This window comes from Coprobacter fastidiosus (genome assembly GCF_982245605.1).
In genome coordinates this window covers 1-45551 of sequence record NZ_CEVCIF010000031.1, presented here as the reverse complement: position 1 = coordinate 45551, position 45551 = coordinate 1, and the positions used below count along the sequence as shown (strand labels likewise).

Genomic DNA, 45551 nt, shown 5'->3' with positions numbered 1-45551 from the left:
AATACTTTGTGTATGAATTAGTTGGCTAATTTTATACTATTTACTGAATGTTCCTCGAGTAAGTTAGAAATTTTTTGAAAAGATATTTAAGGCTTTTGTTTTCTAATGAGTCGGATAGTTAACCATTGAAAAGCCGGTTTAGCGTTGATGAAATGATTTAGAAATAAAAATATTTATTGGATATTTATTAATAACGAAAAGCGTAGTAGTTCTCATTAAATAGTTTTATTACACCGTTTTTTTGTCTAATACAAATTTTGTTTTCTCTCGCCAGCCATCCGGCTGCCAAGGCTGTACTTTCAGCACTTAAATCGAGCTTACGTGCTAATTCAGGAATTGATATTTCTTCTATATTTTTCATTGCTTGCCAGATTTTTCCGGCATTTTCACCGATGATCATCTTATCCATACAATAAATATTTAAGGGTTTGGTAGAATAAATTTAACTTTTAACAGCGATAAATACGCATGAAAAATTGTTGTTTATGTATAGAAAAGACATAAAAAAAGCGTGGAACTGCAATATCTGATATTTGAGAAGTCGAATAAAGTCGAAAATGAAAAAAAGATCTAAACAAGTGCAAATATAACCTCTAATATTCAATACTTTATGTGGTATCAGATTCGGGAATGACTTTTTAATTTGTCTTAATTCGTTGCAAGTTTCTTCGGGATATATGGGAACATATTCGGGAATTTATTTACCTTTGTCATGTAATCAAAAAGGTACAGCAAATGAAAATTTCCGTCTATCTGAAAAAATGTTCCGCGACCACTTCAAACATCTGCTTCCGGGTACGGGAGAAGAACGTGGACATCAAAGTGGTTTCCCCCATCGCGGTCCATGACAAGTATTGGGATACCGATACCTTATGTTACAGGCGAACGACTGCCGTGACGGCCAATGAACAGAAGCGGGTGCCCGAACAGATCGCCGCCATCATCGAGAGAGCGGAAAAGACCTTCTCGGAGAAGGCTGACGGCAAATGGATGAAACAGGTCATCGAGGATGTCCTGCATCCCGCGCGGGCTTTCGAGCGTGATCACCCGAACCTGCTCCACCGTATCCACGAGTACCTGGAAAAATATGACGGCGCGGAAAGAACCAAGGAGCACATCGCCCGCTTCGAGCGAACGATGACCAGGTATCACGAGTTCCGGCGTGAATTATTGGGCGATACTGACTTCACTCTCTTCGTTGAAACTGTCACCTTGGGGCAGATGAACGACTTCAGGGAGTATGTCACCAACGAATACCTGTTCCGCCAGGAGTATCCTGACTTTTATACTCCCCGTATGCTCATCAACCACAAGCCCAAGCCTCTATCCAACACAACCGTCATCAATATCATGAACCTTTTCTGCACGTTCCTGCGCTGGTGCAAGAGAATGAAGTATTCCGATAACGAAGTCTATGCTGTTTATGGCTGCAAGGAGCCGACCTACGGCGACCCGTTCTACCTCACATCGGAAGAGAGGAATGTCCTGTACGACGCGGACCTGAGCGACTGCCCGAAACTGGCTGTCATCCGGGATATTTTCGTGTTCCACTGCTATGTCGGTTGTCGTGTCGGTGATCTCTACAGGATGACCAAGGAGAACATCAAGGACGGTTTTCTGGAGTATATGCCTCAAAAGACCAAGAAGTGCCAGGCGAAAACCGTCAGGGTTCCATTGCATGAAAAGGCGGTCAGAATACTGGAACGCTATAGCGGGAATACCGGCAAGCTGCTTCCCTTCAAGCCCATCAACACTTACAATCTGGGGATACGGGAACTGCTGAAACATTGTGGCATTGACCGTGTGGTCACCATTCTTGACACGCACGGCTACAACACCGTACAGAAGCCCTTGTACGAGGTGGCCAGCAGCCACACGGCACGCAAGACCTTTGTAGGCAATCTGTACCGGCAGGTTCCGGACCCCAACCTGATAGCCTCCATGTCAGGCCACGTGGAAGGCAGCAGGGCCTTCCGGCGTTACCGGACGATAGATGATGACATGAAACGAAAACTTGTTGAAATGATAAACTGAGGAGGATATATACATGAAAGTAACAGCATTTATCAGAAAGACATCGGCGAAAAACAACGTGACGGATCTTGCCCGAGTCTATTTCCGTGTCCGGGATATCGGTGGTGTGGACATAAAGGCCGCGAGCGAGCTGTCCATCAACCCGAACCATTGGAGCCCGGAGAGGCAAGGCTACAAACCACGTGTGGCTCTTGTCTCGGAAGAGAAGAAGAACGCTTTCGACAGGGATATCCAGCAAATCACCCACCTGATTACCAGGGAATACAGCCGTGGAGTTGACGGGAACTGGCTCAAGGGACTGATAGAAGAATACCATCACCCCAACATCAATGCAAGGGGCGGCAACAAGGCAGAGGAATACCTGTTGTCATACCAGATACAAAAATATGCTGACGAGACCCCACTCGCGTTCGAGAGCCGGAAACATCATCTTGACAATCTCAACAAGGTACTCCGTTACGAGCGTTTCCGCCATGAGGTCATGCACCAGAGGGGCTTCCATCTTTGCATTGACTCCATCACGGCAGATGACATAAGGGATTTCAAATTCTGGCTGCAGGAAGAGCACAAGTATGTTGACATGTATCCCGTGTTTTACCAGAACGAGGTCTGCCGTAATGTCGAGCAGGTACGTTCCGAGAACAGCATGTCGGGAAGCCTGTACCGCGTACGCACCGTCATCAAATGGTGCATCAAGCGTGGCCTTACACGAAATAATCCTTTCGACCAGTACCAGATCGCACAGCCCATGTACGGAGACCCGTTCTACCTGACACTTGAAGAACGTGACAAGGTATATTATGCCGACTTAAGCGGCATGGGTGCCAGCTATCCGGTCTATCGTGACATCTTCATGTTCCAGTGCCTGATCGGCTGCCGTGTCAGTGACCTGAACCGGCTGACCAAGGCGAATATCGTGGACGGTTGTGTGGAGTACATTCCCCAGAAGACCAAGCTGGAGCACGCGGGCACGGTACGGGTCCCGCTTAACCAAAAGGCTTTGGATATACTAGAAAGGTACAAGGACCTGGAAGAAGCGCTGCTCCCGAGATTCTCGCATTTCGGCTACAACAAGAAAATAAAGGAGATTCTCAAATACGTGGGAATTGACCGTATGGTCAGGGTGCTCGACCCGAAGACGCGCGAGGATGTGGCAAGACCATTGTACGAGGTGGCCACCACCCACACAGCGAGGAAGACTTTCATCGGGAACCTGTACAAGCAGGTCAAGGACCCGAACCTGATTGCCTCCATGTCCGGGCACTCTGAGGGTAGCCGTGCCTTTGCCCGGTACCGTAAGATAGACGATGAAATGAAGAAGGAGCTGGTAAACCTTCTGGATTGACCGTTTCTTTTTCCACCTATCCTTTTATATCCACCGATAATGCAATATGAATATGGACGAGCAGAAGTTGACATACGAACAATTCAAGGAGGATATTCTCCAGTGGAAGAACACGCACCGTGAAGAATACAACCGCTTCTCGCGCCTGATGACAAACGGTGACGAGAGGCAGTATCTTGCCATCTGCAAAGCCATATTCAGGCAACTCCCCAGTATCAGGCGGGAATGGGAATTGTCCTGGAACGATGACAGCACGGATGGCCTTGCAAATATAGGCATGCAATTCGCGGAGAACGCGGTACCCGGGCAGATCGTGGAGCTGTACAGGAAACAGAGGGAGGAAAACAATCCTCTGCCCGACAACATTCCACCGGTCACATTCTGGGGCAGGATAAAGTCCTTTTTTAGCGGCAAATCTTCCAAGCCGGGTGTCACCCTTTCGGCACCGCTCGTGTTGAGCTGGCTGTATTATGGAAAGAGCTTCGAGGCGATGGTTTCCATGATAGAGAAACAGATGAAGAATCCGAAAGCTGACAATGCTGACAGGCAGGGCTGTTCCCTTGTCGTCAAGCAGATAATAAACGTATCCATCAGGAACGGTTTCCGAACCCGGGCAGACTGGGACAGGTATTTTGCCATGAACAGCGCCATTGAAAAAGGCTATGTCGGCGAATGGGCCTTGCAGACCATCACGGCTGACATGGAAACCGATGAAGAAAGCAGGGATACGATTACAACTCGGGCCGAAGACAGCGTCAGGGAACCCGTTGTACAACGCGTGGCCGGAAAGAAAAAAATCCAGGAACGGCCACTTGCCGATTATCTTGATCACGAGAACAAGGAAGTTGTATTACAACATATCCGCGACTTTATTTCCGTCAATACAAGTGCCATTCATCAGGCATTACCGTTCTATGTATTGAAGGAACTCGATCTGGTTGCCGGTATGCATACAGCCAAGGAGTACAGCATGGGGCTGACATTGCAGTTCCCGGATTTGCCGTCATTGAAAAGCGAGAGCGCCATACGGCAGTCGGTCGGGTTCCTGAGAACGGCAAAACACGTTATCAAGGACGGCAAAGACCAGATGGCACCCCTTATAGAAAGTGACGATAACCGGGAACTGTTCCGGAAATTGGCACAGGCTATCAGTAATATCCCAGGTACAGGCACGATGACCATTGCATAGAAATAAGGCCAATTATAACCTTTTCACGTTGTCACACGGACTTATATTGTCATGATAATTTAAGACAAATCACTATATATCAATTACTTTTAATTCATGTATAGTTTTGCACCGTCAATCCTTTCCCGAGGGCTGGCGGTGCTTCTCTTTTATAAGCCATCGGAAGCGGGGCACCAGGGAACTTTTGAAGATGGTCGTCACAAACTTCAAAATTGATATTTATGATTACCATAGAGAGTCTGGTCGAGCAGGGAGCGAACGTGAAACTGGAAGTCACTCCCGCTGACCTTAAAATGTTCGCTGAATCCATCGTGCAGCGTACCATCATGGCGCAACAGGAAGAACAGAGAGCCGCGATACTGCGTGAAGCGGAGGAGACTTATCTCAATACAAAACAGGTCCGTGAGTTGCTGAACGTGTGCGAGGGCACGCTCAACCTGTGGGCGAAACGAGGCTATCTCGTACCGGTCAAGGTCGGTAACAAGAACATGTATGCCAAGTCCGATGTACGCCGGGTACAGACAGGCAACAAGTCCGAGAGTGTAACATCCTATTGCAAGAGAAAAAATGTGTGATATGGCAACCGGCAGGCTTGAACTGTGTAACAGAATCCGCATGGAGGCGGAGGATATTGAAAGAACGGGATTCCCGCTGGAGGTCCTGCCCCAAACCGTGCAGTCTGTCATACTCGATATGGCCACATACGAGAACTACAAGATCGAGTTCACCGCGACGGCCATGTTGTCGGCTGTATCCGCGGCCCTGGGAGGCGCATACCGTATCCGCATCAAAGGAGACTGGCAGAGCAGCGGAGCGTTGTACGTCATTCTGGTAGGCAGGCCCGGACTGGGCAAGACCCCACCGCTGGAGGCCGCATATCGCCCGATCCGAAAACGTGACTATGCCCTTTTCAAGGTTTACGAGGCAGAACTGGAGGCATGGAAAGCCGCGGGAGAAAACGGGAAGAGACCTGTCCTGAAACGTACTGTAGTCTCTGATTTCACTCCCGAGTCGCTTTTACTGACCCACCACCACAACCCGAGAAGCGTGGTCATTCTGGTGGACGAGATCATGGGCATGTTCAATTCCGCCAACCGTTACACGAACGGGCAGCTCATAGAACAGCTCCTGACTGCATGGAGTGGCGGGGCATTGGATGTTACCAGGGTAAACTCCCCAGTTCCTGTACACATCGAGCATCCATGTATAAATATCATCGGGACCACGCAGACCAAGCGTGTACACGAGCTTCTGAAAAAAGGTTTCGAGGAAAACGGGCTGCTTGACCGTATCCTGTTCGTGATGCCCAAATCCCCCAAACTTTCATCCTGGAAAAACCGGGACGACGATGGGGAAAGGACATCCCTCGCTGCAGCCCGTTGGGAGAATATATTGAACAAGGTCCTTGCGTTGGACTATGACACCGAAGCGGAAGAAAAAATACCCCATGTGCTGTCCATGGACGGGGAGGCCAGGGAATACTTCTTCTCCTGGTGGAACAGGAAAGTGGAGCGTATCAACCGGATAGAGGATGATGCCGAGGTGGACAGCCGGGAAATGAAACATCCGGCTCATGTAGCCCGTCTGGCATTGATAATTCAGGTTTTGCGCCACGCGTCCGGTGAAAGTCACCTGCAGTTTATAGATGTATCATCGGTGAAAGCCGCCATACGGCTGAACGACTATTTTGAGGAATCATACACGCGTATCCGTTCTTTCGTGGCGAATGACACCTGTGAAGACCCTCCCAAGGTGCTGCTGTCTATGTTGCCTGATACCTTTGATACAAAAACAGCAATAATCATTGGAAAGGAACGGCAGTGCGTCAGCGAGCGGACTGTCATGAATTACCTGAAAGAGTTATGCCACAGCAGGCTTCTCCGGAAATCAAAAGCCGGACATTACGAGAAAATCATGTATGATAAATCTGGAAAATCCAATGAAAACAATAATGAATCATCCCCACGAAACTGCAACGGATGATCCCTTGTTGCAGCCTGCAGTCTTTGCAGTTTTGCAGTTTCGAGGACTGAAAAGGGGAAATTCCTGCAGGACTGCAAGAACTGCAAACTGCAAATGGTGGTATTCATTTGCAGAAACACATAACCGACAACATTATGAACGAATATAGATTCCATCTTCAAAAATACAAACCGGGCAGCAAGACCGTCTGTCCGGGGTGCGGAAGGAAGTCCTGCTTTACCCGTTATATCGACGAGGCGGGAGAGATTTCTTTCCCGGGATACGTGGGTAAATGCGACCACATCCACAGTTGTGGCTATCACTATTCCCCGAAAGAATACTTCCGGGACAATCCGTCAGCAAGGGAAACATCGGCTGGCCATAAAATGAACGGCAGTGCATTCGCGACAGTAAAGTATGTAGCAAAACAACCGCCAACAGAACAAGAACCGGAGATTTCTTATCTTCCCTATGATTGGGTGGAGCAATCCATGCGCGGGTACGACATCAATCCTTTGTACCGTTACTTCACCAAAGTGGCGGGAAAGGAGGAAGCCGGCCGGTTGTTCCATGTTTACAAAGTCGGCACGTCAAGGATGTGGAACGGTTCGACCGTGTTCTGGCAGATAGATGTCAGGGGTAACGTGCGTGCAGGCAAGATTATGGGCTACGATGCCGTAACCGGGCACCGGATTAAAGAGCCTTTCAGTCAAGTCAACTGGGTCCATTCTGTAAGAAAAGTGCCGGATTTCCACATGAAGCAGTGCCTGTTCGGTGAACATCTGCTTTCGGACACTTCCGCTGCCATGTCAGCCAAGCCTGTAGCCATTGTCGAAAGCGAGAAGACGGCACTGGTTGCCGCCCTGTTCATCCCTGATTTTGTATGGCTTGCCACCGGGGGAATGCACGGCTGTTTCAACAGCGAGGCCATGCAGGTATTGAAAGAACGTGAAGTGATCCTTTTCCCCGATCTCAAGGCAACCGACGAATGGCGGCAACGACTGTCGATGCTGGAGACTATCTGCAGGCGTGTCACCTGTTCCGACCTGCTGGAAAAGATGGCGACCGATGAACAGCGTAGTCGGGGACTGGACATCGCCGACTTCCTGCTGATGGAGGACACGCCACAGATGATTCTCGCGAGGATGATACAACGCAATCCAATGTTGCAGAGCTTCATCGACACCTTCGGACTTGAACTGGTGGATGCAGGGAAGATCGAATGAAGGAGAATCAATGGACAGCTCGCTGTCCCGTGAAAATGGGGTTGTAAAATCCCGTAGCTTATTAGGGCATTTTCACTGTCTCCGCTTCGCGTCCGGCAGTCAAAAAGCCCATAAGCCGGGGAATTCCTCAGGCTCCCGGGTGTGCCTCCGGCTGTCTGGACGGGATTTTACAACAAGAATAACAATAAAATAACGAACAGATATGAGTAATACACAATACGCTGTCTGCCACCTGCAACGTGGCAGCGGTAATGACAGTGGAATGTCATGCCATATAGAAAGAAAGGATGCCAAGGGAAAGATTTATGTGTCGGTTAATGCCGATGCGGACCGGACACATCTCAACCGTGAGTTGGTCAGATTTCCCGATGGCGTGTCCAATCGCACCGAGGCGATACAGTGCCGCATCGAGACAGCCGGGCTACGCCGCAAAGTCAGCAAGAACCAGACAAAGGCAATACGCGTAATGCTGACCGGAACGCATGAGCAGATGATGGAAATTGCCAATGACGGCAAACTGGACAGTTGGATCGATGCCAATCTCAAATGGCTAAAGGAAACCTTTGGTGATGACAACCTTGTGTCCTGCGTGCTGCATATGGACGAGAAGACCCCACACCTGCACGCCACAGTCGTACCCATTGTAACCGGTGAGCGTATCCGCAGGAAGCGGGAGGGCGAAAAGAAATATGAAACGAAGTCCGGACCCCGTCTGTCGGCGGATGACGTGATGCGTCGTACCAAATTGCATGAATACCAGAACAGCTATGCCAAGGCCATGAAACCGTTCGGGTTGCAGCGTGGAATTGTCGGTTCTACCGCCAAGCATCAGGTTAACTCGGAATATTACAGGCAGCAGGTAATCCAGTATGAAGAGGATATAGCCAAGTTGCAGGCCGATGTGGAGAAGGCGCAAGAAGGCAGGAGCACCATCCTCGCATGGTTCGGCAAGGGAGACCTTTCCAAGGCAAAGAAGGAACTGGCTGACAAGAACAGGCTGATAGCCGAACTCAATAAACAGATTGAGGAACTTCAGGCAGAAAAGGCTCGGTTGCAGGAACAACATAAATCAGAAATCGGAAAACTGCGAAACGGCTATCAAAAAGAAATAGACAAGGCCATTCATCAGGCGGAAGCAGCAGAACGGCAATTCAAGGAGAAGGATGCACTCATAGACAGGCAGCGAAAGCAGATAAGTTTGCTTGACCGCAAGGCCAATCCCCAACGTTACAGCCTCTCGTCCGGTGCCGAGCTTGTACGTATCAATGTCTCAAACTATCGGAATCCGTCGCTCCACATCTGGACACGGGTCGGTGATGAACTTTTTGAGAACATCAAATTCCAGATAGACTATGATGTGGCTCAAAGACATTTCAACGGCCAGATCACGGACGAGGAGTTTGTCAATGCTGTATTCGATCCGCAGGAACAGGTGAACGAGATACAGGCACAGTTGCTTGGGGCGGCATTCACGCTTGCTTTCGGTGGGCCGGCAGAGGTTCATGTCGGGACAGGAACTGGTGGCTCATCGTCTGACCTTCCGTGGAATGATAACGTAGCAAAGAAGCATACTTCGATTAAACGAAGATAGTCGATTTATAGTAAATACATTTATTGCAAATTCATATCTATACATACAAGTGTTTGCTATATTTTATGTACCTTTGTAGTCAAAAACTGACAATTCTTAACCGAAAAAGTCAGCACAGAAACAAAGATCATTTAGTTTACAAAAATAGTATTGATGTTTTGTAATGGGAGGACTTTTAACATTCAGAGTCGGAAACTTTGACACAACAGCAGAACGTGAGCAGTTTCGGTTTCTCTGTGAGCAACTCAAAGCTCACTATGAGGATTCGAATGAATTCTGTGTGTTCGCAGGCAACTATAATATTGGATGTGAGTTAGATGCCCTCTTTATAAAGAAGGACGCTATTATTTCTATAGAATTCAAAAATTATGGAGGTAATGTTGTTGCCAATGAAAATGGAGAATGGACATACAATGGTAAAATTATTAAGGGAGGTTCGAGAAAGACTGTTCTTCAACAAGCTAGGATAAATCATTCCACGGTAAAGAAAGAACTTAAAGTCTTAGGTGTTGAAAAGAACCAAATCAAGGATGTGCCACACCTTATTATTTTCCATCAACCAATAGAGTTGGAGAACAATTTAAGTGCCACCAACAGGTCTTGGCTTCACATTACTGATAGCGAACATTTCATTGAAAAGTTGGATGACATCACTTGTCCTCACACCGACCTTGACCCACTCGGAATCGTTAAACTTGCGGAAACTCTCAACCTAAATCCCTTCTACCTGACGGAATTCAGCAATGCTACTTATGATAAACCAGCAGAGCCAATTGAGAAAATAGAGTTGTTCAAAGATATAAAGAAGTACGAGCCCCACACTGAAGAGAAAAAACAAAAGAAAAAAGAGATAATGTTAAACTTTGATTCTTTTGTTGTCGAGGACGAAAATAGTATTGCACTTTCGAATTTTGTGAAAAGGATAGTAAAATTATCGCTCAAGCTCGACAATTTTACAGTCAAGGTGCTTGACAGCACAAGGGCATCTTCATCTTTTGCAGCACACGGAATAAGGTTAACTCAAGAATATGTTGTGACAATAAATGCAGATGGCATCGGTGAACATTGTGCAAAACTCGCAAAGTTCACTAATCATGCTGTTAAAGCCATTTCACCTTCTACAATCTTTTGGGAAGAAGGCGAGAGAATTGCAACCGAAGGAGACAATTCATCTGGTGTTGTCGAAGAACATCAATCAAAAGAACTGTCAAATACTAATTCGAACGTTTGTTTCCGAAAATCAAAAACGGTTCTGCCACATTGGCTTGACAAAAAGATTTTCAATGAACATCAAGCTATTTATGCTCCAGAGCATGAGCGTTATGAGTATAATCTTGATCTCAACGAAGAAGAACTTAAAGTTTATCTTGGTACTTACTTTCCTCGCAGTTATGCAGAGATGTTTTGTATTGCTGATAATCTTTTGCAGAATAAATGCCTGAAGAAAACGTTGGAACAAGATGAGATTAGTGTATTGGATTACGGTTGCGGTACAGGTGGGGAAATTCTTGGCTTGATTACAGCAATTGGAAGACATTTACCTCATACAAAGATAAACATCACAGCAATAGATGGCAATGATGGTGCTTTAGCCATACTCAAGGATTTAGTAGAGTGTAACCCTAATAAAAATATACAAGTCGAACTAAGTATATTTAGCCAGACGTTAGGCACAATTGAAGACGTGGAAAAACTTGCATTCGGAAAGAACGATTATCATTTTATCCTCTGTGACAAGATGGTTTGTGAGTTAATTTCTAAAAAAGTCCTACCAACAAATGCATATGCAATAATGGCAAAGAAACTTACGGCTTTTCTTCATGAAAACGGTTTGCTTATAATGCTTGATGTAACAACTAAAGACGAGCATTCAGGATACTTCTATCCTCAATTGATGAATAATGCAATAAATGACTATGTCCGTAAAAGCAGAACCATTGAGACGCTTTTACCATTGTCGTGTGCTTGTCATGATGGATGTAGAAACTTTTGCTTTATGCAGCAAACATTCAACGTAAGTCATTCTCACAAATCAAATGACGAAAGCAGGGTGTGTTATCGAGTGCTGTGTAAGAAACCTCTTAAGACAGCTATCATGCAAGGGATGGAAACAGCAAACCTTATCCACGTCATACACTCCACCAAATACAAGCAAAATGATGATTGGGCAATTTGCTGCCATTCAAAAAACAATGAAATAATAATTGATAGTTTTAACATAAATCTATAAATCTAATCATGGCTAAGAGAAGTTTTTACGTTAAAGATTCCGAACTTGATGATTACCAGGTAAAGGTGATTAACAAGAAAACAGATAACTCCTACATTGTTAAGGGTTGTGCAGGTAGTGGAAAGTCCATTCTTGCCTTGTGGAAGGCAAAACAGATACAAGATGAGCATAAGGGTACCTATCTTTACATTGTGTTCACTAAAGCACTAATGCAATATATGGCTGATGGCATTTCACAGGTAGGTATTCCACAACGAAATGTTGATTATCATTGGCATTGGCAGAATAGAGCTGGATGTCCAAGTGCTGATTATATTATTGTGGATGAAGCACAAGATTTTTCCAAAGAGGATATAGAACTATTCCGTTCTAAGGCAAAAAAAGCATTATTGTTGTATGGTGATTCGGCTCAACAACTTTATACTTTTATTAAAGATAAGCAAACTGTTTCAATGGAGGATATACAGTATTTTACTAAGTTCCCTGTCGAACAGCTTGTGTTCAATCATCGATTACCCAAAAAGATAGCCCGTCTTGCACAGTATCTAAATTCCGAAAGTGACGAACTTGAAGAGCGTTGTACTGAAGAGGGTGTTGAAAAACCAAAGATTATCAAGTACAATAACATTACTGAACAGTATGATGCCATCATTTCGCTTATTCAAAACAAAAACATGGAGGATGTCGGCATCCTATTTAGACACAATGATGAAGTAGAGCGTGCATATGAATATTTCAAGAATCATGGTGTAAACGTTGAAGCTAAGTATGGACAGTTTATGGATCTAGATTTTTCTTCAGACAATCCAAAGATGATGACCTACCATAGTTCTAAAGGACTTCAATTTGAACATGTTTTCATTCCTGAATGTACTGTTGAAGACGATGCAAACCGAAATCCACTATATGTGGCCGTGACAAGAACCTATCGAGCTTTGTATATAATGCACTCAGGCAATCTTTCCAGTCTTTTTGATGATGTACCTACTTCGCTTTATGATACGAGTCTTACGAGTGGTCCCAAATTAACACTATGAGGTTTGTCAACTCCTAAAAAACGAGGATAATTATGAAATTATACATACCAACCTGTACTCTGAATTTCAATAACATATTGTCTTCAGAGTCAATTTCGCCCTTAGGATTTTACGCAAGACGCGGCTTTGGTAACAAACGCTTCTATCCTGTCTGCGCGAACGACAAAGAGCAAGTAATAATATTGTACAGTAAATATCCAAGGTTCGAGATTGAAGAAAATGACCTTGAGAACTATCCTATGGTTATTGAGATAGAAACTGATGACTATAAAGATGGATTCTTTGAGAAGGCTAAGGAACATGACGGAGTAGAGACCTATCTCTGCTATCATACCATCAACCTTAACCCTTTTCATTGTCGTATCTATTTTAATAGTTATCAGGAGCGTCAGGGTGTATTGTCAAAGGCAGAACAAAGCCTAGAGAATAAGTTCTATAAGCTTTATGCTCCTAATATAGATGTTAAACCCAAAGAGAAAAAAACATTTTTTGGCGTTGCCAAAGATTTATTTACTCAATCTGAAAAAGATGATTTCTTATGGAATCCTTCATATGTAAATTTCAAGATCAAGAATGAACCTATAAATGTTAGTAGAGACGTTCTGCTAGACAGAATTAAAGGTTTCATTTATTGTTATCTAATAGGTGCTAATAGCTCGGTCAGCAACGAGGTTGGCAAATTGAAAGCTTTGTCAAGAAAACTTCGTAACACGCTTTCTGCTGTTGTAAATTCTCCTGATAAAAGACCCACTCAGGCACAAGACGATGCTATCTTGAATGGAATCAGAGAGTTTAATGAAATCTATTCTTCAATAGATGAAGATACCATTTGGAACAAAAATTTATTAGAGTTAAAATTGTCTGACAATCCGCAAGGTCTTTCTACAAAAGATGCCAAGAATCTTTTGCACTACTGGGGTGTTTATGACGCATTCTGTAACAAACTTCCTCTTCGTAGAGTCTATGATGCAAACGAATTGTGGAGTTGTTTAGAGTATGTTTCCCCAGAGACGTTTTCTCGTGTCATAGACAATATGAATAGCACCATTCGTAAATTGGAAGCAAAAGATAATGCTCAACGTGAAAAGTATGCCATTGAGGAATTGCTGAATGTTGATGATAATCTGTCTTTGCATATTTTGGACACATCTTACCAAAGTTCTTTCTATAAGAACCTTATTTGCTCCCAGTTTATGGCAGAGTACAAATCTGTAATGGAAGAAAATGGCGTAGAAGAACCTTTGGCACAGGCATATAATGGAGGTATGATTCTAAGGAACATGCTTGGAGATAAATGGGACTCAAATCCTGCATCTGCTTATGTTGGAGCATTACTTAATCATTTCCAGGAGAACTCCGCCTTTGACTTATTCGCTATTGAAAATGATGTACTTTCATCGTTTGCTGCATTCTGTCAGAAAGGCGATAACATTGATCGCTTGGTAGAGTACCTTGTACAAGTAGGATTCTGTAATTATAAGTTAGCTTATGGCATCTATGGTGCCACAAGAGGTTTTACGTCTCTGCCAAAGACATTTACGTCTGTATTGATAAATGGCAATAAGGATTATTATCAATCATTTGCAAGTAATGTTTGGCGAATGCTTAATGGAATAGAAATAAAGGATGCTGTCTTACCCAAAGCGAGCAATAGTACTTCAGTTATTGTAGAAAGTCAGTTGGGATCTAAGATTATTGAGAATCAAAATAATGTAGAGTCAAAAGTTGTAAAACAGCAGAAAGTTGTTGAGGCGGTAAATAAGGCTGTTAAACTTGAAAATATAGTTCAAAGTCCTAAAGCTTTTATGTATATTTTTAGTAGTTTCTCACGTATTACTACAACTAAAGCGTACAAAGCTCTTGATGCTGTTAATTTTGCAGGAGATGAGGGTTCTTATACACCAGAACAATTCCGTAGTAAAATTTATTCGATTGTAGGTAAAGAAGGTTTAAAGACCCAAAAAGAAAATATTGATAAAGCTATAGAACTTGAGAGTAAAAGGCAAGATCCAGAAGCGTTCTTGAGCATCCTTGACAACTTCTTGAAACCAACTGATGCTGCGTATAAGAAGATTGAGAAACTGATTTCAAGTATTAAAAGTTTAAATACGACTTCGTATCCACAACCACAAGGAAATAATGTTATTTCGCAGGATGGTGTTGAAAAGCGAAACCTGAAACCAATACATCCAACATCATCTAAATTTGTAGAGGATGCAAATGTTAACTATTTTATCCTTTCAAGAAACTACCTACCTATAAAAATGCGAGAAACGCTTTCCAGAAAGGTAATAACATTTCAAAAAGGTTATGCTCCTGGTGGTAAATACTATTCTAATCCATTGGGCAACCCTATAGATAATAGATCAACCATTGATCATTTTAAGCATTGGTGTTTTTATGATAAAGGTGGTTATCCTCCTATCGTAGAGGGAACTTATGAGAATAAACAGTACTTTGAGCAGTTAATGCAAGATTTATTTAATCGTTATGCCAACAGGTAAAATTATTATCACGAACGATACAGGTGAACAAGTAGAAGCTACAGCTCCTGTCATTGTCTCTGCAAGTCGTTCAACCGATATTCCTGCTTTTTATGCCAAGTGGTTCTTCAACCGCTTGGCTAAAGGGTATTGTGCTTGGTATAACCCGTTCAACCAGCAAAAAATGTATATTTCGTTCAAAAACTGCAAGGTGGTGATTTTCTGGACAAAGAACCCAAAGCCGATCCTCCCATACCTTCATGAGCTTGACGAAAGAGAAATACACTACTATTTTCAGGTTACACTCAACGATTATGTAAAAGAAGGTTTTGAGCCTAATGTTTCGTCTGTCGAAAACAGAGTTGAGACATTCAAGAAACTTTCTGATATGATTGGTAAGGAGAAAGTAATCTGGCGTTTTGATCCTTTAATAATTACGCCAAACATTGCTCCTCGTGACCTCTTGACGCGCATTTGGCACATTGGAAATAAACTGAAAGGTTACACAAATAAGCTTGTATTCAGTTTCGTTGATGTAAAAGCATATCGCAAGGTTCAAAACAATCTTGTTAAGGAAAGTATGCTCTTTACAAAGGAGAATGTGGAGAATGCCGAAGCCAACCTTGCTCAACGAATAGAAATTGTAGAAGGTCTTCAAAAGATTCGTGAAGCTTGGCACAAAGATGGTTGGGATGTTGAAATCGCCACTTGTGCTGAAGATATTGACCTTGAAAAATACGGGATAGAACACAATCGTTGCATTGATGGCGAATTGATGAAACGCATTTTTGCTGACGATAAGGAACTTGTCTATTATCTACATACATTGAAATTACCAGAAAAAGACTTGTTTGGTAATTTGCCACCAATACCAGAAAAGGTGCGTAATGTAAAGGATACAGGGCAACGTAAGGTATGTGGATGTATGATCAGCAAAGACATCGGCATGTATAATACTTGCCGTCATTTCTGTGTCTACTGCTATGCCAATACAAGTAAAGAATGCGTCATCAGAAATGCTGAGAAACATAATGATGAAAGTGAAAGTATAATTGGGTAATTATGCAAGAGTCAGAACTACAACAATATCTCCTTCGCAACTATCCACAAGAGAATGCTCGTTGCGAATGGAAGGAATTCAAGAATTTGAAGAACTCATTCTGTGGGGATGAGAAAAACGATATCATCTCATATGTGTCGGCTATTGCCAATATGGGAGGAGGACATTTAGTGATAGGGGTACATGACAGTTCTTTGGAAATTGTCGGGACTGATACCTATAACTATGACCGGCAAAAGGCAATTCTTCGTTTAACGGAACGCTGTATCAATCTTTCGACAGAAGGTCTTGATATTGAAGAGTTTGTTACCGATGACACTAACAAGAAGGTTTGGGTAGTCCATATTCCCAAGCATCGTCCCAAATTGCCTGTTTACGCTCATAACAAAGCATGGCAGCGAATTGAAGATTCTCTTGTAGAGTTGACCACAGAACGCATGAATGTCATTCTTGATGAGCCAATATTTGGCGAAACAGATTGGTCTGCACAGATTGTTCCTGATGCAACGATAGATGACCTTGACGAAGTTGCTATAGCTAAAGCCCGCAAAATGTTTAAAAAGGTACATAGTCGTATTCCCGAATCAGAGGTAAATGCTTGGGATATTCAGACATTTCTTGGCAAATGCGGACTGACAAGAAATGGAAGCATCACTCGTGCCGCTATCATATTGTTGGGCAAATACGAATCAGCCTTTAAACTGCGTCCTGTTGTCGCTCAGGTAACTTGGACACGCAGGGATGCAAATCAAGATGTGGTGGACTACGAACATTTCACTGTTCCATTCATACTGACAGTAGATGAAATTCTCTCAAAGATTGAAAATCTGACTTTGCGTGAAATGCCTGGTGGTACGCTTTTCCCAGATACAATGAAACAGTATGATGACTACACTATACGCGAAGCACTTCATAACTGCATTGCTCATCAAGATTACACGATGCAACAGCGTGTCAATTTCGTTGAGAATCCCGGCTACCTATATTATTCCAACGCCGGTACTTTCATCCCCGGAACTTTGGAAAATGCTTTGAGAAATGAGGAATCTCAGACCTATTTCCGCAATGAATGCCTATGCAAGGCAATGGTGGACTTCAATATGATTGATACCGTAAGTCGTGGCATCAAGAAAATGTTTAATGAACAATGGCGCAGACACTTTCCGATGCCGGACTACGAGATTGATGCGGCAAAAAAGAAAGTTGTAGTACGCATATATGGTAACGAGATCAATAAACGATATACGGATTTATTGAAGACTGACAACACTCTATCATTATGGGATTGCATATCTCTCGATGCTGTGCAGAAAGGCAGATTCATACATGAAGATGTTGCAAAAGACTTGCTGAACAGGGGACTTATTGAGGGCGATGCTCCCAATTATACAATTTCTTTAGGAGTTGCTAAAGCCACTCGTCAATTGCAAGGTTACACCAAGCAAAAAGGACTTGATAAGGACAAAATTAAACAGATGGTTTTGCAATATCTTAAGAATGCTGGATCAGATGGAGCCAAACGTGATGGCATCTACGAATACATCAAAGATGTAATGCCTAGCAATAAGACTGAAGAGCAAAAACTACGCAGCCTTGGTGATCTATTGAAAGTTATGAAAGCCGAGGAATTGATTAGAACAGATGGACGAAATTGGTTTATATTATAGCCAATCCGTCGAATTTCGACGAAAAGATACAGCCTATTCCGTCGAAAATGTTTAAATCCGTCGAAATTCGACGAAACACATACTGAACTCAAAAGAATAAAGACCATGTTATTAGGAGACAAAATAAAAGAGTTGAGAGAAGAACACGGTGTGCTACAAAGGCAATTGGCAGCTTTGCTTGAAATAGACACTCCAATGTTTAGCAAAATAGAACGTGGCGATAGATATGCCAAACGGAGACAAGTAATACAATTAGCTGAGTATTTCAAGATTGATAAAAATGAACTTCTTACACTATGGCTGGCAGACAAAGTATTGGATGCTATAGAAGGTGAAGACGAATTAAAGCGAAAAGCCATTGAGGTTGCACAAGAAAGAATAGGCTAATCCTCACAAATATTGGGAACTATATGGTATCATTACCACACAATTCCCAATATTAATATTTGATAATCAGATTGATGTTTTACAATATTCGGTTCAAGCGTGGAGAGTTATCTTTCATGTATTGTAACAGGAACTACCAATCCCCAAACGTTTAAATGAAAGGAACGCCCACGCATATGACAGCGCAGGCGTCCAGCCATTTTTACACGTTTTAAATAACAGAAATTGGTAGTTTTGTTACAAAGTAAAAAGACTGGACGCTTTTCGATATGTTTTTTTCAATGAACACTTATTTATAAGACAAAGATAATTTTATTTTTGGTAAATCGGTATTATTCTTTTTATTTTTTATTTTTTATTATTCTAAGAGCCTGTATAAATTTTGCACGGGTCAGGTTGAGAATTTCTTTCGAGGATGTTGTTGTTGTGTAACTGGCTGTCTGATGACTGAAAACGGGAAAAAAGATCGGAAAAAACGTAAAAATGACCTGATCGTGTTTCTTTGTTGACAAGATTAGTCAGGTTATTAATCCATAAGAATAAATTGGTGATTTATCGCACATTATTTCAATACGATAAATTTATAAATGATTAAGAAGATCGCAAGTCTTGATTAGTTCAACTGATTTTGTTTTAACCAATTAAAAATAGCCTGATAAGTTGCATCTCTGGCTTCTTTCTTGGAAAGAATAAGATCGTGCATCCCGTCTTGTATTTCTATTTCGGTAACTTTAGACCCCAAACGTTTGCCATACTTAGCGATATCTTTTACATCCAGTACACCATCTCCGATTTGGTGTTCGGGATTCCATTCGTCTCCGTAAACTGATCTATTGGAGTAAAGTACCAGAATAGGGCAGGGGATATCTAATCCTTTATGTATTTTTCTTTGTCCCCGGTGGATAGCCCGTATCCATCCTGTTGTGAGAGGAGGGGATTGCATAAATTTTTTTGTCGTGTCATATTCCCATTCTCCATGATGCGATTTTAATAGGCTTTCTCCGTAAGCAGTAGAAATACCTTGTTTTATTTTTGTTTTTTTGGAGAAAAGTGCAAAAAAGGAGACTGTGGGAATCAATATTTTTTCTTTGAACCAGCTTTGATTCATGTCAAGAAACGGGCTGTTCAAAATTAGTCCTTGGACGGGGAGCGCTTTTCTGTATTTGTGACAGAAAAGAGAGGTTATTAAGCCTCCGGTAGAATGCCCCATTAATAAAATTTCGTGATTCCCTTCTTGTTTTATAATCTGCAAGGTCGTGTCTATGTCGGCAAAGTATTCATTTAAGTTGTGAACTTGGAATGGATATTGATTGGATAGCATTGAGCGTCCGTATTTTCGTAGATCAACGGCATAAAAATTAAAGCCTGCGTCATTGAAATGTTCCGCCAGAGATTTCTGAAAAAAATAGTCGTTGAATCCGTGTACGTAAAGTATTGCTTTTGTCGTAGGGAGCGCAGCTTCTTTTCGGACAATGGTGATGATGACTTTTCCTTCATAGTCATCGGGCATCTGTATTGTTTGTTGAACGAAGTTCTCCCCTAATATATCTTTGTGATATTGTGCAAAACTATTTGTGCCGAACGACAAGATTGAGAAGAGAAGTAGTAAGATCTTTTTTCTCATGATTTTTATGTTGAGCTTTTTTTATTTTGATAAAACAGAAAGCTTAAACCAGAAGTTTAGTCTCCCAGTGATATTTTCACATTATTGAATACTTTGTTCAACAAAATGCGAGCGGTTTCTATTTCCTCCTCGTTTAATCCGTTCAGCGCAGCTTTCATCGTTGTTGCAACTATGGGCTGTGTCATCTCTTCGAGATTTCGACCTTTTTCTGTAAGATTGATGATATTGATACGTCGGTCGTTTTTATCTGCCGAACGAGTTACCAGAGTTTGTTTTTCAAGATTGTCTATCAAGCGGGTCATACTTGGTTTGTCTTTGAAAGTCGCATTGCAAAGTTCCTGTTGCGTGACACCGTCTTTTGACCATAAATAATAAAGAACAGTCCACTGTTCCGGAGTAATATCTATGTTTATTTTTCGAAAACTTCTGTATAATTTTCGATTGATTGCTGATGATAGTTTACCGCTTAGCAAGGCGAATAACATTTCGTTGTCGATAGAGAGAAGGTTCATTATGTAATAATTGTTTAGACAACAAAAATACAAACAATATTTTATTTTCCGGTTGAGGCTTCGATAAAAAATGTTATTAATATAAGTTGCATTCCTATTTCGTTATATGTTGGTCTTTGTCGATAAAAAGGTTTAAAAAAATCTATTTTGAACAGATTGATTTTCGGGAAAAGTTAGAGAAAGATCTAAAATAAAAATAGCAAAGTATTTGGATTTTAGTAAATAATGACTACCTTTGCCCCGCAATTCAAAAAATTAAATAACAAGTTAATTTAAATGAGTATGAATCATTATGAAACCGTTTTCATTTTAACTCCCGTTTTATCTGATGTACAGATGAAGGAAGCGGTAGAAAAATTCAAAGCGATTTTGGTGGCAGAAGGTGCTGAAATCGTGAATGAAGAAAACTGGGGATTACGCAAATTGGCTTATCCGATCCAGAAAAAATCTACAGGCTTCTACCAATTGCTGGAGTTTAACGCAGATCCGTCTGTAATCGCAAAATTGGAAATTAATTTCCGTCGTGATGAACGTGTTATCCGTTTCTTGACTTTTAGAATGGATAAATATGCTGCAGAATATGCTGCAAAAAGAAGAAGTGTTAAATCTAAAGAAGTAAAGGAGAATTAAGTCATGGCACAACAAAATCAATCTGAGATCAGATATTTGACTCCTCCCTCAGTGGATATTAAGAAGAAAAAATATTGTCGTTTCAAAAAAAGCGGTATCAAATATATAGATTATAAAGATCCCGAATTCTTGAAAAAGTTCCTGAACGAACAAGGTAAAATTTTACCTCGTCGTATAACCGGTACCTCGTTGAAGTTCCAACGCCGTATTGCTCAGGCTGTAAAGAGAGCACGTCATCTGGCGTTACTTCCTTATGTGACAGACATGATGAAATAATTTAAAGAAGGAGGAAAATAGTAATGCAAGTAATATTAAAAGAAGATATCTTAAATCTTGGGTATAAAGATGACGTAGTAACCGTTAAGAGCGGATACGGTCGCAATTATCTTATCCCTCAAGGTAAGGCTGTTATCGCTACTCCTTCTGCACTGAAGATGTTAGCTGAAAACATGAAGCAACGTGCTCATAAGCTTGAGAAAATCAAAAATGATGCTAAAGAGTTGGCCGCTAAATTGGAAGGAGTTTCTTTGACAATTGGTGCTAAGACCAGTTCTACAGGTAAAATTTTCGGTTCGGTTAACAATATTCAAATAGCTGAAGCTTTAGAAAAAGCCGGTTATGAGGTTGATCGTAAGGTTATCTTCATTAAAGAATCTGTAAAAGAAGTCGGTGCTTATAAAGCTATTTTGAAACTTCATAAAGAAGTAAGTGTCGAAATTCCGTTTGAAGTAGTTGCCGAATAATATTTTCGGATTTCAAATAAAGAAAAAAGGCGAGGTTCATTGAAACTTCGCCTTTCTTTTTTATTTGAAGGTCATTTTCCGTTCTTCTCTACTTTTGGAATCATAAAAGAGGTGTATAATTGTAGAAATGCTGCAACGAGCAGTAATAAAATCCACTCGTTTTGTTGTTTGAACATGAACCATGCAGACCCGACGGTAACAATCGCTGCAATCAATTCGATGCGGTATAAGCGTTTAAGCCTGAAATTTGAGCCGTTGTATAAATTTGTCGCCCGTGCGACAGTCATTCCGACAGCTCCGGCAGCAAATATATAAACGGTGAATGGTAATCTGAATAAATATAATGCCGTCCCTGCCAGGATAAATAAGGCTGAAACAACTAGAATCGTGTTGCGTATTTTATTGCTCATTTTTGTTCTTCTTCTGTTATTATATAAATATCTTCATTATCTTTTTTCATTAAATATTGCTCCCGGGCAAATTTTTCCAGATTTTTTTCATTCGATTGCAGTTCGTTCAGTTTTGTTTTGCTTTCTTCGATAACTCCCTGGTAGTGTTGTATTTCTTTTTTTAGACCATGAATTTGTTGGTCATAAAGGAAACTTTGAACAAAACTGTTTTCGTCTACAAAGATCATGATGAAAAGAAAAGATATTACCAAAATTCGCATTAAGGTAACATGCTTTTTTATGAAACGCCATGATGCTGAAAAAATATTCTTCATATTGAATTTTATTTTTTACAAACGTACATAATCTTTTTTGTTTCTAAAAGTTTTGTTGTCCGATACAACCTTTTTTTATGAATTTGTCAGGTCAAGAGTGTGCATTTTTAAAAAGCGTGAAAAAAAAGGAAATTATTAGGATTTCCTCAAAAGCGATTGAGCTATTTTTATACCTTTGTCCAAAATTTGCAAATGTGAATCTAATCATAGATCAGGGAAATACGACGACAAAAGTTGCTTTATTTTGTCAAGATAAGTTAGAATATGTAATGACTGTTGTAAAGCCGGATAAGCAGCTTGTTGATACTTTGCTTGATAAATATCGGGTTACGTCGTGTATTTATTCTTCAGTGGTTGATGTCCCTTTTTGTTTTTTGGACTATCTGCAGGAAAGAATATCCCGGTTTTGTTTTTTAGATGCAGACACTCCTATACCTGTAAAAATCGAATACGGGACACCGACGACATTGGGACGGGACAGGATTGCAGGGGTGGTAGGCGCTTTTTATGAAAAACCGGATTGCGATATATTGATAATCGATGCCGGTACGGCGATTACATATGATTTATTGCTGAAACGAGGAGTGTTTATCGGAGGAAATATTGCTCCGGGTATCAGGATGCGGTTGAAAGCATTGAATCATTTTACCGGAAAACTGCCTTTGATTGAGAAAGTCGGAGATTTTTCGCTTATGGGTACGGATACGGAAACTGCGATACGTGCTGGAGTAATACAGGGAGTTTTATTTGAAATGGAAGGTTATATAAGGGAGCTGAAGGCTATATATCCGGATCTTTTGGTTTTTTTAACGGGCGGCGATGCTTTTTTATTGGCTGAAAGATTAAAAACTCCCATATTTGTGGATAAAAATATTGTATTAAAAGGATTAAACAGAATACTTTATTATAATGCTGAAAAATAAAATATCTATTGTCTTAATAGCGTTGTCCTTGTTAGGGGGAATGAGTAGTTTGGCACAGAATAACACGAATTCTCCGTATTCACGTTACGGGTATGGTATTCTGGAAGATAATGCGGTCGGTGCGAATCGAGGAATGGGCGGAGTCGGATATGGATTTCAAAGTGGACGACAGATTAATATAAAGAATCCGGCTTCGTACGCAGCGATGGATTCTTTGACATTTCTTTTCGACATAGGAGTCAGTTTGCAAAATACATGGATGAAAGAAAATTCCTTGAAAGAATCTGAAGTAAACGGAAACTTAGATTATGTCGCTTTGCAGTTCCCATTGGGGCGTCATATGGCGGGAAGTGCCGGATTGACACCATTCTCTTCAGTAGGATACAGTTTTGGCGGTTCGATTCCGAACGGTTCTTATACACAAGTCGGGGAAGGTGGTATCAGTCAGGCTTTTATCGGATTGAGCGGACATATCTATAAAGGCCTTTATCTTGGGGCTAATGTGTCATATCTTTTTGGAAATATAGAGCATACCACGACTTTGTTGCCTACGGATAATACGATCGGAAGTATTTTCTTGAAAAAATTGCATGTTTCGGATTTTCGAGTTGAGTTCGGGTTACAATATACGCACAATATAAATAAGAAAAACCGGATTACCATAGGGGCGGTTTATACTCCTGAGAAAAAATTGCTCGGCCGTACTTATACTTATGAGGAAATTTATTCTACAACTTCCGGGTCGACTTCTGTATCGAGATCAGATTCATCGAGTATAAAATCTAGATATTCTCTTCCTACTTCCATAGGTGCAGGTTTTACCTATATATGGGATGAACGGTTGACTGTAGGAGCTGATGTCACTTTTCAGGATTGGAGCAGTGTGAGGTATGACGGAGTGAAAGACAGTTTGAACAATCGTTTAAAAGTGGCTATTGGTGCGGAGTTTTTGCCAAATCCGATGTCGGGGAATTATATGAAGCGTATGCGTTATCGGTTAGGGGCATTTTATAATCATTCTTATCTCAAAGTCAAGGGATGTGATATAGATGAATATGGGATTACTTGCGGTTTCGGATTTCCGGTAAGACGAGATAAATCTATATTGAACCTTTCTTTGGAATATTTAAATAGGCAATCTACGCCGGCATCATTTATTCGTGAAAACTTTTTAAGAGTTTCATTGAGTCTTACCTTTAATGAACTTTGGTTCTTTAAACGGAAATTTGAATAACCGTTGTTTTACAAAATACAGAGAGATGTTGTTCGATAAAAAGAATAACATCTCTTTCTGTTTCTTTGTAAAAACAATAAAAAGAGAGAGATTAATTGCGGCTCTGTAACTAAATATTTAATTTTGCCTTTAATATAAAGAACCGAAAAACAGAATGAATACGATTCGCAGAACTTTATTAGGATTTCCGTTTACCGGTATTGCGTTTGTAGTGGCATTTATCTTAATGTCCGTTTTTTTTAGTTCCTGTGAAAAGAAAGTAAAAAATGAAGTGGTTAAAGCCTTTTCAGATCCGCATAAAGTTCCCTCGTTAAGTAGTTTTGATGTAACGACATTGATTTCGGATTCGGGGATTACTCGTTATCGTATCAAAGCTAAAGAATGGTTGATGTTTGAAAATGCGAAAGAACCGTATTGGTTATTTCCGCAAGGAATTTATGTGGAAAAATTCGATGAGAATTTTCATGTAGATGCTTTTATTATGGGAGATTCAGCTATTTTTTATAAATATAAGCAGCTTTGGGAACTCAGGGGGAATGTAAAGATGGCTAATTTGCAGGATGAAAGATTCTTTACCGAGTTACTTTTCTGGGATCAAAAAAAACGTGAGATATATTCGGATAGTGCCATTCATATTGAAAAAGTGGATCGCATAATAGAAGGGATCGGTTTTGTTTCTAATGAACCTATGACTCAGTACACGATACGTCGGACAACCGGAATTTTTCCAATGAAATCGCCTGCCGAAGAACAGCGGGGTGAATCGGACAGTTTAAAAAATGTGAGAGATACGAATGCTCGTCGTTATGCACCGCAAAAGAAAGGAGAAAAATCATGACTACGGTCTTTATGATAATTATTCCATTGCTGTTGTCTGCATTTTTTTCGGGCATAGAAATTGCATTTGTATCTTCAAATAAGGTCCGTTTTGAATTGGATATGAAGAAAAAGACGCTTCTTGGGCGTATTCTTAATTTATTCTATCATCATCAGGAAGAGTTCATTTCTACGATGCTTGTCGGCAATAACATCGCGTTGGTCGTTTACGGTATCGGTATGGCCGATTTGCTCTCTCCGGTATTCTCCTTTATTTGGGATCAGGAGGTATTTATTATATTGGGACAAACTGTCGTATCGACATTGATCGTTCTTCTGACAGCCGAATTTCTGCCTAAAACTATTTTTCGGATTAATCCTAACTTATCATTAAAAGTTTTTGCCATACCGCTTTATGTTTTTTATCTGTTGCTGTATCCGATTGCGAAATTTACATCATTGCTTTCATCCGGAATCTTAAAGATAGGAGGGGTTCGCATCGATCGGTCGGGGGATGATGGGACTATGAGTAAGGTCGATCTTGATTTTTTTATTCAACAAAGTATAGATAAGTCGCAGGGAGAAGCAGAAGTCGATACAGAAGTTAAAATTTTTCAGAATGCTTTGGACTTTTCTAATTTACGCATTCGTGAATGTATGATTCCCCGTACAGAGATTGTAGCGGTTGATATCGATATGTCATCGGAGAAGGATTTGGTTGCTCTATTTATTGAAACCGGACTTTCTAAAATTTTGGTTTATAGAGATAATATTGATAATGTATTGGGTTATATACATTCTTCCGAAATGTTTAAACAAGCGGCAGATTGGAAGTCTTATATTAAGCCGATATTGTTAGTTCCGGAGACGATGACCGCTCAGAAATTAATGAAAAATTTGATGCAACAGAAAAAAAGTATCGCTGTCGTTGTGGACGAGTTTGGCGGAACTGCCGGTATTGTGACGCTTGAAGATCTGGTTGAGGAAATATTCGGAGATATTGAAGACGAGCACGATACGTTGAATTATATTGCACGGAGAACCGGAGAAAACTGTTATGAGTTCTCAGGACGTGTCGAAATAGAAAAGATTAATGAGCTTTTTGATATAGGGTTACCCGAGTCTGATGAGTATATGACAATTGCCGGATATATTCTTTATCATTATAAAACGATACCTAAGCCCGGAGAAACGATTGAAATAGAGAATTATAAATTTGAGATATTAAAAGGAAACAGAACCAAAATAGAGTTGGTGAAAATGAAAATTGAAAACTAAAGGAAATTTTTGACTTTACGATATGTTTGTAAATGCTTTTTTTCGTATCTTCGTGCACTTACTTGGAAAATAATTTAAAAAAATATAAAACTAAAAACACAATCTAATAAATGGCTACGTTACAAAAAATCAGAGGTAAAGCCGGCCTTCTTGTCGGAGTGATCGGGGTGGCTTTACTGGCTTTTATCGTGGGAGACCTTTTAAATTCAGGTCATACTTTCTTTAACATGAACCGCAATAAAATAGCGGTGGTTAACGGTAAAAAAATTACTCCGGAAGAATTTCAGGCACAAGTTCAGACTCGTACCGAAGAGATGCAGAATATGTATAGAAGACAATATGGCATGTCTCTTCCCGAAGGTGCCGCTTCTCGTATAAACAAGGAAGTATATGATCAGATGGTGCAGGATATTTTGTTGACGGATGCTACTGCCGAATTGGGCCTTACGGTATCTAAAGAAGAGTTGGCCGATTTGTTGCAGGGAGATAATATCGTGCCTATGGTAAGACAACAATTTACCGATCCTCAAACCGGAGTTTTTAATAAAGACTTGTTGTTGAATTTCTTGCAAGTGGTCCTTAATGAAGACGAGTCGAATCTTAATGGAGAAATGGGGCAACAGCTCAGAGCTCAGCGCGAGGCTTGGTTAAATATTGAAAAGACAGTGAAACAACAACAGTTGGTCGGAAAATATTTTACTTTGTTGTCAAAATCTATGGCTCCGAATAAGCTCGATTTGGAAGCTGCTTATAACGGTGCTAAAAATAGTGTAGATTTTGCGTATGCAGAACAATCTTATACTTCTATACCCGATTCTACGGTAGTTATCAGCGAATCTGAGTTGAAAAATCTATACAACAAGCAGAAAGAAAACTTTAAGCAGGATGAAAAGCGTGAAGTAAAATTCTTTGCAGTAGATATAGTTCCGAGTGAAGGTGATTATAAGATGACCGAAGAAAAGATTAATAACCTTAAAGAAAATTTTTCTACGACAGACGATATTGCCGGAATGTTGAGTTTTAATACGGATGTTCCTTATGTAGACGCATACGTTGCTCAAAGAGACATGGATCTGGAAATGAAAAAATTTGCAGAAACAGCTCAAATAAATGAAGTTTATGGTCCTGTTTTTGAAGATGAGTCATATAAAATGTATCGTTTGATAGGTAAGAGCGTAGCTCCTGACTCAGTGAAGGTACGTCATATTATGTTCCCTCTTCAGGCAGATGCAAAAGTTAAAGCTCAGATGGACAGTATTTTGACTGTTTTGAAAAACGGCGGAGATTTTGCTGCTTTGGCAAAACAATTCTCGGTAGATCAGAATTCTGCTGCTAATGGTGGTGATCTCGGCTGGTTGACAGAAACTTCTGCTGTACAATTCGGACAGAAATTCGTTTCTTCTGTTTTTAATGGAGGATCAGGATATTTTACTGTGGAAACGCCGTATGGACAGCATATTATGCAGGTAACTGAGCGTACAGCTTCTGTTCCTAAGGCTAAGGTGGCACAATTGGTTCTAAAGGTACGTCCGAGTTCAGAGACTTATAGTACATTATATAACAAGGTAAGTTCTTATATCGCTGAAAACGGGAAATTAGAATCATTCGAGAAAAATGCAAAGGATAAAGGTTTCTCCTTGAATACGGTTGAATTGACTCCTGAAGATATTAGCGTAGGTATGTTGAACGACGGGCGTGAAATCGTGAAATGGGCTTATAAATCGGATAAAGGTGATATTTCAGAAATTTTCAATATAGAAAATAAATTTCTGGTAGCAGCTCTTACGAATGTGACCCCTGCAGGTTATGCACCCTTAAAAAGTCTTGAGAGCTATCTTAAAATGCAGTTGTTGGCAGATAAAAAGGCAGATATGATTATGAAGTCATTATCTGAGAAATCACCGAAGACTCTTGATGCCTATGCTTCGGCTATGAGTTCGAAGATCGATACGGCTAAGTTTGTAACTTTCAACACTTCAGTAATTACAGGTATCGGTCGTGAGCCGGCATTGTGCGGTGTAGCTCCTTATGCTTCGGTGGGGCAATTACAAGGTCCTGTCAAGGGGAATAATGGAGTGTATGTATTGGCTGTAACCAAGAAAGATGAAAGTTCTGTTCCTATGAATGCCGAAATGGAAAAACGAAAATATGAACAGATGATGTATTCGATTCTTTCCAGTCAGATTATGGAAGTTATGAAGGATAAAGCCGATATAGAAAATAACCGTGTGAAATTTTTCTAAATCGATGAAGACAAAATAAAAAGGGAGGATGATGAGTCCTCCCTTTTTGTTTTATTCTTTTGATTAAAGATTTCTATATATTCGTTGTGATCTTTATACTCTTTGTTTATTTTTGTACTAAATAACGAAACGAGTGGAAAAAAAATATTTGGCAGGGAAAACATTAGATGAACTTAGCGGGATCGTCGCCCGTATGGGAATGCCTCGTTTTACAGCCGGGCAGATTGCTGCATGGCTATATGAAAAACGGGTTCGGAATATAGATGAAATGACAAATTTATCTAAACAGAATCGTGAACATCTCGCAGCTGAGTATGAGATAGGCTATTCTGTGCCCGTGGAGGAAATGCGTTCGGTGGACGGTACTGTCAAATATCTTTTTAAAACGACTTCCGGAAACTTTGTCGAGTCTGTATATATTCCTGATCGGGATAGGGCGACGCTATGTGTGTCATCTCAGGTAGGATGTAAGATGAATTGTTATTTTTGTATGACCGGTAAGCAAGGGTTCAATTCCCAGCTTACAGTTCGTGAAATTATGAATCAGATTATTTCTATACCGGAAAGTGCCAAGTTGACAAATTTGGTATTTATGGGGATGGGAGAGCCCTTGGACAATTTGGATGAAGTAATGACGGCTTTAACAATTTTGACTGCAAAATGGGGATTTGCTTGGAGTCCGAAGAGAATAACAGTTTCTACGATCGGAGTAAAACGAAACTTGACCCGTTTTTTAGAAGAAACGGATTGTCATTTGGCTGTAAGTTTGCATAATCCTTTTCCGGAGGAACGCTTGTCTATTATGCCTGTACAGAAAGCATATCCTATTGCAGATATAATATCACTGCTCCGGAATTATGACTTCAGTCATCAGCGCAGGCTGTCATTCGAATATATCATGTTTAGTGGTTTTAATGATTCCCTTAAACATGCGGAGGCGCTGGCAAAATTGTTAAAAGGATTGGATTGTCGGATAAATTTGATTCGTTTTCATGCAATTCCGGGAGTAAACCTTAAAACGTCAGTTGAATCGGATATGGTTATTTTCAGGGATTATTTGAATCGCAAGGGATTTACTTGTACGATACGTACATCGCGAGGTGAAGATATATTCGCTGCGTGCGGAATGTTATCGACTGCAAAGAAAGGCGAGATCGGCAATAAATGCTGAATAAGCTTATATATTATGACCGTGTAGAGATATTATGTTAAAATAATTGCTTATCTTAGAGCATTGAATTAGGCAAGTATAATCTAAAATAGTATTTGTCTGTTTTATATAAAGAATAAAAACTCATGGAACAAGATTATAAGATCAAGGTAGGAATTACTCAAGGTGATATAAATGGAGTCGGATATGAAGTTATTTTGAAGACATTGTCAGACCCTCGTATAACAGAAATGTGTACCCCTGTGGTATATGGCTCTTCGAAAGTGGCGGCCTATCATCGTAAGGCATTGGATTTGCCGACTATTAATTTCAATATTATTACCAATGCCGAGCAGATTTCGGACATGAAGTTGAATATGATCAACTGTATCGATGAAGAAGTAAAAGTCGAATTGTCAAGACCAACGGCTCAGGCAGGTGAAGCGGCTTACCGGGCTTTGGAGAGTGCTACGAATGACTTAGAAAACGGGTTAATAGATGTGTTGGTGACAGCGCCTATTAATAAACATACGATCCAGTCCGATAAATTTGAGTTTCCTGGGCATACCGAATATTTGGAGAAAAAATTAGGAAAAGGCAAAAAATCTTTAATGATATTATTGAATGACATTTTGCGTGTAGCTTTAGTGACAGGGCACATTCCTTTATCTGAAGTACCTTCTCGGATTACCAAATCGGATATTGTACAGAAATTGCGTATTTTCAATCACTGTTTAAAGCAAGACTTCGGTATTGTAAAGCCTCGTATTGCGGTTTTGTCATTGAACCCGCATGCCGGAGAAGACGGACTTCTTGGAAATGAAGAAAAAGAGATTATTATTCCGGCATTGAAAGAGGCCGAAGAAATGGATATTCTTTGTTTCGGGCCTTATGCAGCTGATGGTTTCTTTGGTTCAGGTCATTTTTCTAAGTTCGATGGTGTTTTGGCTATGTACCATGACCAAGGGCTTGCTCCGTTTAAGACTTTAGCGATGGAAGATGGTGTAAATTATACTGCCGGGCTACCTTTTATACGCACTTCGCCGGCCCATGGTACAGCGTATGATATTGCCGGAGAGAATAAAGCTTCGGAAGAGTCGTTCCGGCATGCTCTTTACTTGGCATTAGATGTTTTTGCTTGTCGCAATAATTATCGTCAAATGAAAGCTAATCCTCTTCGTCGTCAATATTTTGATAAAAGTGGAGACAATGAAGTCCTTGATCTTAATGCTCCTGAGAAGGAGTGATTTGTCTGGAGTCTCAACCTTCCTGATAGGGGTAATATTTTGTCAGATTTTTTCAAACTATTTTCCTGTTTTTTATTTGTTAGATAGCTTGTTATTGTTTTCATAAGTATTTAGAGGCGATAGCAGGGAGGGGGGAAATGTGTTTATATTTTCGGACAGATAAAATCTATAATATCATTAGTTAATAATTCTTTTGTTAATAGAGAACTGATAGATGTGTGAAATTCAGAGATTGTTTTGATTAAAAGAATATTCTTTCAGAGCCAATCTGAATTTAGCTCGGGTCAGGTTTTGGAGTTTCTTTTGAGGACGTTTTGTCGTTTTTATGAGAAGGATAGCAGGCTATCTGGCGAGTGAAGAGGGGAAAACAGACCGAAAAAACGCAAAGATGACCTGAGAATATTTTTATTGGAAAAATAAGATAGGCTCTAAAACAAAAATGGGGGTGAACGGTTACATATATAAATAAGGCAGGTTTTGGAAAAGATGGAAATAAGAATTTTGTTGTAGATAAGAATACTGAGAAGACCTGTATTTGTAGATGTTTATTATATCGTATTTAAATCGGATGCTCTTGTCAGTTGCATTTAAATAGAATTATTGTGTACGGTGTATAACTGTGCTACGAAGGGAGGGATATGAAACAAAACAGACATCAGAACATTATGTTTGAGGCAGCATTGAAACCGATCGACACTGATCCTGTAGATTTATTGTTTTTTCGTCCTGTCGGATACCGTTGTGCTTTGTTTTTCCATAAGTTAGGCTTGTTGCCCAATACTATTACAGTTGTTTCCATATTATTGGGGATATCTTCGGGATTCTTTTTATATTTTGAGGATATATGGTATAATATAATTGGAATATTATTATTATTTTGCACACATCTTTTGGATTGTACGGACGGACAATTAGCACGAATGATCGGACGTTATTCTCGGTTAGGACGGATTTTAGATCATTTGAGCGGGTGTGCCTGGTCTGTTTCTGTTTATATGGCGTTATGTTTACGTTTAATGAATTCAGGTTGGGATTTTTCTGTCTTTTTTTTAGCCTTGATTACCGGATATTTTCATTTTAGGCAAGCTTCTGCTATCGATTATTATCGTAATTTTTATTATCTTTTTTCACGGAAAGAATTAGTTTGTGAATTTGAATATAAGACGCAATTGCACTTGAAGTATAAACGATTGAGTTGGAAGGCTGATTTTTATAGGAAATTTTTTTTCTCTTTCTATCTTCAATATATGGTTTATCAAGAAAGATTTACTCCGGATATGCAAGAGTTGCGTCGGTTATTAAAAAAACGGTTTGGCAATGATATTCCGGATTGGTTGAGGATACAATTCGAAGAAAAAAGTCTTCCGTTGATGATGTATAGTGGTCTGTTATCTTTTAATATACGTATTATTACCTTGTTTATTGCTGTTTTGTTTGATGTTCTGTGGATTTATTTTCTGTTCGAACTTACGATATTGAATGCAATATTGTTCTATCTGATATACAGACATGAAAAAGTTTGCCGTTATTTTATTGGAAAGTTGAATCGGATATAGTTTTCAGTTTTTAAACACAATCAGAGAGTTTGTTCGTAGGTATAGAAGTGTGTTTAAAAAATTGCTTTTAAGAATCTTAATATACGTGGCTTTGTATCTTTTTAAAAAGTCGTATCTTTGTGGAAAGTTTACAGATTGGGATAAATTGAGTATCCGACAAATATTTAACCGAAATAAAGTAAAGTATTAAGGATGGGAAAAGTTTTAATTATAGGAGCCGGCGGAGTAGGTACGGTAGTTGCTCATAAAGTAGCGCAAAATCCGGATGTTTTTACAGAGATAGTGTTGGCAAGCCGGACAAAATCGAAATGCGATGCTATTGCAAAGGCAATCGGTAGCGACCGGATAATCACAGATCAGGTAGATGCCGATAATGTAAACGAATTGATAAAGTTATTCAATACGCATAAGCCGGATATTGTAATTAATGTTGCACTTCCTTATCAGGATTTGACGATTATGGATGCTTGTTTAGCTTGCGGTGTAAATTATTTGGATACGGCAAATTATGAGCCGCTTGATGAAGCTAAATTTGAATATAAGTGGCAATGGGCATATCAGGAACGTTTTAAAGAAGCGGGATTGACGGCTATTTTGGGATGCGGCTTTGATCCGGGTGTATCGGGTGTATATACTGCTTATGCCGCAAAGCATTATTTTAAAGAAATGCACTATCTGGATATTGTCGATTGCAATGCAGGAGATCATGGTAAAGCTTTTGCGACAAACTTTAATCCGGAAATTAATATTCGGGAGGTTACGCAAAAGGGAAAATATTATGAAAACGGCAAATGGATTTATACAGAGCCTCATGAAATTCATAAACCGCTGAATTACCCGAATATAGGTCCGAAAGAATCGTATGTGATTTATCATGAAGAATTGGAGTCGTTGGTGAAAAATTATCCGACATTGAAACGTGCGCGTTTCTGGATGACTTTCGGCCAGGAATATCTGACCCATTTAAGAGTAATTCAAAATATAGGAATGGCGCGTATCGATCCTATTATGTATAATGGGGTGGAGATTGTTCCGATACAATTTTTGAAAGCAGTGCTTCCTAATCCCGGAGAGCTCGGTGAAAATTATGTAGGTGAAACATCTATCGGCTGTCGTATTAAGGGCATTGATAAAGAAGGTAAAGAGATGACCTATTATGTATATAATAATTGTAGCCATCATGCTGCTTATCTCGAAACGGGAGCACAAGGAGTCAGTTACACTACCGGAGTTCCGGCTATGATAGGTGCAATGATGTTCTTAAAAGGTCTGTGGAAAAAGCCCGGAGTCTATAATGTCGAGGAATTCGATCCCGATCCGTTTATGGAACAGTTGAACAAGCAAGGATTGCCTTGGCATGAAATATTTAATGAAGACTTGGAAGTCTGATCGATATTCGTTTTTGAACGATTATATATGAATTATTGTCATTCTGGTGAAGATCTGAATTTCGATAGATCGCAAAATCTGGAATGACAATATTATTTTTATAGCCTGTTCGATCTTTGTATAAACCTTTTTTATTGCTTTCGAGGTTTTGGTGAGAGACAGTTACCGATCTATTTTTCGTAGCCCTTTTTGTTTTAAATAAGTTATTAGTTCTTGAGGACGATCAGTCTGAATTATTGTTGCTTTATTTTTCAGAACCCATCCCCAACTATTATCCGGATCATTGACTGCTTTTTCATCATCGTGTCCTCCGCATAGACTTTCCCATAAGGTATTGATCCATATCCGACAATTCGATTCGGCTATCTTATCAATATAAGATAATTGCTCGAAATTATCGGTTTTAAAACCTATTTCCATTGCTATAGGCCGAAAATCTTTTAAAAAAGAATCGATATACGGAATAGCTTCGGATGCATCTAAGTCGACAATAGGCATATATATAATATTTTTATACAGAGATAATTTCTTTTTTACATCATTCACAGAACCGCGTCCTTTTAAAATGATGTAGTTTTCCATCCCGGCTTCTTTTATAATGGGTTCAATGTCTGATAAATAATCTTCACCTTTATCGATATTGACAAGAATTTTGCTTTTACAGGCCGATAATGCCTCTTTTAAAGTCGGGATAGTCTCATTAGAGAGTTTTCCGTCATTGTAACGCAATCTGAAGTTTTTGAGTTCCTTTATCGTATAGTTACTTACATATCCTTTCCCGTTTGTCGTGCGATCTATACTATTGTCGTGCATTAGGACGAAATCTCCGTCTTTGGTCTTTTGTATATCTATCTCGACCATATCTGCTCCTATCGATATAGCACTTTTGATTGCTGCAATAGAGTTTTCCGGGGCATGTCTCCAATCACCCCGATGAGCAACGACAAAAATATAATCGGGTTTATTGCTTTTTAGAATAGACAATAATGCTTCTGTCCGATTATTGGCCGTAATGGTAAGATTTAAGAGTATAAGATAAAATAATAAGTGATATTTTTTCATTAATTGAAAATATGAATTATCGATTAGACAATGCAAAATAGCGAAAATCCGAAAGAGAATACAATAAATAACAAATCAAAAAATAATAATTTATAGTCAATCTCTATATTATCCCGAAAGATTTTATAAAGAAATTATCATATATGCTATTATTTGGCATATATATTTGTTTAATTTGCATTATCGATGGTACGAGGATGAATGTTATAAATGAAATGGAGAACCTTGATGTTTTTATATAAATTCTTATCTTTGAGAAATAAAATATTTAATTATGGCATTAAAAGTTGGAGATAAAATACCTGAGATTCTGGGTTATGACCAGACGGGGAAAGAGTTGAAACGAGAAGATTTTAAAGGGAAAAAATTGGTACTTTATTTTTATCCTAAAGATAATACTCCCGGATGTACGGCGGAGGCCTGCAGTTTACGAGATGCATATTCAGAATTGCAGAAAGCGGGGTATGAAATAATAGGAGTCAGTAAAGACAATGAAAAGTCTCATCAGAAGTTTATAGAAAAACAATCGTTGCCATTTTCCTTAATAGCTGATACTGAGGTACGGTTGAATCAAGAGTTTGGTGTATGGGCAGAAAAAAAGATGGCCGGGAGATCCTATATGGGAACTTTAAGGACAACATTTTTGATTGATGAGAACGGAATCATAGAGCGTGTGATAGAAAAAGTAAATACAAAAGAGCATGCTGCTCAGATTTTGAATGGAAAATAAAATAAGATAAATATGGAGAATACAGAAGAAAAAAAAGCTCCAATGGGTAAAATTCCCGTTCCGAGTGAAAAATTGAAGGCTTTGCAGGCCGCTATGGATAAAATAGAAAAAAATTATGGCAAGGGTGCAATTATGAAGATGGGGGATGACCATATCGATGAGATTGCCGTAATTCCTACAGGTTCTATTGGTTTGAATGCCGCTTTAGGTGTCGGAGGTTTTCCACGAGGCCGTGTGATCGAGATTTATGGTCCGGAATCTTCTGGTAAAACGACATTGGCGATTCATGCTATTGCCGAAGCCCAGAAAGCCGGAGGCATTGCGGCAATTATAGATGCAGAACATGCTTTTGACCGTTTTTATGCAGAAAAATTAGGGGTCGATGTAGAGAACTTATGGATATCTCAACCGGATAGCGGAGAACAAGCTTTGGAGATTGCAGAACAACTGATACGCTCTTCTGCCGTAGATATTGTCGTTATCGATTCGGTTGCAGCGTTGACTCCTAAGGCTGAGTTAGAAGGAGATATGGGAGAATCTAAAATGGGATTACAAGCACGTCTTATGTCTCAGGCTTTGCGTAAATTGACGGCTACAATAAGCAAGACAAATACTACTTGCATATTTATCAATCAGTTGCGTGACAAATTAGGCGTGATGTTCGGTAATCCTGAAACAACGACAGGGGGGAATGCCTTAAAATTTTATGCTTCTGTTCGATTGGATATACGTCGTGTCAGCCAGATTAAAGATGGGGATGAAGTGATTGGTAATCAGACAAGGGTAAAAGTTGTGAAGAATAAGGTTGCTCCTCCTTTCCGTAAAGCCGAGTTCGATATTATGTTCGGAGAAGGTATTTCTCGTGCAGGAGAGATCATTGATTTGGGAGTGGAAAAAGGTATAATCAAAAAGAGCGGCTCTTGGTTTAGCTATGATGATACAAAACTCGGACAAGGTAGGGATGCTGCAAAGAAATGCATTCAGGATAATCCGGAGTTGGCCGAAGAATTAGAAGCTAAGATCATGGAAGCCTTGCGACCTGCAACTAAGTAGTACTGAATTTAGGAAAATCAAATATGGAATAGCAGGATTTTAGGGAGTTCTGCTATTTCTTGTTTTCGGGATCTGTTTCCGAGGGTATTTTCTTGTTTCGAGAGGTTGATAAAATAAAAGAGTCATCTGTGATATTCCCTAGATAACTCTTTTATTTTTATTGTTTTATATTGTGATAAGGAAATTAATAATCATTGAAAGAATTGTTCCCTTCAGTCATATCCAAATCGTTGTAGCCTTCCTCATCCAATTCTGACGGGTCGAAAGATTCATCACCATAGAAGTTCTCTCCGAGTCCGGTATCGGTGTTATTTGAGGTTTTTTCCAATTCTTCAAAATCCATTAGTTGAGTAGGAGGGTTACCTTTAGATTTGGAGCAAATGGCTTTATCCAGATTTTTGCCCGGAACGATTTCTCGTAATTCCATAAAGAAAGATCGTTCGGTCATGTTATCGAAAACGAAGATGAGTCGTTGTTTTTCGTCTTCCAATAATTCGCTAAGCTTGGTTTCTGCCATTACCCAAGAATCATCTTCAAAGTTGGTATCCATCTCCATTAAGGTGATTTCCGTTTTCTTTTCCCAGTCATCTTCACAAATGAAAAAGGACGTCATTTGATCCTTAGTATAGTTGACCGATTCCAGAATCGCATCATTCAGCTCTAAAAAAGTGGCCTCAGAGTCGATGCTGATTTCTCTTGCAAAGTCATCAACCTCATCAGATAGGATTAAGAATTTGAATATCATAATCAGATACAATTAGTTTATTTAAATCGTTTTTTCAGGTTTCGTTTAAAAAGAACCCCTTTGTTTATTGGGTAAAAATAATAAAAATATCTTGTATTGTATAACCCTTATCCGATTTTTTTATTCCTATTACTTACGTTGTATTTTTAATCTGTGTTTTGAGTTATTCTGTATATAAAAAGAGGCACTAAACAGTGCCTCTCGAATTTCGGAAAATATCTCTTATTTTTATAGATAACCACGAATAATTCCTCGTTGAGAGTTACGTACAAACAGTACGATTTCGTCTCTTTCTTTAGTCGCCGGTAATTCTGCTTCGATACGTTCTATTGCATCCGAGTTATTTAAGCCGGATAGATAGAGGTATCGGTATATTTCTTGAATATCACGTATGGTTTCATTGGTGAAATTACGTCGGCGCAAACCGATAGAGTTAATGCCGGCATAAGAAATAGGATTACGGGCGGCTTTGACATAAGGGGGTATATCTTTATTGATGAGTGATCCTCCTTGTATCATAACATGAGCACCTACATGACAGAACTGGTGTACAAGAGTACCGCCTCCGATAACTGCAAAATCATCGATTCGTACTTCTCCGGCTACTTGTGTCGCATTTGACATGATAATATTATCACCGATAACACAATCATGGGCAATGTGGCAATAAGCCATAAGAAGGCAATTATTGCCGATCACGGTTTTACCCTTCGATGCAGTACCTCTATTGATTGTAACACATTCGCGTATAGTGGTATTATCTCCGATTTCAGCGGTTGTTTCTTCCCCTTTGAATTTTAGGTCTTGAGGAATTCCTGAGATAACAGCACCGGAACAAATGTTACAATTTTTTCCGATACGGGCTCCTTCAAGAATTGTTACATTGGAACCAATGCGCGTCCCTTCACCGATAACCACGTTTTTATCGATAGTAACGAACGGTTCGATAACTACGTTAGGAGCTATCTTGGCTTCCGGATGTACATAAGCTAATGGTTGTTTCATAAAAGTGGGTATTATTTATTTTTTATAATCTGAGCCATAAATTCAGCCTCGGTTGTGATTTTGTTACCTACGAAAGCGTATCCTTTCATATAGGCACATCCTCTGCGTAATTCTGTCATGAATGAAATATGGAATATAACAGTATCTCCCGGAACTACTTTTTGACGGAACTTTACGTTATCTATTTTTAAAAAATAGGTCGAATATTTTTCTGGATCTTCGACTGTGTTCAATACCAATAATCCCCCTGTTTGTGCCATAGCCTCAATCAACAAGACTCCGGGAGTGACCGGTTCTTGTGGAAAATGGCCTTGAAAAAACGGCTCGTTCGATGTAAAGTTTTTTATCCCGACGATATGATTTTTCCCTATTTCGATGATTTTATCTACCAATAACATCGGATACCGATGAGGAAGCAATTGTTTGATCCGATTTACATCCATAATCGGCTCTTTATTCGGATCGTATGACGGGGCTTGTATTTCTTGCCGTTTCATTTCCTTACGGATAGAGCGTGCCAGCTGATTGTTGATTTTGTGTCCGGGACGAGTAGCTATGATGCGGCCTTTAATTGGTTTTCCGATAAGAGCTATATCTCCGAGTATATCTAAGAGCTTATGGCGTGCAGGTTCGTTATCGAACACTAAGGGTTTATTATTGATATAGCCGAGTTCATCTACATGTTTGTGAGGAACATTCATCAAATCGGCCAGACGATCAAGTTCTTCTTGTGATGTTTTTTGATCATATATAACAATTGCATTATCGAGATCACCGCCTTTTATAAGATTATGTTTTACCAAAGGTTCTATTTCTCGGACAAATACGAATGTACGGCTTGCCGAAATCTCGTCTTTGAACTGTTCCAGATCCTCCAAACAAGCATATTGATTATTGAGAACAGGCGAATCGAAATTTATCAGTACGTTTACACTAAAATGATCGTCCGGTAATACTAATATCGATGATCCGGTATTTTCATCTTTAACCTCGATTTTATCTTTGATAATGTAATAATCCCTTTCTGCTTCTTGCTCGACGATACCGGCTTTTTCGATTGCATCGGTATAATATTGGGCACTACCGTCGAGTATCGGAAATTCGGGAGCGTTTACTTGTATTAGGCAGTTATCTATTCCTGCTCCGTAGAGGGCAGCCATGGCATGTTCTATGGTACTTACGACAACTTCGTTTTTTCCCACTACAGTACCTCGTTGGGTTTCACTTACCTGATCTGCGACAGCTTCGATAACCGGTTGTTCGGGAAGGTCTATACGTTGAATTTTATACCCGTGATTTTCAGGTGCGGGAAGGAATGTGATTGTGATGTCCATTCCCGTATGCAATCCTTTCCCTGTTAAGGAGAAGCTGTTTTGTAAAGTCTGTTGTTTCATAAATATTCTCTAAATAATGCACTCTGAATGAGAAAAGGCCTTACTTTTCGAGTTGTTTCTTTAAATTTTCAATTTCTTTCTGCAACTGCTTGACGGTTTGATTTAATTCCGGTAACTTTTTTATCATTACAGTAGAACGGGCAAATTCTCTTGCCGGTACTGCCGGATAACCCAATATGCTTGTGTCGGAACTTACGTGGTTAGGAATTCCCGATTGGGCACCTATATTCACCCGGTCACCGATAGTGATGTGTCCTGCAAAACCAACCTGCCCGCCAACCATGCAATGACTGCCTATTTTTGTTGATCCTGCAACGCCCACTTGGGCTGCCATAACCGTATTTTCTCCGATCTCTACATTATGGGCGACTTGAATCAAATTGTCCAGTTTAGCTCCTTTTCTTACAATAGTCGATCCCATTGTGGCGCGGTCGATCGTTGTATTTGCTCCGATCTCTACTTGATCTTCGATGATCACGTTCCCGATCTGTGCGATTTTTACGTATGCACCGTTATGAGGAGCAAAGCCGAAACCATCAGCTCCGATTACCGCACCCGCATGGATAATACAATTTTTCCCGATCACACAGTCATGATAGATCTTTACCCCGGGATATAAAATCGTATTATCTCCGATCGTTACGTTATCACCAATGTAAACTTGAGGATAAATTTTGACATTTTCTCCTACTTTTACATTTTCACTTACGTAAGCGAACGCACCTATATATACAGACTGAGAAATTGTTGCAGACGCTGCAATGTATGTATCTTTATCGATACCTTTTTTTTCGGGGCGTGCTTGGTTTACTAAGTTAAGTAATTGTGCCAGACAAGAATACGCATCATCAACCTTAATTAGTGTCGCATTTATTTTTTGTTCGGGTTCGAAATCCCGATTTACTAAAACTATACTGGCTTGGGTCGTATAGATGTGATGAGTATATTTGGGATTAGCCAAAAAAGTCAGTGTTCCGGGTTTCCCTTCTTCAATTTTAGACAAGTTGTTCACTTTAACTTGATTGTCTCCGATAATTTCGCCGTGAAGGAAATCGGCGATTTGCTGTGCGGAAAATTCCATTCGTATTAAGTTATATTCTAATGGTTACAAAATTGTTTCATTTTGCAAATTACGCATTTTTTTTTCAAATATGACGGATATTTATCTGTTTTTATTCAAGTATGGAAACCTCTGTATTATAAAAAATTTTGCATATTCTTTGTCTGTTTAACCGGTTATGGTCCTCAGTGAGTATCAGGTAGAAATAGACTCTTAGATGCTGTCTATATTTTGCTCAGGTCAGATTTGAGAGTTTCTTTCGAGGATATTTTATTGTTTTTACGAGGAATAGTCGTAGGTTGTCTGATGAGGGAAAAAAGACCGGAAGAAAACAAAAAAATGACTTGATAATATTTTCTGCATCGGAAAATTCAAACATACTTTTAACGTATTTGTCGATTTCAGATAAAAATAAAAATGATAAATTTAATTCAGAAATATCCCACATTAAAAATAATTACTTATTTTTGCATCTTGTAAATTTTTAATTGTATTGGGCGATTTTGCGTAATACCTTGAAAATCTGATGGCTTAATTATATAACCTGTTAACTTCTTTAATTATTATGAAGCTGTTACAAGCAAAATTAGCGAGATATGATGCCCCGCAAAAAGCGAAAGCTTTAGGCGTTTATCCGTATTTTCGCGAAATAGAAAGTGATCAAGATACCGAAGTCATTATCAACGGCAAGAAAGTATTGATGTTCGGGTCAAACAGTTATTTGGGGCTGACTAATCATCCGAAAATTAAAGAAGCAGCTATTGCTGCAATAAAAAAATATGGTACTGGTTGTGCCGGATCGAGATTTCTGAACGGAACGCTTGATATTCATGTAGAATTGGAAAAACGCTTGGCTCGTTTTGTCGGAAAAGAAGAAGCGATTATATATTCGACTGGTTTTCAGGTGAATTTGGGGGTAATATCTTGTCTTACCGGAAGAGAGGATTATATTATTTGGGACGAACTCGATCATGCTTCGATTATTGAAGGTCGTCGTCTTTCGTTTTCTACTCAGCTGAAATTTAAGCATAATGACATGGCCTCTTTGGAAAAGGTCCTGAAATCTTGTCCCGAAGACAAAGTGAAATTGATTGTTGTAGACGGTGTGTTCAGCATGGAAGGGGATGTTGCCAATTTGCCTGAGATTGTTGCTTTAGCAAAGAAATATAATGCTGCGATTTATGTAGATGAAGCTCATGGGATCGGAGTTTTCGGGAGACAAGGACGAGGAACTTGCGATCACTTCGGCGTAGCTCAAGATGTCGATTTGATTATGGGAACATTCTCTAAATCATTCGCGTCTTTAGGTGGTTTTGTCGCTACCGACTCTATTACGGCAAATTATTTGCGTCATAATTCTCGGTCCTATATATTCAGTGCCAGTATTACACCCGCTTCTACGGCGGCGGTGTCTGCCGCTTTGGATATTATGGAAAGTGAACCCGAACGTATAGAGCACCTTTGGGAAATGACTCATTATGCGTTGGACGGTTTTCGTAATATGGGGTGTGAGATAGGCAATACATCTACTCCTATCATTCCGCTATTTATTCGGGATAATAATAAAACATTCCGCATTACTCGTGAACTTTTCGACGAAGGGGTGTTTGTAAATCCGGTAGTCTCTCCTGCCGTACCCTCAGACAGTACATTGATTCGATTCTCTTTGATGGCTACACATACAAAAGAACAGTTGGATTTTGCTCTTGATAAAATCCAAAAGTGCTTTAAACGGTATGACTTGTTGAAATAGTTAAAAAAATCGATTTTTTAAATTCATAATTTTCCCTCTATTCAATTATAATATAAGAATAGAGGGATTTTTTGTATTGGTCTTGTCATGATATTGTTCTGCAAGGATTGCGGTATTCATCCGGTGTATATCCTGATAATTTTTTAAATAATTTGCAGAAATATTGTTGGGATGGATAACCTAATTCTCGGGCAATACAAGAGACTGTTTTATTCGTATTGCAAAGACGTTCTTTTGCCAGATGCACACGTCTTAATTGAATATATTCGGCTATACTCATTCCTGTTTCGTGATTAAACAGATCTTCGAAATATGCAGAAGACAGATTCAAATTATTTGAACAGTAGTCGGAAGTGGGTAGACCTTTTTCCGATATTTTATTCATAAAGAAATATTCATCGATCAACCTTTTAGTTTTTTGTATTATACATCTGTTCACTTCTGATCTTGTAATAAATTGTCGGGTATAAAAACGTTTGCAATAATTCAAGAGTAGTTCGATTTTTCCTGAGATCAAGATATTGGTGTATTTGTCTATGCCCCAGTTCAATTCATCAGAAATATCTTCGAAGCGTGTCGTGAGAATTTTTTTTTCTCGTAATGAGATGTGTAAAGATTCGTTCTGTCGATAATTGAAAAAGGAGTAATCGTTAAAATGTTTTTTTATAGCAGAGGTGTTGATCAGATTTGCATGGAAAGACAAAAATATGCTTTTTTTATAAAAACTCAAGTCTTCTGATGTTAAACAAGACAGAGAATATTCAGGAGATAAGAATATTACGCTTGCATCTTGGTAATCACAACACAATCTTCCGAAATCAGGGCATGAAGATCTGCCTTTTAGTATAATACGGTAAAATCCGGTTTCTATAAAAGTATTCGATATATCGGATAAACAGCCTATGTTTATCAACGGATGTATTGTTTTGCTGTGTAACGATTTGTCACATTGCACTATCATGTCTACCTGATAAATTTTCGTTGTTCTTAAACCTGAAGCTTTCTGTATTCATTCGGGGTGTACCCCACATTTTTTTTGAATATGCGATTAAAATGTTGTGAATATTGGAATCCCAGTTCATAAGATATCTGACTAATCGTTTTTTCTGTCCCGATAATCATCTCTTTGGCAAGATCTATGATTTTATTTTGTATATATTCTTGTGCTGTTTTTCCGGTCTCTCTTTTTATTAAATCTCCGAAATAGTTGGGAGAAAGGCACACTTTATCTGCAAAATATTTAACAGAAGGCAAACCGTCTACTTTAGGTTTATTATCTGCAAAATATTCTTCAAGTAAATTTTCGAATTTTGAGAGAATATCTTTATTGACAGTCGATCTTGTAATAAATTGCCGTGCATAGAACCGCATGCAATAATCTAATAATAATTCGATGTTTTTTGATATTAAGCATTTACTATAATTATCTATCGGATGACTAAGTTCTATACTTATTTTTTTCAAGCAGTCGAGAAAAATTTCTTTTTCTTCTTCTGACAAGTGCAAAGCCTCGTTCGAAGCATAGGAAAAGAAAGAGTATTGTTTTATATTCTTACCTAATGATGTACCTTTTATCAAATCCGGATGAAATAAAATACCATGAGCACTTAGTTTTATTCCGTCTGTAATTTCTGTTTCGACGACTTGTCCGGGAGCAAAACTGGTAACAGTACCTTCTTGGTAATCATAAATCTGCTTTCCATAGCGAATATCTCCGCATTTGGTTTCTTTCAGAAATAATGCATATAGTCCGTAATTCAGTGTGAAATGAGTTGGAAATTTTGTGGCTTTCGATAAATCTACTACACCTACTAACGGATGTAGTGTTTCAAGACCGAATAATTCGTTATACCGATCTACTGTGTCCAACTTTAAGATTTTTTCCATAGCGCTTTATTTTATTCCGTTACAAATGTAATCAATATAAACATGAGTGCCGCTTCTCTTTATTCGGAATCAGTAATTATGTTACAACTATCCGTAATATTTACACAAATATCTGTATGGAGGTAATTTTTTTGTTTCTGGGATTTCTTAAAATTTGAGCTTATCTGACCTCAAAATGTTTTGAAAATAGATTTTATTCTATTTTGGATGACGTGTTAAGTAGATTAATATGTCTAAAGCATGGGATTCTACGTTAATATCAGTACCTGGAGAAGAACCAATTATATTTATCTTTGTTTTTTGAGTAATAATTTGTTTGTAAAATAAAAAGTTATGGGATTGATTATTTACATTATCGGTATTATCGCAACGGTTTATGCGATTATGGATGTTTTTAAAAAGAACATATCTACAGCTTGTAAATTAGGAGTGACGATAATTCTGTTGCTTACGAGTTGAGGATTGTTGTTTTATCTATTTTATGGGAAAGATCATATCGAAGAATGGTGTAAATCGTAAAATTAAAGTAAAAGAAGGTGTCTAAAAAGGATGCCTTCTTTTTTTGTTATGCTGCCCGTTTAT

Annotated in this window: 41 protein-coding genes; 29 read left to right on the top strand and 12 right to left on the bottom strand. The window is 39.4% G+C overall.

Features of this window, described 5'->3' with window-relative positions; genetic code table 11:
* Positions 1-187: 187 nt before the first annotated feature.
* On the bottom strand, positions 188-409 hold the full coding sequence (locus AC0UMU_RS09160) for a winged helix-turn-helix domain-containing protein (protein WP_009317574.1): 222 nt from the start codon (positions 407-409) through the stop codon (positions 188-190).
* 326 nt (positions 410-735) lie between these two features.
* Between AC0UMU_RS09160 and AC0UMU_RS09155 the strand changes: the two genes are divergently transcribed.
* The 13 genes from AC0UMU_RS09155 (at position 736) to AC0UMU_RS09095 (ending at position 18211) form a co-directional block, all read left to right on the top strand.
* Complete coding sequence (locus tag AC0UMU_RS09155) at positions 736-2034, top strand: site-specific integrase (protein WP_004328969.1); 1299 nt, start codon at positions 736-738, stop codon at positions 2032-2034.
* A gap of 13 nt (positions 2035-2047) precedes the next feature.
* On the top strand, positions 2048-3379 hold the full coding sequence (locus AC0UMU_RS09150; protein WP_004328968.1) for a site-specific integrase: 1332 nt from the start codon (positions 2048-2050) through the stop codon (positions 3377-3379).
* 46 nt (positions 3380-3425) lie between these two features.
* Positions 3426-4568 (top strand): DUF6043 family protein, encoded by a 1143-nt coding sequence (locus AC0UMU_RS09145; protein ID WP_004328967.1) that lies wholly within the window; start codon positions 3426-3428, stop codon positions 4566-4568.
* A 221-nt stretch (positions 4569-4789) separates the two neighbouring features.
* Positions 4790-5143 (top strand): helix-turn-helix domain-containing protein, encoded by a 354-nt coding sequence (locus tag AC0UMU_RS09140; protein WP_004328966.1) that lies wholly within the window; start codon positions 4790-4792, stop codon positions 5141-5143.
* Positions 5136-6551 carry a DUF3987 domain-containing protein gene (locus AC0UMU_RS09135; protein WP_004328965.1) on the top strand — a complete coding sequence of 472 codons (1416 nt, stop codon included), beginning with the start codon at positions 5136-5138 and terminating at the stop codon, positions 6549-6551. Before AC0UMU_RS09140 ends, AC0UMU_RS09135 begins: the two co-directional genes overlap by 8 nt.
* A gap of 134 nt (positions 6552-6685) precedes the next feature.
* On the top strand, positions 6686-7756 hold the full coding sequence (locus AC0UMU_RS09130) for a DUF6371 domain-containing protein (protein WP_004328964.1): 1071 nt from the start codon (positions 6686-6688) through the stop codon (positions 7754-7756).
* Between the two features lie 202 nt (positions 7757-7958).
* The gene (gene mobV, locus AC0UMU_RS09125; RefSeq protein ID WP_128857724.1) at positions 7959-9347 is read left to right on the top strand and encodes a MobV family relaxase; all 1389 of its coding nucleotides are present in this window, start codon (positions 7959-7961) and stop codon (positions 9345-9347) included.
* A gap of 163 nt (positions 9348-9510) precedes the next feature.
* On the top strand, positions 9511-11577 hold the full coding sequence (locus AC0UMU_RS09120) for an NERD domain-containing protein (RefSeq protein WP_004328962.1): 2067 nt from the start codon (positions 9511-9513) through the stop codon (positions 11575-11577).
* An 8-nt stretch (positions 11578-11585) separates the two neighbouring features.
* The gene (locus AC0UMU_RS09115) at positions 11586-12614 is read left to right on the top strand and encodes an ATP-binding domain-containing protein (protein ID WP_004328961.1); all 1029 of its coding nucleotides are present in this window, start codon (positions 11586-11588) and stop codon (positions 12612-12614) included.
* A 32-nt stretch (positions 12615-12646) separates the two neighbouring features.
* Entirely contained in the window at positions 12647-15118 is a 2472-nt protein-coding gene (locus AC0UMU_RS09110) for a hypothetical protein (protein ID WP_004328960.1), read from the top strand.
* Positions 15105-16157 (top strand): DUF1848 domain-containing protein, encoded by a 1053-nt coding sequence (locus AC0UMU_RS09105; RefSeq protein WP_004328959.1) that lies wholly within the window; start codon positions 15105-15107, stop codon positions 16155-16157. The genes AC0UMU_RS09110 and AC0UMU_RS09105 overlap by 14 nt, the downstream gene beginning before the upstream one ends.
* A gap of 2 nt (positions 16158-16159) precedes the next feature.
* Positions 16160-17824, top strand: a complete 1665-nt coding sequence (locus AC0UMU_RS09100) for an RNA/DNA-binding domain-containing protein (protein WP_004328958.1) — start codon at positions 16160-16162, stop codon at positions 17822-17824.
* Between the two features lie 105 nt (positions 17825-17929).
* Positions 17930-18211, top strand: a complete 282-nt coding sequence (locus AC0UMU_RS09095) for a helix-turn-helix domain-containing protein (RefSeq protein ID WP_004328957.1) — start codon at positions 17930-17932, stop codon at positions 18209-18211.
* Positions 18212-18824: 613 nt separating this feature from the next.
* Here the strand turns inward: AC0UMU_RS09095 and AC0UMU_RS09090 are convergent.
* The gene (locus tag AC0UMU_RS09090; protein ID WP_278716606.1) at positions 18825-19835 is read right to left on the bottom strand and encodes an alpha/beta hydrolase; all 1011 of its coding nucleotides are present in this window, start codon (positions 19833-19835) and stop codon (positions 18825-18827) included.
* Positions 19836-19891: 56 nt separating this feature from the next.
* Positions 19892-20350, bottom strand: a complete 459-nt coding sequence (locus AC0UMU_RS09085) for a MarR family winged helix-turn-helix transcriptional regulator (protein WP_031258517.1) — start codon at positions 20348-20350, stop codon at positions 19892-19894.
* Between the two features lie 279 nt (positions 20351-20629).
* On the opposite strand from AC0UMU_RS09085, the gene rpsF reads away from it, so the two are divergent.
* From rpsF to rplI, 3 genes are read left to right on the top strand one after another with little or no spacing between them, the layout of a single operon-like run.
* Positions 20630-20977: a 30S ribosomal protein S6 gene (gene rpsF / locus AC0UMU_RS09080; RefSeq protein ID WP_009317571.1), complete on the top strand. Its 348-nt coding sequence runs from the start codon at positions 20630-20632 to the stop codon at positions 20975-20977.
* A 3-nt stretch (positions 20978-20980) separates the two neighbouring features.
* Positions 20981-21253: a 30S ribosomal protein S18 gene (gene rpsR, locus AC0UMU_RS09075; protein ID WP_009317570.1), complete on the top strand. Its 273-nt coding sequence runs from the start codon at positions 20981-20983 to the stop codon at positions 21251-21253.
* Between the two features lie 23 nt (positions 21254-21276).
* The gene (gene rplI, locus AC0UMU_RS09070) at positions 21277-21720 is read left to right on the top strand and encodes a 50S ribosomal protein L9 (RefSeq protein WP_009317569.1); all 444 of its coding nucleotides are present in this window, start codon (positions 21277-21279) and stop codon (positions 21718-21720) included.
* Between the two features lie 71 nt (positions 21721-21791).
* Here rplI and AC0UMU_RS09065 read toward each other — a convergent pair whose 3' ends face one another.
* Entirely contained in the window at positions 21792-22130 is a 339-nt protein-coding gene (locus tag AC0UMU_RS09065; protein ID WP_122304162.1) for a hypothetical protein, read from the bottom strand.
* Positions 22127-22444: an FtsB family cell division protein gene (locus tag AC0UMU_RS09060; protein ID WP_022389828.1), complete on the bottom strand. Its 318-nt coding sequence runs from the start codon at positions 22442-22444 to the stop codon at positions 22127-22129. Before AC0UMU_RS09060 ends, AC0UMU_RS09065 begins: the two co-directional genes overlap by 4 nt.
* 194 nt (positions 22445-22638) lie before the next feature.
* On the opposite strand from AC0UMU_RS09060, the gene AC0UMU_RS09055 reads away from it, so the two are divergent.
* The 9 genes from AC0UMU_RS09055 (at position 22639) to AC0UMU_RS09015 (ending at position 34280) form a co-directional block, all read left to right on the top strand.
* Positions 22639-23367 carry a type III pantothenate kinase gene (locus AC0UMU_RS09055; protein ID WP_278716603.1) on the top strand — a complete coding sequence of 243 codons (729 nt, stop codon included), beginning with the start codon at positions 22639-22641 and terminating at the stop codon, positions 23365-23367.
* Complete coding sequence (locus AC0UMU_RS09050) at positions 23354-24601, top strand: BamG family beta-barrel-assembly machinery protein (protein ID WP_278716602.1); 1248 nt, start codon at positions 23354-23356, stop codon at positions 24599-24601. Before AC0UMU_RS09055 ends, AC0UMU_RS09050 begins: the two co-directional genes overlap by 14 nt.
* A 154-nt stretch (positions 24602-24755) precedes the next feature.
* Positions 24756-25439: an LPS export ABC transporter periplasmic protein LptC gene (gene lptC, locus AC0UMU_RS09045; RefSeq protein ID WP_288641671.1), complete on the top strand. Its 684-nt coding sequence runs from the start codon at positions 24756-24758 to the stop codon at positions 25437-25439.
* A complete protein-coding gene (locus AC0UMU_RS09040; protein WP_122304158.1) occupies positions 25436-26695 on the top strand; it encodes a hemolysin family protein in 1260 nt (419 codons plus the stop codon). Before lptC ends, AC0UMU_RS09040 begins: the two co-directional genes overlap by 4 nt.
* A gap of 110 nt (positions 26696-26805) precedes the next feature.
* Positions 26806-28938, top strand: a complete 2133-nt coding sequence (locus tag AC0UMU_RS09035; protein ID WP_473979914.1) for a peptidylprolyl isomerase — start codon at positions 26806-26808, stop codon at positions 28936-28938.
* A gap of 133 nt (positions 28939-29071) precedes the next feature.
* Positions 29072-30109, top strand: a complete 1038-nt coding sequence (rlmN, locus tag AC0UMU_RS09030) for a dual-specificity RNA methyltransferase RlmN (protein WP_022599653.1) — start codon at positions 29072-29074, stop codon at positions 30107-30109.
* A 125-nt stretch (positions 30110-30234) separates the two neighbouring features.
* The gene (gene pdxA / locus AC0UMU_RS09025; RefSeq protein WP_022390663.1) at positions 30235-31335 is read left to right on the top strand and encodes a 4-hydroxythreonine-4-phosphate dehydrogenase PdxA; all 1101 of its coding nucleotides are present in this window, start codon (positions 30235-30237) and stop codon (positions 31333-31335) included.
* A 638-nt stretch (positions 31336-31973) separates the two neighbouring features.
* Positions 31974-32891, top strand: coding sequence for a CDP-alcohol phosphatidyltransferase family protein (locus AC0UMU_RS09020; RefSeq protein ID WP_278716596.1), 918 nt, complete (start codon positions 31974-31976; stop codon positions 32889-32891).
* Between the two features lie 192 nt (positions 32892-33083).
* A complete protein-coding gene (locus AC0UMU_RS09015) occupies positions 33084-34280 on the top strand; it encodes a saccharopine dehydrogenase family protein (protein ID WP_278716594.1) in 1197 nt (398 codons plus the stop codon).
* A gap of 162 nt (positions 34281-34442) precedes the next feature.
* Here AC0UMU_RS09015 and AC0UMU_RS09010 read toward each other — a convergent pair whose 3' ends face one another.
* On the bottom strand, positions 34443-35342 hold the full coding sequence (locus AC0UMU_RS09010; protein ID WP_288641678.1) for a glycerophosphodiester phosphodiesterase family protein: 900 nt from the start codon (positions 35340-35342) through the stop codon (positions 34443-34445).
* A 274-nt stretch (positions 35343-35616) separates the two neighbouring features.
* Between AC0UMU_RS09010 and bcp the strand changes: the two genes are divergently transcribed.
* Together bcp and recA are read left to right on the top strand one after the other, a co-directional pair.
* Complete coding sequence (gene bcp, locus AC0UMU_RS09005; RefSeq protein WP_009317556.1) at positions 35617-36072, top strand: thioredoxin-dependent thiol peroxidase; 456 nt, start codon at positions 35617-35619, stop codon at positions 36070-36072.
* 12 nt (positions 36073-36084) lie between these two features.
* Positions 36085-37125, top strand: a complete 1041-nt coding sequence (gene recA / locus AC0UMU_RS09000) for a recombinase RecA (protein ID WP_009317555.1) — start codon at positions 36085-36087, stop codon at positions 37123-37125.
* A 184-nt stretch (positions 37126-37309) separates the two neighbouring features.
* Here recA and AC0UMU_RS08995 read toward each other — a convergent pair whose 3' ends face one another.
* From AC0UMU_RS08995 to lpxD, 4 genes are all read right to left on the bottom strand, one after another.
* Positions 37310-37870 carry an IS1096 element passenger TnpR family protein gene (locus AC0UMU_RS08995; RefSeq protein ID WP_278714621.1) on the bottom strand — a complete coding sequence of 187 codons (561 nt, stop codon included), beginning with the start codon at positions 37868-37870 and terminating at the stop codon, positions 37310-37312.
* A 228-nt stretch (positions 37871-38098) separates the two neighbouring features.
* Positions 38099-38875, bottom strand: coding sequence for an acyl-ACP--UDP-N-acetylglucosamine O-acyltransferase (lpxA, locus tag AC0UMU_RS08990; protein ID WP_009317553.1), 777 nt, complete (start codon positions 38873-38875; stop codon positions 38099-38101).
* Between the two features lie 11 nt (positions 38876-38886).
* The gene (locus AC0UMU_RS08985; RefSeq protein ID WP_278714622.1) at positions 38887-40269 is read right to left on the bottom strand and encodes a bifunctional UDP-3-O-[3-hydroxymyristoyl] N-acetylglucosamine deacetylase/3-hydroxyacyl-ACP dehydratase; all 1383 of its coding nucleotides are present in this window, start codon (positions 40267-40269) and stop codon (positions 38887-38889) included.
* Positions 40270-40309: 40 nt separating this feature from the next.
* The gene (gene lpxD, locus AC0UMU_RS08980) at positions 40310-41350 is read right to left on the bottom strand and encodes a UDP-3-O-(3-hydroxymyristoyl)glucosamine N-acyltransferase (protein WP_122303415.1); all 1041 of its coding nucleotides are present in this window, start codon (positions 41348-41350) and stop codon (positions 40310-40312) included.
* 544 nt (positions 41351-41894) lie between these two features.
* Between lpxD and spt the strand changes: the two genes are divergently transcribed.
* On the top strand, positions 41895-43082 hold the full coding sequence (spt, locus tag AC0UMU_RS08975) for a serine palmitoyltransferase (protein WP_009317429.1): 1188 nt from the start codon (positions 41895-41897) through the stop codon (positions 43080-43082).
* 85 nt (positions 43083-43167) lie between these two features.
* Here spt and AC0UMU_RS08970 read toward each other — a convergent pair whose 3' ends face one another.
* Together AC0UMU_RS08970 and AC0UMU_RS08965 are read right to left on the bottom strand one after the other, a co-directional pair.
* Positions 43168-44043: a helix-turn-helix domain-containing protein gene (locus tag AC0UMU_RS08970; protein WP_278714623.1), complete on the bottom strand. Its 876-nt coding sequence runs from the start codon at positions 44041-44043 to the stop codon at positions 43168-43170.
* Between the two features lie 26 nt (positions 44044-44069).
* The gene (locus AC0UMU_RS08965) at positions 44070-44969 is read right to left on the bottom strand and encodes a helix-turn-helix domain-containing protein (RefSeq protein WP_009317427.1); all 900 of its coding nucleotides are present in this window, start codon (positions 44967-44969) and stop codon (positions 44070-44072) included.
* A 333-nt stretch (positions 44970-45302) separates the two neighbouring features.
* Here AC0UMU_RS08965 and AC0UMU_RS08960 point away from each other — a divergent pair, with 333 nt between their 5' ends.
* Positions 45303-45428: a hypothetical protein gene (locus AC0UMU_RS08960; RefSeq protein ID WP_278714624.1), complete on the top strand. Its 126-nt coding sequence runs from the start codon at positions 45303-45305 to the stop codon at positions 45426-45428.
* The last annotated feature ends 123 nt before the right edge of the window (positions 45429-45551 follow it).

Bases quoted from the DNA above. Each gene is read 5' to 3' on its own strand.
- AC0UMU_RS09040 (WP_122304158.1), top strand. From the start codon at position 25,436: ATGACTACGGTCTTTATGATAATTATTCCATTGCTGTTGTCTGCATTT.
- AC0UMU_RS08985 (WP_278714622.1), bottom strand. From the start codon at position 40,269: ATGAAACAACAGACTTTACAAAACAGCTTCTCCTTAACAGGGAAAGGA.
- AC0UMU_RS09010 (WP_288641678.1), bottom strand. From the start codon at position 35,342: ATGAAAAAATATCACTTATTATTTTATCTTATACTCTTAAATCTTACC.
- AC0UMU_RS09135 (WP_004328965.1), top strand. From the start codon at position 5,136: ATGTGTGATATGGCAACCGGCAGGCTTGAACTGTGTAACAGAATCCGC.
- AC0UMU_RS08960 (WP_278714624.1), top strand. From the start codon at position 45,303: ATGGGATTGATTATTTACATTATCGGTATTATCGCAACGGTTTATGCG.
- AC0UMU_RS08995 (WP_278714621.1), bottom strand. From the start codon at position 37,870: ATGATATTCAAATTCTTAATCCTATCTGATGAGGTTGATGACTTTGCA.
- AC0UMU_RS09155 (WP_004328969.1), top strand. From the start codon at position 736: ATGAAAATTTCCGTCTATCTGAAAAAATGTTCCGCGACCACTTCAAAC.
- rplI (WP_009317569.1), top strand. From the start codon at position 21,277: ATGCAAGTAATATTAAAAGAAGATATCTTAAATCTTGGGTATAAAGAT.
- bcp (WP_009317556.1), top strand. From the start codon at position 35,617: ATGGCATTAAAAGTTGGAGATAAAATACCTGAGATTCTGGGTTATGAC.
- AC0UMU_RS09145 (WP_004328967.1), top strand. From the start codon at position 3,426: ATGAATATGGACGAGCAGAAGTTGACATACGAACAATTCAAGGAGGAT.
- spt (WP_009317429.1), top strand. From the start codon at position 41,895: ATGAAGCTGTTACAAGCAAAATTAGCGAGATATGATGCCCCGCAAAAA.
- AC0UMU_RS09050 (WP_278716602.1), top strand. From the start codon at position 23,354: ATGCTGAAAAATAAAATATCTATTGTCTTAATAGCGTTGTCCTTGTTA.
- AC0UMU_RS09160 (WP_009317574.1), bottom strand. From the start codon at position 409: ATGGATAAGATGATCATCGGTGAAAATGCCGGAAAAATCTGGCAAGCA.
- AC0UMU_RS09015 (WP_278716594.1), top strand. From the start codon at position 33,084: ATGGGAAAAGTTTTAATTATAGGAGCCGGCGGAGTAGGTACGGTAGTT.
- AC0UMU_RS09140 (WP_004328966.1), top strand. From the start codon at position 4,790: ATGATTACCATAGAGAGTCTGGTCGAGCAGGGAGCGAACGTGAAACTG.
- AC0UMU_RS09115 (WP_004328961.1), top strand. From the start codon at position 11,586: ATGGCTAAGAGAAGTTTTTACGTTAAAGATTCCGAACTTGATGATTAC.
- AC0UMU_RS09065 (WP_122304162.1), bottom strand. From the start codon at position 22,130: ATGAGCAATAAAATACGCAACACGATTCTAGTTGTTTCAGCCTTATTT.
- AC0UMU_RS09060 (WP_022389828.1), bottom strand. From the start codon at position 22,444: ATGAAGAATATTTTTTCAGCATCATGGCGTTTCATAAAAAAGCATGTT.
- mobV (WP_128857724.1), top strand. From the start codon at position 7,959: ATGAGTAATACACAATACGCTGTCTGCCACCTGCAACGTGGCAGCGGT.
- AC0UMU_RS09095 (WP_004328957.1), top strand. From the start codon at position 17,930: ATGTTATTAGGAGACAAAATAAAAGAGTTGAGAGAAGAACACGGTGTG.
- AC0UMU_RS09105 (WP_004328959.1), top strand. From the start codon at position 15,105: ATGCCAACAGGTAAAATTATTATCACGAACGATACAGGTGAACAAGTA.
- AC0UMU_RS09130 (WP_004328964.1), top strand. From the start codon at position 6,686: ATGAACGAATATAGATTCCATCTTCAAAAATACAAACCGGGCAGCAAG.
- AC0UMU_RS09090 (WP_278716606.1), bottom strand. From the start codon at position 19,835: ATGAGAAAAAAGATCTTACTACTTCTCTTCTCAATCTTGTCGTTCGGC.
- AC0UMU_RS09035 (WP_473979914.1), top strand. From the start codon at position 26,806: ATGGCTACGTTACAAAAAATCAGAGGTAAAGCCGGCCTTCTTGTCGGA.
- AC0UMU_RS09020 (WP_278716596.1), top strand. From the start codon at position 31,974: ATGAAACAAAACAGACATCAGAACATTATGTTTGAGGCAGCATTGAAA.
- AC0UMU_RS09120 (WP_004328962.1), top strand. From the start codon at position 9,511: ATGGGAGGACTTTTAACATTCAGAGTCGGAAACTTTGACACAACAGCA.
- AC0UMU_RS08965 (WP_009317427.1), bottom strand. From the start codon at position 44,969: ATGGAAAAAATCTTAAAGTTGGACACAGTAGATCGGTATAACGAATTA.
- rpsR (WP_009317570.1), top strand. From the start codon at position 20,981: ATGGCACAACAAAATCAATCTGAGATCAGATATTTGACTCCTCCCTCA.
- lptC (WP_288641671.1), top strand. From the start codon at position 24,756: ATGAATACGATTCGCAGAACTTTATTAGGATTTCCGTTTACCGGTATT.
- lpxD (WP_122303415.1), bottom strand. From the start codon at position 41,350: ATGGAATTTTCCGCACAGCAAATCGCCGATTTCCTTCACGGCGAAATT.
- lpxA (WP_009317553.1), bottom strand. From the start codon at position 38,875: ATGAAACAACCATTAGCTTATGTACATCCGGAAGCCAAGATAGCTCCT.
- pdxA (WP_022390663.1), top strand. From the start codon at position 30,235: ATGGAACAAGATTATAAGATCAAGGTAGGAATTACTCAAGGTGATATA.
- AC0UMU_RS09110 (WP_004328960.1), top strand. From the start codon at position 12,647: ATGAAATTATACATACCAACCTGTACTCTGAATTTCAATAACATATTG.
- recA (WP_009317555.1), top strand. From the start codon at position 36,085: ATGGAGAATACAGAAGAAAAAAAAGCTCCAATGGGTAAAATTCCCGTT.
- rpsF (WP_009317571.1), top strand. From the start codon at position 20,630: ATGAATCATTATGAAACCGTTTTCATTTTAACTCCCGTTTTATCTGAT.
- AC0UMU_RS09100 (WP_004328958.1), top strand. From the start codon at position 16,160: ATGCAAGAGTCAGAACTACAACAATATCTCCTTCGCAACTATCCACAA.
- AC0UMU_RS08970 (WP_278714623.1), bottom strand. From the start codon at position 44,043: ATGATAGTGCAATGTGACAAATCGTTACACAGCAAAACAATACATCCG.
- AC0UMU_RS09150 (WP_004328968.1), top strand. From the start codon at position 2,048: ATGAAAGTAACAGCATTTATCAGAAAGACATCGGCGAAAAACAACGTG.